We start from the raw sequence: 56,389 nt of genomic DNA on the forward strand, positions 1-56,389 counted from the left end.
CATATGGGCAGTGGTGACAGCCTCCTTGACGGAATGACACCCGGCGGTATTGGGCAGGAGCGGCAGGCCCAGATCGCGGATCAGCCCCCAGAACGCGCCCCCCTCGCCGCCCGCGCCCTCCCGCCGGAGGGAGACGGTCGCAATTCCGGCGCCGGAGCGGCGGAACGCCTCGGCCAGAAGCGAGGGAGAAGGATATTGCGCCGTGCCCAGCATAAGCCGCGAGACGACCTCGGTGTCGTAGAAGACCGGCATGTCAACCCCCCTGCCGGGGGGCGAGAACCTCCACCCGGTCTCCGTCTCGCAGCGCATGATCCGCCCGCCGCGTCGCGGGAACGAAAGTTTCGTTGACCGCCGTAGCAACCCGCGCGCTGCCGTAGCCCAGTTCGTCGAGCGCGGCCGAAAGTGTCGTGCCATCCACCTCCGCCGCCGCGCCGTTCAGCGTGATCCTCATGCTGTCTCCTCCTTGTGTCGGGCCGTTGTCAGCAGATCCGCCGCGGCGATGGCCATGGCGGGCGACAACAGAAAGCCGTGCCGGAACAACCCGTTGACGTGAATGCACCCTGCCCGCCGAAAGACGCGCGGCATGTTGTCGGCAAAGGCGGGGCGGGCGTCGGCACCGATTTCAATGACCTCCGCTTCTGCAAAGGCCGGGTGAAGCGCATAGGCCGCGTTCAGCAGTTCCACGACCGAGCGGAGCGTTGCCGGGCCACGCGCACCCGTCTCGATCTGGGTCGCGCCCAACATGTAGACGCCCTCGCCCCGCGGCACGATGTAGAGCGGATGGCGCGGGTGCAGCAGCCTGACCGGCCGGCGGATCTCCAGGCCGGGGGCGCGGAGGATCACCATTTCCCCCCGCACGCCACGCAGCTCCGGCAGACAATCGCGCGCGGCAAGACCCCGGCAGTCGATCACCTCTCCCTCCGGCTCCCCGCTGTCCGCGAACTCCACCCCCCGCCCGACGAGATTGCACATGAGCTTGGCCAGCGCCGCACGGGGGGCGAGATGCGCCTCCGCGGCGAAATGCAGCGCGCGGTCGAACCGTTCGGCGAGATCCGGCTCCAGCGCTGCGATCCCCTCCCGGTCGAGCGTGTGATGCCCCTCCGTCCGGCGGGCGAAACGGAGAAGCTCCGACCTGTCCCGACCCGGGGCGAGGACCAGCGTCCCCTCCCGCACCACTTCCACACCTGCCGCCTGCCACCACTCCGCCGCCTGGGCACCAAGACGGACCACGGCGGGATCGGCGCTCTCCCCCTCGCAGAACGGGGCCAGCATACCGCCCGCCCACCAGGAACAGGCCTGAGGACCGGGTGCCCCGGCAGGGTCAATGATCCGCACCCGCATACCGCGCATCATCAGCTCCTGCGCGACGGTAAGCCCTGCAACGCCCGCGCCGAGGATGGTGACGACATCCGTCATGCCGGAACCTCGTGCCCGTGCCATACGGCATGGAAGTGGTGGACAGGTCCATGCCCCGCCCCGATCGCAAGGCCATCCGCCGTGCGGATAGCGGCCTGCAGCCAGACATGCGCCTCTGCCACAGCCGCCTCCAGCGTCGCGCCGCGCGCAAGGCATGAGGCGATGGCGGAGGAAAGCGTGCATCCGGTGCCATGCGTGTTACGGGTGGCGCGGCGCGGCGCCTCATGGCGGCGGATCCCCTCGGCCGTCACCAGCAGATCACGGCAGAGCGGCCCCTCCGCATGACCACCCTTCATCAGCACGGCATTCGCTCCGAGTGCGAGCAGCGCGCGCCCCTGCTCCACAGCCTCCGGCTCCGTCCGGGCGAAAGCGGCGTTCAGCAGTCGGGCGGCTTCGGGAAGGTTCGGCGTCAGCAGCGTCGCACGCGGCAGGAGATGGCGGGCAAGGGCCGTGACGGCATCGTCGCTCAACAGCGCATCGCCGGATTTCGCCACCATCACCGGGTCCAGCACCACCGGGCCACCGTATCCCTCCAATGCGGCGGAAACCGCGCCTGCGATCTCCGCCGTGCCGAGCATCCCGATCTTCACCGCATCCGCGCCGATGTCGGACATCACCGAGCCGATCTGCGCCGCGACCAGAGCCGGCGGAAGTACCTGCACCGCCTGCACACCAAGCGTGTTCTGTGCGGTGATCGCGGTGATCGCCGTCGTGCCATAGACGCCAAGCGCCGAGGCGGTCTTCAGGTCGGCCTGAATCCCGGCGCCTCCGCCGCTGTCAGACCCCGCGATGATGAGAAGCCGTGCTGCCCTTCCCATGTCGTCCTCCGCTATTTCGGGCGGCACGGGACGACACCAGGATGGTGTCCATGGGACACCTTCGCAGTTTCCGTTCCCTACGCCGGTATTGCCCGGATCAGGTTCGATGGGTTAGCGTGACGCCTCTCAGCCCTGGTGGGCACCCCAACGGATTTGCGGCGATGCTAGCGGCCGCACCTGAGCCGCGCAAGGGGAATTCGCGCGCAGGTGATTCCACGCGGCACGTGGGCTTTGCCGCAGGGGGCCGCGCGTGACCGGGGTGCCGGTCTTATCGCACAAGCGAAGCAGCCCCAATTAAAGAGGTCTCCGCGCGTGTCGGGTGCGCCGGTTGCCCCTGAGGGGTTCCAAACTAATGTGGGGGAGCTTCCGCGCGCGGCGGGGGCGCAGGGAACGGTTGTTGGCCTCGGCCGCAGTCTTGAGGGGGCTTCCGCACGTAGCGGGCGCGTCGTCATGGCACGGGTGCGCCGTCACGGCATGGGTGCGCACACGCCTTGCATCCGCCCGTACCTGCACGCGCCATTCAGCGTCCGGCGCCCGGGCGACGTCTCCACAGGCGACGTCTGCAGATGTCCTTCCGCTCCGCCTCTCTTCGGTGATGGCGCGTGGAACCTTGGACGCCCAAGGCGCCCGCTCCCGCCCGACACGTTCCTGTATGTCGATGTGGCGTGGGTGACGCGCTAACCTTGCGCATCCATGGCGAGACGGCCGAGGGCGGACAGGCAGGCCTCACTCCATAGGCCCGGCTACCCCGCCTCGACCGTCATCCAGGGGCCTTCTATGGCTTCGCCCGCGTCCGCTCGGCCAGATCCAGAACAGCAGGGCCGATATGCTCAACCACAAGCGTGACGCCCTTGGCGGAGGGATGGAGATTGTCGGGCTGCATCACACCTGCCGCCACCCGTGCGTCGCTGTCCATCGCCGTCAAAGGGCCGAGAAAATCCGTCACCAGAAGCGTATGATGCGCCTCCGCCAGCGCGGGCCACATTGCGTCGAACTTCGCCTTGTAATCGGCCCCGTAATTGCCGGGCGCGGTCTGGCCGATCAGCAGGACCGGAAGACCCCTTTCCCCCGCTCTGCTGAGGATACGGTCCAGATTGGCCTGCGAGGCTTCATAAGGTAGCCCCCGCAGCAGATCGTTGCCGCCAAGCGCCACGATCAGCGCATCCGTGCCGGGGGTGAGAGACCAGTCCAGCCGCTGCAGCCCGCCCGCCGTGGTGTCACCCGACACCCCCGCGTTCACCACCGTCACCTCTGCCCCCTTTGCGTCGAGCCACGCCTGGAGCTGCGGCACCAACCCCTCGCCCGGCGGCAGACCGTATCCCTGCGTGAGACTGTCGCCGAGCGCCACTATTTCCAGCCGCTCCGCCGCGCCGGCAGGCAGGGGTATCGCAAGGGCTGCGACAATCGCGAGCTTGCCGATCACGTTTCCGAAGTCATATCGCAAAGCCCTTGCCGCACGGGCGAAGCACCCGGCAAGACGCGAGCGAGACAGCGGGAAAAGGGTGGGCATGGGCAAAGCGGCGGAAGCGAAGAGCATGGGCCAAGCAGTCCTCGGGCTGGAGAATGTGGAGCTTACACTCGCCGGAAACGCGGGCCGGGTCGAGATCCTGCGGGGCATCACTCTGGAAGTTGACCGGGGCGAGAGCATCGGACTTGTCGGGCCGTCCGGGTCGGGCAAGTCCTCCCTCCTGATGCTCATGGGCGGGCTGGAGCGGCCGACCGCGGGCCGTGTCACCGCGCTCGGCCAGGAGCTGTCGGGGATGGATGAGGACGGGCTTGCCCGTTTTAGACGCGGACGAATGGGCATCGTCTTCCAGTCCTTCCACCTCGTCCCGACCATGACGGCGCTCGAAAACGTCGCGCTGCCCCTTGAGATCGCGGGAGAGGCAGACGCTTTCGATCGCGCGGCGACAGAGCTCGCCGCCGTCGGGCTGTCGCACCGCGAAGGCCACTATCCCGCGGAACTGTCGGGCGGTGAGCAGCAGCGCGTGGCGCTGGCCCGCGCCGCCGCGCCCCGGCCGGAGCTGTTTCTTGCCGACGAACCCACCGGTAATCTCGACGGTCGGACCGGTGCGCAGATCATGGACCTGCTCTTTGATCTTCGTGACCGGCATGGGGCGACGCTGGTGCTCGTCACCCACGCGCCGGAGCTTGCGGAAAGATGTGACAGGCTCATCCGGCTGGCGGACGGGCGCATCGACGCCACGGGCATGGTTCCTGCCACATGAGCCTTTTGCCTCCGATCGCCTGGACGATAGCCCGGCGCGAACTTCGCGGTGGCCTGTCCGGCTTCCGCGTGTTCCTCCTCTGCCTGATCCTCGGCGTCGCCGCCATCGCGGCGCTGGCGACCGTGCGTTCCGCAATCACCGATGCGCTGGCCGATCAGGGGCGCGCGCTTCTGGGAGGCGATGCGCAGATCGAGTTCACCTATCGCACCGCAAGGCCGGAAGAGCGGAAGTGGATGGAGGATCACGCGACCCGTCTGTCCGAAGTTCTGGATTTTCGCTCCATGGCCCGCAGCGGGGAGGATATCGCCCTTACACAGGTGAAGGCGGTAGATGCTGCCTGGCCCATGGCGGGGGAGCTGGAGGTCGAACCGCCCATGCCCGTGGCCGACGTTTTCGCCCCTCGGGACGGACTGCCCGGCGCGGCGATGGACGGGATCCTCGCCGACCGGCTGGGCCTTGCTCTCGGCGACACGTTCACGGTGGGGGACGTGACCTTCCGCCTTTCCGCACGGATCGTGCGGGAGCCCGACAACACCTCGGGCGGTTTCGCCCTTGCCCCCCGGACGCTGGTCCGGTCGGAGACAGTGCGAGAGACACCGCTCCTTGCCCCCGGCTCCGTCTTCGACGCGGAATACCGGCTGTTGCTGCCGGAGGGCGCCGATCTTCCCGCGCTGGAAACCGCCGCCAAAACGCGGTTCGAGGGAGCGGGCATCCGCTGGCAGGATAGCCGCCGCGCCGCCCCCGGCGTGGAGCGTCATGTAAGCCGTATCGGCTCGTTCCTCATCCTGCTCGGCCTCGCGGGGCTGGCGGTCGGCGGCGTGGGAATTGCTGCGGCGACTCGGGCATGGATCGCGCGCAAGACCGGGACGATTGCCACGCTGAAGGCTCTTGGCGCGACGGGGAGGGAAATCCGCGCGGCTTTCCTGTTGCAGCTGGCGCTTATCGGCGGGCTGGGGATCGCTGGGGGGCTTGTGCTTGGCAGCCTCTTGCCGCTGGCGGCGGCTCCCTTCGTGCGAGGGCTGTTGCCGGTGGAGATCGCCCTCACCCCCTCTCCCCGCGCCATGGCGGAGGCCGCGACCTATGGCGCTCTCATCGCCACCATCGCCGTCCTGCTGCCGCTCGGCCGGATGGCGGCGGTGCGACCGGCGCTGCTCTATCGCGACACCGGCCCCGCGCGTCGGAGCCTGCCCGGGATGGCGACGCTCGGCCTGCTAGCGCTACTGTTGCTGGCGCTGATCGGGGCCGCCGTCGGCTTTTCCGGCGAGCCGCGCCTGACGCTTGCGACGCTCGCGGGAATCGCGGTGGCCTTGGGGCTGCTGTGGCTCGTGGCGCTGGCGCTCCGCTGGCTCGCCCGCGGGCTGGCGCGCGCACGGATCGTCCGGGGGCGGCCCATGCTGCGCGCGGCGCTGGCGCAGATCGGCGGACCGGGAAGCGATGCGGGTGCTGTCGTCCTGTCACTCGGGCTGGGTCTTTCCGTTCTCGCCGCAGTCGGGCAGGTGGAGGCGAACCTGCGCAACGCGATCTCCGCCGATCTGCCCCGGATCGCTCCGGCCTTCTTCCTCGTCGATATTCAGCCCGATCAGATCGACCCGCTGGAGGCCCGGCTGACAGGTCTGCCTGCAGTAGAAAGATTGCAGACCGCGCCCATGCTCCGGGGCGTGATCACGCAGATCAACGGCCGGGATGCACGGTCAGTCGCGGGGGATCACTGGGTTCTGCGCGGTGACAGGGGCGTGAGCTATGCAAGCACCCCGCCGGAGGGCACGCGCCTTGTCGCCGGAGAGTGGTGGCCCGCCGATTACAGCGGCCCGCCTCAGGCCAGCCTCGCCGCGACGGAGGCTGCTGAGCTGGGGCTTGGGCTGGGAGACAGGATCACGGTGAACATCCTCGGCCGCGACATCGAGGCGACGATAACCTCTCTCCGTGACGTGGACTATCGCCGGGACGGGATCGGGTTCTTCCTGATCCTGAATGCCGCCGCTCTGACAGGCGCTCCCCATACCAACATCGCCACGGTCTATGCCGCGCCGGAGGCGGAAGCCGGCGTGCTCCGCGCCATCGCGGGGGATTGGCCCAATGTCACGGCCATCCCCGTGGGGGAGGCGCTGGCCCGCATCGGCGAAGCGCTGACGCTGGTTGCACGCGCCATCGTGCTGGCGGCAGGCGTGACGCTGCTGACCGGGGCCGTGGTGCTGATCGGTGCCGCCGCTTCGGGTGAGCGCGCGCGTGCGAAGGAGGCGGCGCTGCTCAAGGTCCTAGGGGCAACGCGGGGGCGGATTCTGTGGTCCTTTGCGCTCCGCGCGCTCTTGACCGGCGGTGCAGCAGGGCTTGTGGCCCTCGGTTTCGGGCTTCTGGCGGGCTGGCTCGTCATGGATCTGGTGATGGAGGAAAGCTACCGCCCTGCCATCGTTCCGGCGCTTGCCGTCGTGCTGGGCGGGGCGCTGGCCACGTTGGCTGCCAGCCTGGCTTTTGCGATCCGTCCGCTGGCGGCGCGGCCAGCGGGTATACTGCGTGCGGAGGAGTAATCACTCCTCCGCCAATGCGAGGCGGCCGCGCAGCGTATCGGTCGGCCGCTCGCCGAACATGGCGCGATACTGCCCCGCAAACCGACCCCAGTGCGGAAACCCGTGATCCAAGGCGATGTCCGATACCTTCGCACCCTTTTCCCTTGCCCCTGCCTCCCTCGCGATGATCAGCGCCCGCCGCGCAAGGTTAAGCCGCTGCATGGTGAGCAGCCGATCAAGCCCGAGGCCGGCCTCCGCCATGCTCGCGCGGCGAAGGGTGCGGCTGTCGAAGCCCGTCGCGGCGGAAAGCTGGGTGACGCTCATATCCACCGCTTCCGCCGCAGCGAGCCAGTCCAGCGTCGCGGCAAAAGCACGCGCCGTTCCCTGCCGACGCTTCCGCGCCCAGACCCGTTCCTCGAACCAAAGCGTCAGCCGGTCGGTAATGAGGCCGGGCGCGATGGCGAGAAGCGAAGCATTGCTCCGGCTGTATGCGCCATTCGTAGGAGAAACGAGAAAGTCGATCCATTGACCCGTCTGGGCGATCGCACCCCTTGGGGCATGGTCGAACACGCCCGAGCATGCCACGTCCGCGCCGGCTTCCATCGCTGCCGGAAGAAGGTCTGCGGCCAGTTCCACCGACACGCAGCGCACACCGGGGCGCTGCAGCATCGTAAGCCAGCGCGGGGTCATGGCAAAACCCGCCTCCAGCACCGATGATCCTCCGCCTTCGGCCCCGCCGAGCAGGAAATATACCGCCAAGTGCCCCTCCGGCATCAAAAAGCTGTTGAGCGTCAGGCGCTGCATCTCCTCTCGATAGAGAGAGAGCGTGCCGAAATCGAGCCGGCTGATCTCCCCAAGAGAGCCGCCCGGCGCGACCGGGTGGTAGCGCTGCTCCCATCCGGGCATACCGCATTCCAGTTCCTCAATGGCCTGGCAGATGGTGTGGCGATAGATCGGTGTCATGCTGTCCGGCCTGCGCTCCCGCCGCAGCCTGAGCAAGCCGGGCCGCGACGAAACGTCGCTGCAATTCTTCGAATGCATAAACTTTGGGCGTATTTTCGCGCTAAGCCCGGATAGATTGCGCGGTCACGGAGCCGTTAACACAGGGACAAACGAACGCAGGAGAGACCGGATGCGAGTCCCAGCAACCATTTGCGCCGCCTGTGCGGTCCTTGCCGGACAGGCGGCCATCGCACAGGAGGCAATCGCCCCCGAGAAACTGACCGTGGAGGAGCGCATTGCCCCCGGCGCCAATGTCCTGACACTCGACCAGAGCTGGAGTGGGCAGTCCCGCATCAACGTGCTGTCCACATCCGACCTGAAGATGAAGGGCAACATGGGGGTGGGCCTCATCGGGCAGATGGTGCTCGCTCCGGGTGGAGCGACGCTCTACACCGCGTCCGTCTATGCGCCCCGGATCACCTATGGTCCCCAGGAGGCGGTGATCCACGAATTCGATATCGCCACCCTGACCCACAAGCGTGAGTTCACCGTCTCCAACAAGATGGCAATGGCGGAGCCGCAGCCAGCGCTGCTGCAACTCGCGGGCGATGCGAAGTTCCTGCTGGTGCAAAATGCGACCCCGGCGACCTCTGTGAGCGTGGCCGATCTCGCCAAGGGCGAGCAGATCGCGGAAGTGCCGACGCCGGGCTGCTGGGGGGCGCTGCCCGTGGCGCAGGACCTGAAATTTCTGAGCCTCTGCGGTGACGGCACGATGCAGGTCTTCTCCTTTGATGCCGCAGGCAAGATCGGCGAGCCGGTCAAGAGCGAGAAGATCTTCGACGCCGACAAGGACGCGCTCTTCACCAACCCGGCGAAGATGGGCGACGACTGGCTCTTCGCTTCCTTCAACGGCAATCTCTACCACGTCGCGGTGAAGGACGGAAAAGCCGTGCTCGTGGACAAGTTCGCCACGACCGAAGGTGTGGAAGGCGACTGGGCACCCGGCGGATCCGAGGTGATTGCCTACAACGCGCCTACCGGCACCGCCTATGTGCTGATGCATTCGGGCGCCGAGGACGGCAGCCACAAGGACGGCGCAGAGGAGATCTGGGCAGTCGACGTGAAGGCGAAGAAGGTGCTCTACCGCTCCAACGCCCATGCCGAGAACACCATCACCGTGACCCAAGGCGCGGCGCCTGTGATCTTCGCCGTGTCCGAGGAGAACGCCCTCTATCGCTACGAGGTGGACCCGGAGGCGAAATTCGCCGCGAAGCTTGCCGGAGAAGCGGAAGACATGGGCAATTTCGTCGGCCTCGTTCTGGCGACGGAGTGACCATGGCGGAGGCAGGCGTCTATCTCTCTGGCGCGCTCACCGCCTTCGTGGCGCTGATCCTGCTCGGCGCGGCGTGGCACAAGGCGCAGTCCTTCCTCGAAACCACTGGTTTCGTCGCGGGCTACGGTCTTGTCCCGCCGGGCCGGGAAACAGTCGTTCTTCGCCTGCTGATCGCGGCGGAGGCGGTGGCGGTCGTGCTGCTCGTCCTGCCGTGGACGCGGACGGCGGGCGGCGCACTCGCGGCGGCGCTTTTCACCGGCTATGGCGCCGCGATGGCACTTGCGCTCCGGGCGGGCAAAGACCGGATCGAATGCGGTTGCGGCGGCGCGCCACAGATCGTCTCCCGGCCCGTCATCCTGCGCAATCTCGTGCTCACGGCCGCTGCGCTCGCCGTGGCGCTGCTGCCGGAGGGACCGATGGGCCCGGCGGCAGCCCTCGTTGCGCTGGCGGCGGGCCTTACGCTCTGGTGTGTCTACGGCATTGTCGAGCGGCTTCTGGCCAATGCCGGCCATATGCGCCTCGCGGCGCGATCCTGACGGAGAGACCCATGAACATCCTTACCTTCGCGGTGGTTGCGCTCTGGATCGTGGTGATGATCCTGATCGCCGTCGTCTTTGCCCTCGCCCGCCAGATCGGCGTTCTGCTGGAGCGGGTGCAGCCTGTCGGCGCGATGATGGCCGACAAGGGACCGGACATCGGCGCCCGTGTGCCGGAGATGCTGCTGCCCAACCTCAACGGCGCGCCCGTTCCGCTGGGCGGTGCGTCGGGGCGGAGCCAGCTCGTGTTCTTCCTCTCGACGAGCTGCCCGATCTGCAAGGCGCTGGTACCTGCGTTGCGCTCTGCCGCGCGGGCGGAGGGGAACTGGCTGGATGTCGTCCTCGCCTCCGACGGCAAACCCGAGCCGCATCTCGCGATGATCGGCAGGGAGCGGCTGCAGGACTTCCCCTACACGATCTCCTCCGACCTCGGGATGACGTTCAAGGTGGCGAAACTGCCCTTCGCGGTGCTGATCGACGGCAATGGCGTGATCCGCGCCAAGGGCCTGATCAACAACCGTGAGCAGCTCGAGAGCCTGTTCCACGCCGCGGAACTTGGCCGTCCCTCCATCCAGAGCCTCGCCGCCGCCCCGGCCTGAACCGATCCATCCGCCCGGCGGCGGATATCCAACCTCTCTGCCGGTGCCCTCGGCCCGGACCCGCATCTGAAAGGGAAACGCTTCATGACCCGCTTGACCGACAAGCTCTTCAAGACACTCGACGCCGCTGTCGAGACCGGCGCCCGCAGCTCTGCCCGCACCCACGGCCGCCGCTCCTTCCTTGCCAAGGCGGGGGCGGTGCTCGCCGGGGTGGCCATTTCGCCGATCCTGCCGTTCGACCGCCGCGCCAAGGCGGCAGAGACGGCGGAGGACGCTTGTGACTACTGGCGGCACTGCGCGCTCGACGGCAACCTGTGTTCCACCTCCGGCGGGTCGCTGACCTCCTGCCCGCCCGGATCCTCGGCCTCCGCCGTGTCCTGGGTCGGCACCTGCCGCAACCCGGATGACAGCAAGGATTACCTCGTCTCCTACAACGACTGCTGCGGCAAGGCGTCGGTCTCCTCGGCCACGTCCTGCTATACGTCGAAGGGGGAACGGCCCGGCTATCGCATGGGTCTTTACAACGACATCAACTGGTGCATGGCGAATACCGACAAGGGCTATCATTGCACCGTTTCGGTGGTCGTGGGTCTGGCGGATGAATAAACTCGCCACGTGCATCCTCGCCGCCGCCCTTCCGGGGGCGGCACTCGCGGATGGCGCAGCTCTCTTCGCCGACAATTGCGCCGCCTGTCACGCAGAGGGCGGCGTTGGCACCCCCGGGCTCGCACCGCCGCTGGTGGATGCCGAGCTCTGGACCCGGCTCGGGCCGAAGGCGCCCGATTACATCGCAGGCGTGCTGACCTCGGGCCTCACCGGACGGATCACGGTCGCGGGGGTGGATTATATCGGCCTCGCGATGCCGGAGCAGACGCAGTTGACGCCTGCCGAGATGGCGGAGGTGGCCTCCTACGTTCTGCAGACGCTCAATGGGCTTGAGCAACCGGTGACGGAAGAGCTCGCGGCGGCGACACTCGCCTCGCCCCCCGACCATGCGGCGCTGCGCAAGCTCCGCAAGGGGGAGTGAGATGGGAAGCTCCGGGCGAGCGCTCCTGACATGGATAGGATCCACCCGTCTGATACCCGGCCCGGCAGGCACGAACGGAACAGGGGCATTGCGACCAAGCCTGACCACGGCAGCCCGCGCATCGGCGGACGCGATGCAGATCCTCCCGGGAGCATACCCAGGCGCCATCTCCCCGGCGTTGCATTCGTTTGCGGGCGCGATGCACATCCGCGCAGGAGCATGCCCGGGCATATCTCCTCCGGGAAGAAGTAGTCTGGAGGGCCGCACAGGAACCGCCCTCGGGCAAGCGAAGGACGCGGAAGCGGCATCGGCGCAGACCGGCCCAAGGGTCTCCCGAGGGACGGTCACGAAACCGATGTGGACGGCGCTCCGGCGGATCATGCTCGCGGCAATACTGGCAACGCCGGCCTTGGGAGCGGCGGCCGAAGACGCAGCAGGGGAGCGGTCGGCGCATGTGAATTATATCCTGCGTTGCGCGGGATGCCACACCATGACCGGGGAAGGAACGGTGATCGGCGGGGTTCCCACCTTCCTTGACAGCATCTCCGCACTCGCGGCGGATGACCGGGGGCGGAGCTATATCGCCCATGTGCCCGGTATCAACTCCGCCGATCTCTCACCGGCCGGGATTGCCGCAGTGCTGAACTATGTGGTGAAGGAATGGGGCGATCCGATGACGGATGTGCCCGCGTTCACCGCAGAGGAAATCGCCCGCCGCCATGCGGAGCCGATGCGGGACATCGTGGCCGCCCGGCGCGAGATCGTTGATCGTCTTGCGGCCGACGGCAAGTCGACGGCGCCATATCCCTGGCCCTGAGCCCCGTCTTCCTGCTGGTTCCCCGCCCGGACTGACCAGGGCGGCCTGTCAGGCGGCGCGGCCTGCCCAGCGATCCTGCCGCATCACGACCTGAGTCTGACGTTACGGAATTGCCGTTGCGGTTCCGGGATGAGGCGGCTATCCGATCCGGCATGATACGGAGCCTGCCGATGCCAGACGTCACTGTCCCGCTGAAAATCGGAACCCGTGGGTCACCGCTCGCCGTCGCGCAGGCGGTGGAGACGCGCAACCTGCTCATGGCGGCACACGGGCTGCCGGAGGACCGGTTCGAGATCGTCGTGATCTCCACCACGGCCGACCGTGTGCAGGACCGGGCGCTGAAGGAGATCGGCGGCAAGGGACTTTTCACCAAGGAAATCGAGGAGGCGCTGCTCGCCGGTGCCATCGACCTTGCCGTCCACTGCGTAAAGGACATGGCGGTGGAGGAGCCTGCGGGCCTCATCTCCGACTGCCATCTGGAGCGGGAGGATCCGCGCGATGTCTTCCTCTCGACCGGCTGGGCGACACTGGCCGATCTGCCGGAGGGAGCGGTTCTCGGCACCTCCAGCATGCGGCGTCGGGCGCAGGCGCTGCACCTGCGGCCCGATCTTCAGGTGGTCAACTTCCGAGGGAATGTCCAGACCAGGCTCAGGAAGCTGGGCGAGGGCGTCGCTGCCGCGACCTTCCTCGCGCTTGCAGGATTGAACCGGCTCGGCATGCGGGAACATGCGAAGACGATCATCTCGGCCGATGAAATGCTGCCCGCCGTAGGTCAGGGTGCGCTCGTCATCCAGCGGCGGCGGGAGGATGCGCTGGCCGAAACGCTGACCGCGCCCCTCCACCATCGGACGACCGAAGTGCAGATCGCCTGCGAGCGAACCTTCCTCGCGACGCTGGAAGGCTCCTGTGAAACGCCTATCGCGGGGCTTGCGGAATTTGAAGGCGATCTCCTCCGTTTCCGGGGCGAGATCCTGACGCCGGATGGCAGCGGGCGGCTGACGGTGGAAACACGCGGAGCGCCGGCGGATGCCGCGGAGATGGGCGAGGCAATGGCACGCGACCTGCTTTCCCGCGCGCCCGCGGATTTCTTCGACTGGCGCCGTCCCGTGCAGGCCTGATGACCAGTTCAACACTTCGGAACTGATCCGCCACGCCGCAGCCCCCTGACGGCACGTCCCCGCTGGCGTGGAACATGTCCATCACCCACCTCCCGCTGAGCCGCGATCCATGAGGGGAATGCCTGCCGCGCCTTGATGCACACGGGGCCAATCCCGGTTGCGTCATGGCGGAGGCGAACCCTTGCACCACCAAGAGGACTGAACAAGCCGTGCCTCTGCCAGATCGGGCAGGATCATGGCCAGCGAGCACGCCATGCCCTGCCCGCCAGAACCGCTGCGCGGAGCAGACTGAAATCCTAAAACACCGCATCCGTCAGGCGATCGGGGACAGGCTGGCCAACGCGGGCGAACCCTGTGCTTCCTTCAGCCGGACGTGTCGCTGTCATGCATGCCGCAGACCCGTCTTCAGGAGGGCTCCGGCGTCAGCGGAGCACCCGGCAATTCGCACAGAACTGGACTTGTCACCGGCACGCTTCGCGCGGAACGGAACCGCTCCGCCAGACGGCCATCATCGTTCGACGCACATCAAAAGAAGGCGCTATCCGTTCGGGCAAAATCCATGGCTTTGACCATGATGCGCCCAGATAAGGTGAAGCTGGATATCGGGAACAATCGCCGATGACCGGTGCTCGACCTGTTGGAAGCGTCTCTCGCGCGCGCTGCTGCGGCAGAGAGCCAGGCTGAACCGCCCGGCTCTCGCAGATGTCACTCGGCGGCCCCGAAGCGGGGACTGCGTTTTTCGAGGAATGCCTTGATCCCCTCACCCGCGTCGGGCGCAACGGCGTTTCGGGCAAAACCATCGCGTTCCCGATCAAGCTGATCGGAGAAGCTGAGCACCTGCCCGGTGGAGATAAGCCCCTTGATCGTGCCAATGGCATCCCGCGGGCCGGCCGCCAGCCGCTCCGCCCGCGCCATTGCAGCGGCCAGCGCTTGTCCCTTGTCCGTCAGCTCGTTGACGAGACCCAGAGTATGAAGCCGCTCCGGCTCCACCGGACCACCTTCCATCGCGATCTCGGAGAGCAGCTGCCGCGGCAGCATCCGGGCGAGAGAGGCCGTGGCCCCCCCATCCGGGCTGAGACCGACCTTGACATAGGCCAGCATGAATCGCGCATCCCGCGCCGCAACCATCATATCGCAGGCCAGCGCGAGGGAGAATCCTGCCCCCGCAGCCCAGCCCTCGACCGCCGCGATAACCGGCACCGGCGTCTCGCGGATCGCACGGATGAAATCGTGCAGCTCCTCGATCCCGCCGCGGATCCCGGCCTCACCCGAGGCTCGCCTTGCGCCGATCCCGGCGAGATTGCCGCCCGAGCAGAAGCTCGGCCCCGCCCCCGTCAGCACCACCGCGCCGATGGAGGGGTCGCTTGCTGCCAGCGCCATGGCCTCGCGCCCACCGCGATAAACCTCCGGTGTGAGCGCGTTGCGGGTTGCCGGATCGTCGATTGTCAGGAGGAGCACACGCCCCTGCCGCTCTTGCCGCAGCTCTGCCATGATCAAGCCGCCGCGATCAGGCCACCGGCATCCGTCACCCGCGCGAGGTGATAGGCCGTGTCGCCGAACTGGGTTTCGATGATGGCGAGCCGCTTGAAGTAATGTGCCCCCAGATATTCCATCGTCATGCCGATGCCACCGTGAAGCTGAACTGCGGTCTGACCGACAAATCTTGCGGAGCGGTTGATCTGCACTTTCACCGCCGAGAGCGCGGCACGGCGTTCGGCGGCATCCTCCGCCTCAACCATCATCGCGGCGTAATAGGCCATGGACCGCGCCTGCTCCACCATCAGCAGCATATCCACCGCCTTGTGCTGAAGCACCTGGAAGGAGCCGATCGCGACGCCGAACTGATTGCGGGTCTTGAGGTAATCGACCGTCAGCCCGTGCAGCGCCTCCATCGCGCCGACCGCTTCGGCGGCCAGCGCAGCGATGCCCGCCTCGCTCACCCGTTCCAGCACCGGATAGCCCTGGCCCACTTCGCCCAGAACATCTTCCGCGTTGAGCACCACGCCGGAGAAATCCACATCGGCCAGCCGTCCGCCATCCTGCGAGGCATAGCCGCGCACCGTCACGCCGTCGCGGTCTGCGGGGACGAGGAACAGCGTGATGCCGCTCTCATCGCGCCGCTCGCCCGCCGTACGCGCCGAAACAATGAAAAGTCCCGCCGTATCACCGTTCAGCACCAGTTCCTTCCGCCCGGTCAGGACGAAACCCGCGCCCTGCGCTTCCGCACGTGTCGCCACGTCGAACAGGTCGTAGCGCGCCTGCGGCTCCTGAAAGGCGAGCGACAGGCGGAGATTGCCCTCCGCCACCTCGGGGATCAGCGTTTCCTTTTGCTGGGCGTTCCCGGCCAGACGCAGCGCGGTCGCACCCAGAACGCCCGTCGACAGATACGGCTCCAGCGCGAGGGTGCGCCCGACCGCCTCCATCGCGATCATGGTTTCCACGGGACCGCCGCCGAAGCCGCCATCCTCTTCGGAGAACGGCATGCCGAGCAGGCCGAGTTCCGCATAACCCGCCCAGATCGCAGGGTCGAACCCGCCCGTTTGCTTGCGGTTCTTTTCCCGGTCCTCAAGGGAGCCGTAGCGCGCGGCAAGGAACCGGTCCACGCTGTCCTTGAGCTGCGATTGCTCGCTGGTGAAATCGAAGTCCATCGCTCGCCCCCTTAAAGCCCGAGGATCGCCTTGGCGATCACGTTGTGCTGGATCTCGTTCGATCCGCCATAGATCGAAACCTTGCGGTTGTTGAAGTAGAGCGCCGCCGCCCCGTCCGACCAGTCGAAATCGGGCAATTCGTTGCCCTCGCCCGCCCGGTCCGGACCTGCCGCCGCATAGGGGCCTGCGAGCTCCAGCAGCAGTTCGGTGGAAGCCTGCTGAAGCTCCGATCCCTTGATTTTCAGGATGGATGAAGCAGGGTCCGGCTTGTCGGAGCCGCTCTTCATCTGATTGGCGATCACGCGCATGTTGGTGATCTCCAGCGCCTTAAGCTCGATCTCCACCTGCGAGAGGCGGCTGCGAAAATCGCCGTCCTCCCACATGGTGCCGGTGCCGTTCGGCACCTCGCGGGCGAGCCGCTTGATCCGCCCGATGCGTTCCTTGGTCATGCCGATGCGGGCGATGCCGGAGCGCTCGTTGGCGAGCAGGAACTTGGCATAGTCCCAGCCCTTGTTCTCCTCGCCGACGAGGTTCTCCACCGGCACCCGTACGTCGTCGAAGAACACCTCGTTGACCTCGTGATGGCCCTCGATCGTGATGATCGGACGGACGGTGACGCCCGGGGTCTTCATGTCGATGAGCAGGAAGGAGATGCCCTGCTGCTTCTTCACCTCCGTGTTGGTGCGCACGAGGCAGAAGATCCAGTCGGCATACTGGCCAAGCGTGGTCCAAGTCTTCTGGCCGTTGACGACGTAATGGTCCCCGTCGCGCACCGCGCGGGTCTTCAGGCTGGCAAGGTCCGAGCCGGCGCCCGGTTCGGAGAAGCCCTGGCACCACCAGATATCGAGATTGGCCGTCGCGGGCAGGAAGCGCTTCTTCTGTTCCTCGTTGCCGAAGGCCGCGATCACCGGCCCGACCATGTAGCAGTTGAACTGCAGAGGCAGCGGCACGGCGGCCTGCTGAAGCTCCTCGGTGAAGATGTACCGCTGGATGGGCGACCACGGCTGACCGCCCCATTCCAGAGGCCAGTGCGACACCGCCCAGCCCTTCTTGTTCAGAATGCGCTGCGAGGTGACGATATCCTCCCGCGAGAGCTTCCGCCCGGAGGAGACCTTGTCGCGGATCTCTTGGGGGATTTCCTTGCGGAGAAAGTCCCGAACCTCTGCGCGGAACGCGTTTTCCTCAGGGGTGAAACGAAGATCCATGCTCAGCTCCCGATTTCAAAAAGACCGGCTGCGCCCATGCCGCCGGCAATACACATTGTGACGACCGCAAGCTTTGCGCCCCGTCGCTTCCCCTCGATCAGCGCGTGGCCCGTGAGACGCGCGCCCGACATGCCGAAGGGATGCCCGATCGCGATGGCTCCGCCGTTGACGTTCACCTTCTCCGGATCCAACCCCAGCGTACGGATGCAATAAAGCGACTGTGAGGCGAAGGCTTCGTTCAGCTCCCACAGGTCGATATCGTTCACCGTCAGCCCGTGACGCTCCAGAAGGCGGGGCACTGCAAAGACCGGGCCGATACCCATTTCATCCGGCTCGCACCCCGCGGTGGCATAACCCCGGAAAGTGCCGAGCGGTTGCAGCCCGCGGGCGCGGGCCTCCGTGTCCGACATCAGGATCAGCGCGGAGGCGCCGTCGGAAAGCTGGCTCGCGTTGCCGGCGGTGACGAACTCATCCTCGCCGCGCACGGGTTTCAGCTTCGCCAGCCCCTCATAGGAAGTGTCGGGCCGGTTGCCCTCATCCTTGGCGATCCGCCCTTCGCGGGTGGTGGTTTCGCCGGTGGCCTTGTCCGTTACCTGGAAGGTCACGTCCATGGGTACGATTTCGTCGTCGAACCGGCCCGCGTCCTGCGCCGCGGCGGTGCGACGCTGGCTTTCCAGCGAGAAGCGGTCCTGCTCCTCCCGGCTGATCTGGTAGCGGCGCGCAACATTGTCCGCCGTCTCGATCATGGAAATATAGATGTCGGGCTTGTGCTCCATCAGCCAGGGGTTCTGCACCAGGTCGCGGCGCGTCACCGGCTGAACGAGACTGATGGATTCCACGCCCCCCGCCACGGCGACCGGCGCACCATCCCGGGTGATCCGGGCGGCTGCCGCAGCGACAGCCTCCAGCCCGGAGGCGCAGAACCGGCTCACCGTCACACCGGAGGACTGAACCGGGATACCGGCCATGATCGCGGCGTGGCGCGCGACATTCCCGCCGGTCGCTGCTTCGGGATAACCGGTGCCGAGCACGACCTCTTCAACCGCCCCCGGCTCCACCCTGGCCTTGGCAAGCGCCGCGCGCATCGCATGGGACGCCATGTCCGCTCCATGCGTCAGGTTGAAGCTCCCGCGATGCGCCTTGCCGACCGGCGTGCGCGCCGTGGAAACGATTACCGCTTCAGTCATGTCTCTCTCCCCGAAAGCCGCTCACGCGCCTTCCTTAAGCGATTGAAAACCCTTGCCCTCTTCGGCAAGGCGGCGGAGCAGCGGCGCAGGTTCCAGTTCCGGCGCATCGAACCGTTTCGCCTGCGCCTCAAGCGAGGCCACGATCTTCGCCAGCCCGACGCCATCGGCCCAGAACATCGGCCCGCCCGTCCAGGAAGGCCAGCCGTAGCCGTTGATCCAGACAAGGTCGATGTCGGAGGGACGGTAGGAAATCCCTTCCTGCAGAATGCGGGTACCCTCGTTCACCATCGGGTAGAACAGGCGCTCCACGATCTCCTCCCCCGTCAGCGTCTCGGAGGAGACACCACGGGCCTCAGCCTCCTCGGCGATGATCTGGGCCACCTCCGGGTCCGGCACCCCCTTCCGCGCGCCTTCGGGGTAAAGGTAGAAGCCGCGGCCCGTCTTCTGCCCGAAACGCCCCAATTCCGCCAGCCTGTCACCGATCGGGGCGAAGCCGCCAAACGCCTTGCGCGTGCGCCAGCCGATGTCGATGCCCGCAAGATCCAGCATGGCGAACTGCCCCATGCGGAAGCCAAAGCCGGTGATGGCGTCATCGACCTCCGACGGGCTGACGCCGGACAGGAGCAGCCGCTCCGCCGCGCGGGTCCGCTGGGCCAGCATCCGGTTGCCAATGAAACCGAAGCAGACGCCAGAAACGACAGGCAGCTTGCCGATCTTGCGCCCGATGCTCAGGCCGGTTTCCAGCACGTCCGGCGCGGTCCTGTCGCCCCGCACGACCTCCAGCAGCCGCATCACATTGGCGGGGGAGAAGAAGTGCAGCCCGATCACGTCGGCCTCGCGCCCCGGCGCGGCCGAGGCGATCTCGTTCACATCGAGATAGGAGGTATTGGTCGCGATCACCGCGCCCGGCTTCGCCACGCGGGCCAGTTCCCCGAAGATCTCGCGCTTGACGCCCATATCCTCGAAGGCGGCCTCGATGATCATGTCGGCTTCCCCGGCGGCGGAAAGGCCGACCTGCCCCTCGATCAGCGCCATGCGTTTCTGAAGGTCGGCCTCCGACAGCGAGCCGCGTTTGACGGAAGCCGCGTAGGTACCCCGGATCCGCTCCAGCCCCTTGGCAAGCAGATCCTCCGATGTCTCGATCACGCGGACTGCAATCCCCGCATTGGCAAAGGCCATGGAAATGCCGCCGCCCATCGTGCCCGCGCCGATCACCGCGACCTTCTCCACCTTGCGCGCCTTCACATCCTTGCCGATGCCCGGCACGCGGGCGGCAGCGCGTTCAGCGAAGAAGACATGGCGGAGAGCCTTCGACTGATCGGAGGCCACGAGGGTCTTGAACTCCTCCCGCTCCACGGCGAGGCCGTCATCCAGCGACTTGTCGAATGCGGCCTCCACCGAGCGGATCAGCGCACCGGTGTTCAGCAGGTCGCCGGACTTCTTCCGCGCCTCGGCGGCAGCCGCGTCGAACGCGGCACGAGCCTCGGGGCTGTTCTCAACGCTGCGCTTGCCGGTGACGGGCCAGTCGCCCTTGTCGGCAAAAGCGAGTGCGAGCCGGCGCGCGGCGGGCAGCAGGTCATCGGCTTCCACAACCTCGTCCAGCAGGCCGAGCGCCTTTGCCTTTGGCGCCTTCACCGGATCGCCTTTCAGCATCATGGCGAAGGCATCTGCGGGCGCGAGAATGCGAGGCAGGCGCTGCGTGCCGCCTGCACCCGGAATGATGCCGAGCTTGATCTCCGGCAGACCGATCGCCGCGGCGGCGGAGCCCACGCGGCCATGACAGGCCAGCGTGAGCTCACATCCACCCCCGAGCGCCGCGCCGTTGATGGCCGCGACGACGGGCTTGACGCTTTCCTCTACCCCGGAGAGCAGATCGGGCAGAGTGGGCGCGACCGGCGGTTTGCCAAATTCAGTGATATCCGCGCCTGCACAGAAGATCCGGCCCGCGCCCGTGATCACCACGGCGCGCACATCCGGATCGGCGGCCGCGCGCGCGAGGCCATCGAGGATGCCCTGCCGCATCTTCGCCGAAAGCGCATTCACCGGCGGAGAGGTCAGCGTGATCAGCGCAACGCCCCCTTCGGCGGCGTAGCTGGTGGCTTCGGCTGCGGGCATCGTCGACTCGTTCACGGCATTTCCTCCCAGTTCCGCTGTGCAGAATACTCGTCTGCTGGTCGGAATTCATGCCTCCAAAATCGCGACATGTCAAACACGAACTCGCCGCTTTATTGGGGCAGCTTGTTCCACCTGACGGAATTGCGTTGACTCGATGTGACACTGCGGACAAATGGAATCTTCATCGCAAGGAGCAGCCCGTGGCAAGCCGGTCCCAGAATTTTTCCGCCGAGGAAGACGACAGGAGCTTCATCACCGCGCTCGCGCGCGGGCTAGATGTGCTGTCCGCCTTCAAGCGGGGAGAGGAGTTTCTGGGTAATACCGAGATCGCCGAGCGCTGCGGCCTGCCCAAGTCTACCGTCTCGCGGCTGACGCATACCCTGACCCGCAGGGGCTATCTCACTTATTCGGAGGCCCATGGCAAATACCGGCACGGCCCGGCCCTCATGGGCCTGGCATCCGTCGTGCTGGGCGGCCTGAACATCCGTGAACTGGCGCGGGAACGGCTGCAGGATCTGGCATCGTTCGCCAATGCCTCGGCGGGTCTGGGGGTGCGCGACAGGCTCTCAATGCGCTATGTGGAATGCTGTCATGGCAGGGCGACCATCCTTCTCAACGTCGAAATCGGCACCCGCATGTCGCTTAGCCGCAGCGCTATGGGGCGAGCCTATCTCGCCGTCTGCGACAGCCGCGAACGCGACGAGCTCATGGACGAGATTCGCGCCATCGACGAAAGCGCTTGGCCCCGGCTGCGCGCGGGGATCGAAAAGGGCCTGCGCGACTACGAGGAATACGGTTGCGCCACCGCCTTTGGTGATTGGCAGGAAAAGGTGAGCGGCATCGCGGTAGGCTTTCATCCCGGCGGCGGGTTGCCGCCGATGGTGCTGAACTGCGGCGCACCGACCGTGATGACCCCGCCGGATTTTCTGCTTTCGGCAGTCCGCCCACGGCTGATCGATATCGCGCGGAGCCTGACAGGCCGCGTCGACGGCCGATAGCCACCACAGGAAGTTTCGCTGAATGCGTCATGGTTCTGCATGACGGAATTATCTTGTCTGACAAAATGGTTTCGCTATGCGAAATCATGTTCCATTTATCTTTGACAACCCTCCAGCTCCATGCCATCCCCCTAGCCGGAGGAGAAGGAGGACGGGATGATGCCGCGGGAGGCGGGACTCGACCCAGAAAAACTACCCGGCAATCGGGACCGCATGTTCGTTACCGCGCTCGCGCGCGGCCTCGACGTGCTGCGTGCCTTTGGTGGCGCGGATCGGACGCTGGGCAATCAGGACATCGCGCGACGGACGGGCCTTCCCAAGGCAACCGTCTGCCGGATGACGCACACGCTGACCGAGCTGGGCTACCTGCGCGCCGATAGCGCCACGGGCAAGTATCGGCTGGACATTGGTGTTCTGTCCCTCGGCTACAGCGCGCTGTCCTCGCTCGACTTCCGGGAAGTGGCGCGTCCCTTCATGCAAACGCTGGCGCTGGAGACGGACGCGTCCGTCTCCATGGGTCGCCGACACCGGGCCGCCATGGTCTATGTGGAAAGCGCGCGTGGCCGCGGGCCGCTCAAGCTGAACCTTGAAGTCGGGTCACGCATACCTCTCGGCACCACTTCCATGGGAAAGGCCTGGTTTGCCGTCGCTCCGGAAGCGGAGCGTGCGGAGGCCATGGACTTTCTGAAGGCCCGCCACGGTGCGGACTGGCCCGCCGTGCGGAAGGAAATAGAGGACGGAATGCGCGATCACGCGACTCTGGGCTTCACCCAGACGACCGGTGCCTGGCAGAGCACCATCCATTCCGTCGGACGCGCCATCCCGCTCTCCGGCGGACGGGGCGTGCTGTCGTTCAACTGTGGAGCGCCCGCGCTCGTCATGCCGGCGGACCGGCTGGCGGCGGATTTCGGCCCGCGCCTTGTCGAGACCGTCGGACGGATCGAGGCGAGCCTCGCCCGACGCTGATACCGGGCCAGCCTGCTGGTCGATACTGATACTGGAGAGACGCGATGACATCGCATGGAGACATTGCCGAATCGCCGACGACCGCTGCGGAAGCCACACGCGCCCGCGCCTTCGCCGCTCTGAACGCCCTGCCGCCCCGGCTGGCAGATGTGGTGTTCGACTGGGCCGAGCGCACCCCCGACGCCCCCGCGCTGGTCGAGGGTGACCGCCGCCTGACATATGGCGAAACCGCCGCGGCCATTCGTGACACCGCCCGCTGGCTTACCGAGCAGGGGTTGCGGCCCGGCGACCGGCTCATGGTCGTCAACGAGAACGGCATCGCGCTGGCCCTTCTGCTGCTGGCAGCGGGGACGATCGACGTGTGGCTGGCCACGATCAACGCCCGGCTTTCGGAAGGCGAACTGGAGACGATCCGGGAGCATTCCGGAGCGCGCCGCGTGATCTATACCCTGGAGGTGTCTCCGGATGCGGCGCAACATGCCGCCCACGCCGGTATCGCCGAGGCCGAAGTCCCTCATCTGGGCCGTATCGCCATTGGCCCGTTGAACGAGACAACGCTGCCCGAGCCGGTGGACCCGACGGGCGATCAGGTGGCGGCGCTCATCTATACCTCCGGCACCACGGGCAAGCCGAAAGGCGTGATGCTCACCCACCGGAATTTGCTGTCGGTCGGAAGTCTTTCCGCCGCCACGCGCCGGATGCGCCCCGCCGACGTCGTCTATGCCGTGCTGCCCATGTCGCATGTCTACGGGCTATCCTCGGTGTTCCTGTGTTCGCTGACCTCGGGCGCAAGCCTTGAGTTCATGCCGCGCTTCTCCGCCCGCAAGGTGCTGGAAGACCTGCAATCGGGGCGGATCACCTGCTTCCTCGGCGTACCCGCAATGTATGCGCGCTTCATCGAGCTGCTGGGGACGGACGTGCGCCTGACCATCCCGGCGCTCCGCGTCCTGTCCTCCGGCGGCTCTCCGCTCGACCCGGTGGTGAAAGCGCGGACGGAAGCGCTCTTCGGGATTCCCATCCTGAACGGATACGGGCTGACGGAGGCGTCGCCCACGCTGACTGGCATGATCTGGGGCACCCGGCGCGAGGATGTGTCCGTAGGCCCCGCGCTTCCCGGCGTGGAGCTCCGCCTCGTCGGGCCGGACGGCAAGGACGCACCGGAAGGCGGCATTGGCGAGCTTTGGGCGCGCGGGCCCGGCATCATGAAGGGCTACTATCATGCGCCAGACCTGACGGCGCAGGTGATCTCTCCCGATGGGTGGCTGAACACGGGCGATTTCGCCCGCATCGAGCCTGATGGGGCAGTGTTCATCGTGGGCCGGTCGAAGGAACTCATCATCCGTTCCGGCTTCAACGTCTATCCGGTCGAGGTGGAAGCGGTGCTCAACGCCTACCCCGGCATCACGCAATCCGCCGTCGTCGGGCGCCCTGCAGAGGCGGGGAACGAGGAGGTCGTGGCCTTTCTCGAACCCGCGCCGGAAGTGGTGCTCGATCTCGACGCGCTGAAGGCCCATGTGGCCGCCAATCTCGCGCCCTACAAGCATCCCAGCGACTACGTGGTGATGCAGGCGCTGCCCGCAGGGGCGACGGGCAAGATCCTGAAGAACCGCCTTGCCGCGATGGCGCGGGGCGACACCTGACATGACCCTTGGGGGAGGAGAAAGAATGCTGAGACTTCTCGCGGCCTCGGCGCTGGCGCTGACGGTCGGGCTTGGCAGCGCGACAGGCGCGCGAGCAGCGGAATTCATAATCGGATCGGAACTGCCGCTTACCGGCCCGCTGGCCCGCGTCGGTCAGGGCATGAACGAGGGGATCCAGGTCGCGGCCGAGATCTTCAACCGCACCAACGGTCGCCACACGGTAAAGGTCATCACCGTTGACGACGAAACCCAGCCGGCAAAGGCCATCGCGGCAATCGAGAAGCTGAATTCCGAAGGGGCGATCGCGTTTACCGGCGGTTACGGCTCCAACATCATCGGACCCGCCTCGGACGCGGCGGAGCGGCTGGGCAAGGTCTATATCACCTCCGGCGGGGTGGCGACAGAACTGAGCCATCGGGGTCTGAAGACCTTTTTCCGCATCAACAACGCGGCGGGCTATGCCAAGGCGCTTGCCGGCTTCTATCGCGACCAAGGCATCCGCTCCGTCTCCGTGCTCTACTCCACGCGGGAGGCCACGCAGGAAGTGGCGCGCATGCTGGAGAAAGACTGGCAGGAAAGCGGCGTCACGGTGACCATGCACCCGTTCGACGCCTCCGTGACCGACTTCAAGCCGATCATGCACAAGATCAAGGTCATCGACCGGTCGGAAGCGATCGCGATGATCGGCTATGAGAACGACTATGTCGGGATCATCCGTGCCGCGCGCGTCTTCACCCCGGATGTCAAGGCGATCGGCGGGGTCTGGTCGCTGACCACAACCAAGATGTGGAATGACTTCCCCGAGCTGATGAACAACGTCTACGGCACCGCCACCGTCTCCTACCCGCCGAAGTTCCTGACGGAGCAGGAGAGCGTGTTTGCGGAGGTCTATTCGGAGATGTTCGGCAAGGACGTCGATTACCTCGGCATCTACGGATATGTGCAGTCCACCCTGTTGTTCAACGCTGTGGCGGAAGCCCATGACGCGGGCGATCCTTCCACAGAAGGCATCATTCGCGCTCTTCGCAGCAGGGAGCATGAGACGCTGATCGGTACCGTCCGCTTCGACGAGGGCGGCGACAACGTGAACTTCTCGCACCGGATCGGCCAGCATCAGGCTGGACAGATCCCGATCGTCTGGCCGCCCGAGGCCGAGACGGGCCCCGCCACCTTCCCCGGCGTTGCCTGGTAACGGCGCGTTCCACGGAAAGATCATGACAGAACTCATCATCCAGTCCCTGTATTCCGGGGTTCTGATCGGTGCTTACTACGCGCTGATCGCCCTCGGCCTCGCGCTCGTCTTTGGGACGATGCGGATCATCAACCTTGCCCATGGGGAGCTTGTGCTGCTCGCGGGCTACATCGCCTATACGGCGGAATCGCAATACGGCCTCAACCCGATCTGGGCGCTGCCCTTCGCCGTGGTGATTGTGTCGATCACCAGCGTGCTCGTCTATCTGCTGCTCACCCGCATCAAGACGGACCGGGAGATCAACTCCCTGATCCTGACCTTCGGTATCGGCATCGCGCTCACCAATGCGATCCTGCTCATCTGGTCGGCGGATGTGCGCTCCACCAATGTCGCCTGGTATCACGAACCCTTCGTGATGGCCGACACCTTCTATGCCATGAAGGCGGAGGTGCTGGCGGCACTGGCGGGTGCGGTCATGGTCGCCGCCGTCTGGTGGTGGCTGAACCGGAGCTGGTATGGCCGCGCGCTTCGCGCCGTGTCCTCCAACCGCGACGCGGCCAAGCTCATGGGGATCAACCCGCGCACGACGGAGGTTCTTTCCTTCGGCGTGGCCGGGCTGCTGGCGGCCATCGCCGGGGTCGCCCTCTATACCGGGCAGGTAATCCAGCCCTCCGTGGGCCATGCGCTGACCATCAAGGCGTTCGTCATCACCGTTCTGGCGGGTCTCGGCTCCGTGCCGGGTGTGCTCGTGGGCGCGATCCTGATCGGCATCGCGGAAAGCCTGACGGCAACACTCTGGTCCTCCGCGCTGCAGCCGATGGCGGGGATGGTCCTGTTCCTCGTCGTTCTTCTCGTCATGCCCTCCGGGCTCTTCGGCCGTGCGAGGAGGCGCGGATGAAACATATCGCACTTATTGTCTTTCTCGCCCTCGCCTATATCGCCGTACCCCTGATCTTTGCCGACAATACCTATGTGATGGGCATCATCGTCGCGGCGCTCACCATCGCGGGAATCGCCGTTTCCTGGGCCATGCTCGGCAATCTGGGCGGAATGGTCAGCTTCGGTCAGGCCGCCTTCTTCGGTGTGGGCGCCTATGCCTCCGCCCTTCTGGTGATGAAGGCAGGCTGGCCGGTGTTCCTCGCCATGCCGGTCGCGGGGCTGATCGCTGCGGCCGCTTCCATCGTGACCATGCCCGCACTGCGGCTCCGGGGGCCGTACTTCGCCCTCGCCATGCTCGCTTTCGCAGAGATCTTCCGCATCCTCGCGACGGAGATGCGCTGGCTCACCAACGGCGCGGGGGGGATCCTGTCCATTCCCCGCCTGCCCAAGGTCGGGGGCATCGACTTCGGCACGCCGCTCGGCGGGTATTTCGTGGTGCTGTCGCTCGTTCTGTTCAGCATGCTCATCTATGCGCTGGTGCGGCGCAGCCCGGAGGGCCTTGCTCTCCGCGCCATGCATGACAGCGAGGACGCGACCCGCGTCGTCGGCGTCAACGCGACGATGCTGAAGGCGATGATCCTGCTGCTCGCGGCATTCTTCGCGGGGATGATGGGGGCGTTCAACGCGCATTACATCAACTTCCTCGAACCGGAATATGCCTTTCACGGAAGCTGGACGACGCTCGCCATCGTTGCGGCGATCTTCGGCGGCTACCGGACGCTTTGGGGCCCGCTTGCCGGCGCGATGGTGATCTATCTGGTGGATCAGTTCGTGTTCAAGCAGATCCTGCCCGCCGGCCATCAGCTCATCCTTGGTGCGCTGCTTGCCGTGATCGTCATCTTCTCGCCGCAGGGGCTGCTGCCCTGGATCCGGGATCGTTTCACCAAGGGAGGCACCCATGCTCGCGCTTGAGGGGGTTACCGTCGCCTTCGGCGGGCTCGTCGCCGTATCCGATGTCAGCTTCTCGCTGGCGGAGAAGGAGGTGATCGGCCTCGTCGGTCCGAACGGCGCGGGCAAGACCACGCTGTTCAATGCTGTCTCCGGTCTCGTGCGGCCGACGAAGGGGAAACTCTCCTTCGCCGGTCACAATCTGATCGGCTTGCCCATCCACAAACGGGCGCGCATCGGCCTTGGCCGGGCGTTCCAGGTGCCCCAGCCGATGCATGAGCTGACCGTGCGGGAGAACCTGATCGTCGCACAGCGCTTCGGCACAGGTCGTGTCGATGCGGAGAAGATCGCGGAAATCCTCGACATCACCCGCCTTGGTCACAAGGCGGACATGGATGCCGCCACCTCTCTCGCGCTGACGGAGCAGAAGGCGCTGGAGGTTGGCAAGGCGCTTGCCACCAATCCACGGCTGCTGATGCTGGACGAAGTGCTCGCCGGGCTGGAAACGGCGGGCAAGCGCGCCTTCATGCAGACGCTGGACGAGGCGCGCGCGCGTTTCGGGCTGGCCCTGCTGATGGTGGAGCATGACATCGAGACGATCTCCAACACCTGTCCGCGCGTCATCGTGCTGAACTTCGGCCGCCTCATTGCCGACGGCACCCCTGACGACGTGTTCCGCAACCCCGAAGTGATCAGGAGCTATACCGGTGGCGAAGCTGCTTGAAATCGACAAGGTCCGCGCCGGCTACGGGGCGATCAACGTACTGTGGGACATCTCCCTGTCGGCGGAGGAGGGCAAGCTCACCTGCATCCTCGGCCCGAACGGCGGCGGCAAGACAACGCTCATGCGGGCGATCATGGGCCTCATCCCCGTCCGCTCGGGCGAGATCCGCTTCGCCGGGCGCAATGTTGCGGGAACGCCCACCTGGACGCTGGTCAAGGATGGGATCGCCATGATCCCGGAAGGCCGGATGATCTTCCGCGACATGACGGTGGAGGACAACCTGCTGATCGGCGGTTTCATAGAGCGTTGCCGCCCGAACGTGCCGCGCAATCTGGAAATGGCCTATGACCTGTTCCCGCGCCTCAAGGAGCGCCGCCATCAGCTCGCCAGCTCCCTCTCCGGCGGCGAGGCGCAGATGCTCGCCATGGGGCGCGGGCTGATGGAGGAGCCGAAGGTGATCCTCGTGGACGAACCGTCCCTCGGTCTTTCGCCGGTGATGACGGATGAGGTCATGGCCATCCTCGACCGGCTGAAGAAGGAAGGCCGGACGATCGTGCTGGTGGAGCAGAACACCAACAAGGCGCTGAAGATCGCGGACCATGTCTATTTGGTCCGTGGCGGCAATGTGGTGCTCTCCGAACCTGCAGAAGCGGTTGACCTTTCCCGTCTTCACGATCTCTACTTCGCGCGCGATACCAGCGAAGAGCGAGTTCATGCCTGAAGATACCCCCATCCCGGCCTTTCCCGTCGCGCAAGAGAACACGCCGCAGGGTTTGCGCGGCGTGCTGGACTACCGGCTTGCCGAATGGTCCGAAGGCCGAGCCGTGGTGGAGATGCAGATCGACGGGCGGCATCTCAACCGCTCGGGCGTCCTGCACGGCGGGGTGATCGCGACGCTGCTCGACGCCTCTTGCGGCTATGCCGCGACATGGAGCGGCGATCCGGCAAAGCCGAAGGCCGCCGTCACCCTGTCCCTCACCGTGTCTTATACCGGGCAGGTAAAGGAAGGGGTCGTGCGGGCCACCGCGCTCATGAAGGCGGGCGGACGGAAGATCGTCTTCTGCACCGGTGAGGTGCGGGACGCAGCGGGCAATCTCATCGGCATGGGCGAAGGGAGCTTCCGCTTCCGCTCCGGCAGCGAGCGCGAGAGCCCCGTCGCCTCTGCCTGAAGAGACGGCGCTGAGCCGGAGAGATCGGCCGCGGTTCGCGCTCCCATGATCGCGCCCTGGTTCACTGGTCATGGGCCGCCTCGCCCTTCTGCGGGCGGCTGGCTTCATTCATCCTCGGCGGCGGGCGCGCCCTTCCGCCTCCGCGGACCGTAGCGGTTCGGGCAAATGGTGCGGGTCGGACATACGCAAAGCCCACCGCGCCCCGGTAGACGCCAAGGCGGTAGAGCACGCCCAGTTCGAGATGCTGGCCAATGAAACCACCCTCATCCGCCGCAAGAGGGATCATCTGCATCGCGCTGACCCGAGGCAGAAGCCTTCGGCGCGGCCCCCGCGAAATTCATCCTCCGGTTTGGCAATACCGAAGCAGCCATGCCACAGCCTTGCGCCGCGATCCGGCCCTCTGCGTCCTCAGGCGGCGCTGTCCGCTTAAGCTACCTTTAGCAAATTGAGCGCATCCACGACCCTGCCCGGCGGGTTCGGTAAACTGTCTCTGGTCATCCAAGGGTCGCGCGAAGTAAAATGCTCGGGAATTGGCAATCCCGTCGGTGGGAGGGCCGCTGGAGAGTGCCGTGCTGACCGAACTCTATCTCCTCAGACGACGATCCCTGCTCGCGCGGCTGGCCGGGCGGGTCGGGCACTGGCACACGGCGGAGGATCTCGCGCAGGACGCTTGGGTTCAGCTGACCCGCGCCGTGGCCACGCAGCCCGTGAACCGGCCCGAAGCCTTTCTGAACGAAACCGCCCGCAACATTGCCACCGACCACGCTCGTCGCGCCCGCCGGCGGGCGCGGGTGGAAACGGAGTACTTCGACCCCGCCGCGCTCGAAGATGTGGCGACCGACGCCCCTTCCGCCGAAGCCTGTCTTATGGAACGCGAGCGGATAACAGCGCTGCGGACGGCCCTTGCCGCGCTGCCCGAACGCGCGCAGGAAGTCTGGCGGCTTTCCTATGTCGAAGGTTGGAGTTATGCCCGGATCGCGGAGGATCTCGGCGTGTCGCGCAATACAGTCTACAATGACATGAAGCTGGTCATGGGGCATTGCCGGGACGTGCTGCGTCGCGTCGAGGGAGATTGATGCCCACACCGACCAGCGCCGAGGTGGAGGAGCAGGCTCTGGACTGGTTCCTGCGGCTCGGCGACAGCGTGACCGCAGAGGAGCGGATGGCGTTCGAGCGCTGGCTGACCGCGGATGTGCAGCATCGTGCCGCCTATGAAGCCCTCGTCGCCACATGGCAGGCGCCTGCACTGCGCGCCGCTTCCGCCGGTCTTCGCCCGCCTCTCCGTCCCGGTTTGCAGGCCGCCAAAACGCGCCGGCCACTGGCCGTCGCTATGCGGATGGCGGCGGTTTTGCTGCTTGCCTGCCTGATCTGGCAGGCACCCCGGCTGCTCATCGCCTGGCAGGCGGATTACGCGACCCGTGCGGGTGAGCAGGAGCACATCGCACTGGCTGACGGAACACAGGTGACACTGAACACCGGAACCGCCATCGCGGTGGAGATGACGGGCGGCGTCCGGCACGTGCGGTTGCTGGCGGGCGAGGCGTTCTTTGACGTGGCCCATGACGCGCTTCACCCCTTCGTCGTCACCGGCAGGCGGGGCGAAGTGCGCGTGACCGGCACCGAGTTCACCGTCAGGCTCGACGAGGTGGGGGACCGGGTCGTGCTCCGCGAGGGCCATGTGGAAGTGCGCGAGATCGACGGCCCGGAGGAGGCGACGCTGGAACCGGGCCAGGCCATAACCGCACTCGCGCGAGGTGGTCTTTCGCCGGTCATACAGGCCGATGCGGAAAGCGCGCTGGCATGGCTGGGCGGACGAATGGAGATCCGCGACATGCCGCTCACCCGGGCGGTGGCGGAGATCGGTCGCTACCGGCCAGCGCCTGTCGTGCTGTTGCGGGGAAGCGCGCGGAACGTGTCTGGCAGTTTCTCGCTTCGTGATCCCGATGCCGCGCTGGCGGCGCTGGCGGGGCTTTCCGGCCTCACCGCCCGTCACCTGCCGGGCGGGGCGGTGGTGCTCTACTGAGGTTCGGACCGCCGATGCGTGAACCTTTGAGTTCGCCGCAAAGGGTCGCGACATAGGAAAAAGTAAAAAACTCAGGAAAAATTTGTGACGTGGACAAGACCCGAGCGTCATTGTTTCCGAAGGGGCGACTTATGCGCCTGACAGAACAACGAGGGACAGATGAACGGGCAGAACATGGAACGGCGAATGGCGCGGAGCCGGGGGATCGCGCGGCTGCTCCTGAGCGTGGCGCTGGCGGGACCGGTGCTTGGGGTGATGGCAACACTGCCCGCGGCCGCGCAGGCCCAGAGCCTCACCATACCGGCGCAACCGCTTTCCAGCGCGATGAGCGCGTTTGGCCGGGCGACGGGCTGGCAGGTGGCCTATCCTCCGGCGCTCGCCGGGGTGACCACGCGCGCCGTCTCTGGCAGTCTCGCGCCCGAAGCGGCCCTGCGGCAGATGCTGGAAGGCACGGGCATCGCGCTTCAGCGCACTGGCGCAAGCAGTGCGGCCCTCCTCGCCCCCGCCGCCACGACCGGCGCGGCTTCGGGCACCGTGCTTTCGCCCGTCATGCTGGCGGCTCAGAACAGCGGCACTGGCCCCGCCGGGATCGTGCCCCGCGCCTCCACCTCCGCCAGCCGCACCGATACGCCGCTGATCGAGACGCCGCAGACCGTGAACGTCGTCGGGCGGGAACAGATGGAGGAGCAGGGCGCGACCACGGTCAGCCAGGCGCTCCGCTATACGCCGGGCATCGTCACCGGCACCGCCGGCGCGCAATCTGACCGGTTCGACAGCTATTTCGTGCGCGGCTCGGGCGGGTTCTCCGCCGATGCGAGCTATGCCAGCACGCTGGACGGGCTGCGCTGGCGCTTCCCCGACCGGACGGGGGTGCAGTTCGACCCCTGGATGCTGGAACGCGTGGAAGTGGTGAAGGGGCCTGCCTCCACGCTCTTCGGTTCCGGCTCCCCGGGCGGGATCGTGAACCTCGTGTCCAAGCAGCCGGAATTCACCCCCTCGCGGGATGCCTATCTGGCCTTCGGCAGCCACGGTCGCAAGGAAGCGGGCATCGACCTGACCGGCCCGATCAACGAGAATTTCGCCTATCGCTTCGTCGCCCTCGGCCGTGCGGGAAAGACGGGGATCGACTACCAGCATGATGAGCGCGTGCTGGTGGCCCCATCGCTCACCTGGGCGCCGACGGATGACACGCGGCTCACCGTGCAGGCGATGTATCAGCACGACCCGAAGGCCCCGGACGGGCAGTTCCTGCCGCCGCTCGGCTCCGTTCTGCCGATCCCCGGCTACGGTACTGTGTCTCCCACCTTCTGGCAGGGCGATCCCAACTGGCAGGAATACAGCCGCACGCAGAAATCCATCGGCTTCCAGTTCGACCATCAGTTCAACCCGGTGTGGAGCGTCCACAGCCGCTTCCGCTACGGCGAACTCGACAGCACCACCAAGGCGCTCGACTTCGCATGGATGTCGGACGAGGTGACGATGAACCGGCTGATCTATCTTGCCGACCATCAGTCATACTCTACCGCCTTCGACACCTACGCGCAGGCGAAATTCTCCACCGGCTCCGTCGATCACACGCTGCTGGCGGGGGTGGATTACCAAAAGCTCTCAGGCGGGTTCCGTGACGGCTGGGACAGGGCCAACTATCCGGCGATCAACATCTTCAACCCGGTCTATGGGCTGGATATCGACAGGGTGACGCCGTTCCGCGCCTTCCGCCAGCCTTTCGAACAAACGGGATTCTACCTGCAGGAACAGGCGTCCGTCGGGCAGTGGCGCTTCATGGCGGGCCTCCGTCATGACGACATCCGCTCCGGCTCCAGCGTGACGAACGGGCTGAACGGGGCGGTGACGTCCTCCTCCGCCAAGGACTCCAAGGTATCGTGGCAGCTCGGCACCGTCTATCTGATGGACAACGGCTTCGCGCCCTTCGTGAACTACTCGACCTCGTTCGAGCCGGAACTGGGCGTGACCGCATCGGGCGACGTACTGCACCCTTCCACGGGCAAGATGCTGGAGGGGGGGCTGCGCTACCTGGCACCTTCGGGCGACCGGTCCTTCGGCATCACGCTGTTCTCCGGCAGCAAGGATGGCCAGCCGGTGGCGGATTCGGTCAACGTGGCCGAATGCGCAACCAATGTGGGGGCGTTTTCCACCTGCTACACTCAGGACAACAAGTCCGAAGCAAAGGGGGTCGAGCTTGAGGCCCGCGCGTCGCTGGCGCAGGGGCTGGACCTGATAGGAAGCTATACCTATCAAAAGGTTCGGCTGACGGAATCCTCCGATGCGGCGATCAACCCGGACATCCTGAACGGCGACCGTTCGGTGGACAAGCATCTCGTGGGAGTTCCCGATCAGATCGCATCGCTCTGGCTGAACTACCGCCTTCCGTCTTCCTCCCCTGTTCCCGGTCTGTCGGTCGGCGGCGGCGTGCGCTATGTCGGCTCCACCTATGCAACCGGCACCAATGTCTGGGGGGCGACGGAAGGGCCCTATGAGGGCCGAGCCGCGAAAGTCGACAGTTTCACGCTCGTCGATCTCGCCGTGGGTTATGACTTCGGGGCACAGGATCCGTCGCTGGCGGGGCTGCGCGCGAACCTGAACGTGACGAACCTGTTCGACAAGGACTATGTCGCGGCCTGCAACGGCTACGGCACCTGCTCCTTCGGGGCGGAGCGGCGCGTGTTGCTCACCCTCGCCTACTCATGGTGAAACGGACGGCTCGCCCCGCGCAGGCGGAAGCAGGCGGCGCTGCGACGCGCCGGCCCGCCTTCGCACGCGGCGCGAGCCGGCAGGTTCAGGGCAAGCGATGCTGGCCATGGCGGGCACGCTGGCTTACGGCAGTTGCGAGCGTCCGGGCCGGGTCCTGGGCGGCGATCTGCGTACTCGGTCTTCTGCCATGGTCTGCTGCTGCAGAGGTCATCATCGAGGATGACGCGGGACGGCAGGTGACGCTTCCCCATCCGGCCCAAAGGATCGTGCTGACGGACGGAATGGGGTTCATAGCCCTCGCGCTCATCGACGCCGATCCGGCCGCGCGCCTGGCAGGCTGGAACGCGGAGCGGCTCGACGCCGGCGCGCGCATGCAGATGGAGGCAGCGCTCCCTGCCCTTGCAGCCGTGCCGGATATCGGCGATCCGGCCGCAGGCGGTTCGGTGGAAGCGTTGATCGCGCTTTCGCCAGATCTGGTGGTGCTCGACCCGTTCTATAACCGCTCGTCCACGACGATCCGGGTGCTGGAAGCCGCGGGCATTCCCGTGGCCATACTTGCGCTCACTCCCACCCTCCGCGCGGAGGAGCCGCATGCCGGGCTTCTCCGTCTGGGGCAGCTGATCGGCCGGGAGGAGGAGGCGCGGACCTATGCCGCCTTCGCTGACGCGCGCATTGCCCGGATCAGAGCACGCCTGGCGGGTCTCCCGGCAACTGACCGTCCCCCCGTTCTGCTGGAGGCGCATGCGGGGCGCGGAACCTGCTGTCTCTCTCCCGGCAAGGGCGAAGGGATCGGGGATTTCGTCGATTTCGCTGGGGGTGAGAATATCGGGGCCGAGGTCATCCCCGGCATGGCGGGGCCTCTCGCGGCGGAATATGTGATCGCCCGCGCGCCGCGGGTCTATATCGCCACGGGTGGCAGCTATATGGCGGCCGCCGGCGGGCTGGTCGTCGGGCCGGGCGCGGAGGCGGAGGCGGCGCGGCAGGGACTGCGCGCCGCAGCCTCCCGCCCCGGCATCGCTGATACCCCCGCCTTCGCCACGCAGAACCTGCATGGCATCTGGCACGGGCTGACCATCTCTGCCATCAACGTGGTCGCCATCGAGGCCCTGGCCCGCTGGATCCACCCCGATCTGTTCCCTGACCTTGACCCGGCCGTCACGCTAGCCGAGATCAACGCGCGCTTCCTTGCCGCTCCGCTCACGGGGGCACTGTGGATCGACGCGGCGGAGTGAGAACGGAACGGGCAGACCCATGACGGCGACGACAGATATCCGGCTTTCCCGCCACCGCGCGGCAGAACGGCGACGCTCGGGGTTTCTCGCGTTGCTGGCGCTGGCGCTGGTCGGGGCCTTCGTGCTGGACCTCTGCACCGGCCCCGCGGGGTTGAGCATCGGCGACCTCTGGCGCGCGCTCAGCGGAGATACCACGCTCTCGCCCGCGACAATGACCATCGTCTGGAAACTCCGTCTGCCCGTCGCCGTGCTGGCATTGCTGGTGGGCGCGGGGCTGGCGCTGGCGGGGGCGGAAATGCAGACGGTGCTGGACAATCCGCTCGCCAGTCCGTTCACGCTGGGCGTCTCTGCGGCGGCTGGCTTCGGCGCGGCGCTGGCGATCGTGTTCGGGCTGGCGCTGCCGGGACTGCCGCCAGACCTTGCCGTAGCGGGCAATGCCTTCGTCGCTGCCGCGCTTTCCATCGCGCTGCTGCAATTGCTCGTGCGCGGGCGGGAGGGGAACGCGGCGCTGCTGGTGCTGTTCGGCATCGCGCTGGTCTTCACCTTCAACGCCCTTCTGGCGCTGGTGCAGTTCGTGGCCCCGGCAGAGGCGCTGAAGCAATTCGCGCTCTGGGGCATGGGCGATCTGGCGCAGGCCGATGGCCGCCGCGTGGCCCTGATGGCGGGAGCGCTGGCCCTTGCCGTGCCGTTCTCCCTCGCCGCGGCGTCCCGGCTGACGGTGTTGCGACTTGGCGCGGAGCGGGCGGCGAGCCTCGGTGTCGATCCCGGGCGACTGCGGTTCATGGCGCTCCTCCGTATCAGTCTTCTGGCGGCCGCGGCGGTGGCCACAGCAGGGACTATCGGGTTCGTAGGCCTTGTCGCCCCCCATCTCGCACGTCTCACCGTGGGGGAAGACCACCGCCATTTCCTGCCGGCAAGCCTGTTGATCGGCGCCTTGCTCGTCTCTCTCGCCTCCGCCGCGGCCAAGACGCTGATCCCCGGTGTGCTGCTGCCGGTGGGGATCGTCACCTCGCTGATCGGGTTGCCGGTGTTCTTCGTGCTGATCGCCCGGGTGGCGCGATGAGCTTTGCCGTCCGCCATCTGACATCGGGCTATCCCGGTCGCCCGGTGCTGCACGATCTGTCGCTCTCCGAGACGGCGGGCGGGGGCATCACGGCGCTGCTGGGGCCGAACGGGGCCGGGAAATCCACCGCGCTCCGGGCCATCGCCGGGCTGTTGCCCGCGAGGGGAGAGGTCCGGCTCGACGGCCTCGACCTGCTGACCCTTTCCCCGCGCGACAAGGCGCGGAAAGTGGCGTTCGTGCCGCAGATGCTGCCCTCCGGCGTGGGGTTGACGGTGCTGGAAGCGTCCATCGCCGCGATCCGCGCCGCGCGCCCGGGCCTGTCGCGCGAGCGGGCGGCGGAAGCGGCGCTCACCGCGCTCGACCGGCTGGGGGCGGGGGGACTGGCGCTCGACCGGCTGGACCGGCTCTCGGGCGGGCAGCGGCAGATCGCGGGCCTCGCCCCCGCATTGGCCGGAGACGCCCCGCTCCTGCTGCTGGACGAACCGACGAGCATGCTCGACATCGCGCATCAGCACCGCGTCATGCAGATACTGGCAGAGATCGCGCGGGAGGGGCGGCGGATTGTCGTCGTGCTGCATGACATCCCGCTCGCTGCCGCATGGGCGGAGCGCGTGGCGGTGCTGCAGGACGGACGACTGGCCGCCGAGGGTGCGACAGAGACCGTCCTGACCCCCGACATCTTCGCCCGCGTCTGGGGGGTGGAGGCGGAACTGGACCGGGGTGCCCTGCGCATCCGCCGACTGATTGGAGAGCATGACCATGCCTGAGATAACCACCACCGCGCGCGTCACCACCCCGGAAGCCCCTGCCCTGGCCCGTCTGATCGCGGAGCATCTGGGCAGTCATGGCGCGCGGGTGGAGACGGGCGAAGGGGTCTGGCGCATAGACTTCGGCCTCCGCCGCGCGACCGTCACGGTGGCGGAGGATGTGCTCAAGATGGAGGCATGGGGCGCGGATGCCTCCCTCGCCCATGAGATGCGGCTCGACCTCGGCGAACATCTGGCGGAGTTCGGCGGCCCGAAGGTGGACTGGGGTCTCCCGCCGACGACGGTTCCACCCAACTTCCGCCAGATGGAGATCGTGGCGGTTGAGGATATCACCCCCGCCATGCGCCGCCTGCGCCTCTCCGGCCCCGACCTGCTGCGCTTCGCCGACCCATCGGCACTGCACTGCAAACTGCTGCTGCCGCCGGTGGACGAGGCCCCTGTCTGGCCCCATTTCGATGCCGAGGGGCGGTTCACCTTCGGCAACGGGATCGTGCGCAAATACACCATTCGCCGCATCGACCCGGTGGCCGGGTGGATGGAGATCGACTTCGTTCTGCATCACGACGCCGGTCCCGGTTCCGCCTTTGCCGCGAAGGCGCGGGTGGGCGAGCGGCTCGCGCTGGTCGGCCCCGGCGGGGGCGGCATCCCGCGGCAAGGTCACGTGCTGCTCGCCGGAGACGAGACCGCCCTGCCCGCCATCGCACGCGCGCTGGAGGAAGCCGCGCCTGACATGCAGGGCCACGCCTACATCGAAGTTGCCGATGCGGCGGAGCATCAGGACATCCGGCACCCGGATGGAGTGGCGCTTCACTGGGTTCTACGGGACGGCGCGCCGGGCGCGGCTCTGGTGGCGGCGCTGAAAGAGCTCTCCCTTCTGCCTGAAACCTATGTCTGGGCGGGGTTGGAATTCACCGCCTTTCGCGCGCTCCGCAGCCATCTCCGCACCGCTCTGAACCACCCGCGCGAGGCACATCTTGTTACCGCTTACTGGCGAAAGGGCGCGGCTGGAGAGTCTTGATCCTCAGCAAGCAGGCTTTGGGCGGTATCCCTCTCCCGTTTTCGCTGCCGCTCGTCTTCCCCCTCCGGCGACAGCCAATAACGGTTCCGGCGCCCCGGGCCGATCCGTTGCCGGTTTTCGTCAGCAGCCTTTGACGGTACAGCCTACGGGTTTCCGGCTTCGAGGCGGTTGGCCAAGGCAGGCGTAGCACCCGGCGTGGCGGAGGGGTTACCGCCGTGGGATGACGGCAGAGGTCGATCCTCCGACAGTCCCGACCTTCCAGACCGGCATGCACGCGGTGCCGCGCGGCGCATCTCCGGGCACGATGGCAAGCAGCCGAGGTCAGTCATTCTGTCGACCTTCTCTGCTGTTCGGGTTGAGCCGACCTTGGCGATGATGGCGTTCGGCCGGTCCATATCTGTAAGCGGACGTTCCCTCGGGAACGGGCAGGGACGGATATTCGGAAACCCCCTATCCGCCACCTTCGGGATGTCGGACACGTGTTCGCCACTTCCAGTATGATGACGGTCAGCACCGCATATCGCCCGACCGGCCCGCGTTCGGAGCACCGCCCGGCCATGGGAGGCGGTTGTCGCAGATAGGCCTGTGGAGGGGCGATGCACCGCGCGATATTGGTGGCAGAAGGTCCGGTATTGCGGTCGCTTGCTCCGGGGCCAGACCGATAGACGGGTCTTGAGGCCAGGGACTCTTGACCTTAAGGGAGGGGCGGGATCGTATGAGCAGGCCATGGAGTTTGCGGCGCGGGTTCGTCCGGCGCGGATGCGAGGAAGGGCGCCGGATGATCCTGCTTCTCAATCCCAACACGTCGACGGCAACCACCACCGCGATGGTGGAGATCGCGGGGGAAGCGGTGGCTTCGTTGGCACTGGAGGGGCGCACGGCCTCCTTCGGCCCGGCGATGCTCACCGAACCCGAGGTGCTGAAGCGGAGCGCCGAAGCTGTGATCGCCATGGCGGAAGAACCCGCGCACGGCTACATCGTCGCGGCCTTCGGGGATCCGGGACTGGAGGCGCTGCGCGCCCGCGTCACTGTGCCGGTGGTGGGGATCGGGGAGGCGAGCTTTCTGGAGGCCGCGGTCCATGGCCGTTTCGGTATCGCGACCACGACGCCGCTGCTCAAGGACGCGATCATCGCCCGCGTCGCGGCGAGCGGGCTGCCGGGCTTCACCGGCTGCCGTTTCACACCGGGCGATCCCACTGTGCTGACGGCGGAGCCAGCGGCTCTTCTGGCGGCGCTGGCGGCGACGGTAAGGGCCTGCATCGACGACGGCGCGCAGGCTGTGATCATCGGCGGCGGTCCCCTCGCCCGCGCGGCAAGGGCGCTGGCCCCTGACCTTCCCGTGCCGATCATAGAACCCGTCCCCGCCGCCGCGCGCCTGATGGCCCGGCGGCTGGCCGAGACCCGCGCGGCGGACAGAGGGGTCGCTGGGCCGACGGGCGTCTGACCGGCGGGGCCTGCCAGGAGCAATGGGTCCAGCATCGGAAAATAGTGAAAGCTCTGCTGTCAGCGAGACACGCATCGTCGGGCTTTCCGACAGCTCTCCCGCTGTCGGACTGCCCTCCCCCGGTGGGTGATCGGCATAGGTCTGTCGGCCTGGGCGTCCTCCCCACCCTTCCGAATATGAATCCAGTCCCCGCTGCCGTCCGGCGGGTGGCACAGCGGCCCGCCAAGGAACTGACCGGCTACCGGAGGGGCTAGCGACCGGGAGCGACGGATTCACACCCCGCGCCGGAGCGTTTTCGGAGGATGTCGGTCTGTGCTGCGGCAATGAGCCTCGGGGGTTCTCAGGGGGTCAAGACCCCCTGAGCGGGGGGTAGCGGGGGGCTGGCCCCCCGCTCCTCCTCCAGAACACAGGCCACCCGCCGCCGTTCCCCCAGCACCACCATCGGCGGCAGCGCCGCCCGGCAGCGCGGCATCGTGTGCGGGCAGCGCTGCGCAAAGGAACAGGCGGCGGGTTTCGCCTCCAGCGCCGGCGGCACGCCCGGAATGGCGTCCAGCCGCTCGCCCTTCTTCACATCGTGCAGGTTCGCGGCCAGAAGCCCTCGCGTATAGGGATGGCGCGGGTCATTGATGACCTCATGCGTCGTCCCCTCCTCGATGATCTGGCCCGCATACATCACTGCGATCCGGTCGGAGATCTCCACCGCCACGCCGATGTCATGGGTGACGAAGATCACCCCCATGCCGAATTCCCGCTGCAATTCCCGCAGGAGCAGCAGGATCTGGATCTGCACCGTGGCATCCAGCGCCGTGGTCGGCTCATCCGCCAGCAAAAGCCGCGGTCGGCAAGCGAGCGCCAGCGCGATCATCACCCGCTGCCGCATCCCGCCCGAAAGCTCATGCGGGAAGTTCTTCATCCGCCGCTCCGGCGAGGGGATCCGCACCCGTCGCAGCATGTCGAGCGCCACGTCCCGCGCCTCCTCCATGCGGAGGCCCTTCTTGCGCGCCACGGCCTCGGCGATCTGGTCACCGATGCGGTAGACCGGGTCCAGCGCCAGCGCGGGTTCCTGGAACACCATGGAGACTTCGCCGCCGCGATAGTCCTGCAAGGCCCGGCCCTTCAGCGCCATGACATCGGTGCCGTTCACCCGGATGCTGCCCGCGATCTCCGACCGTTTGGGCGGCAGGAGGCGCAGGAGCGTCTTCAGCGTCACCGATTTGCCGGAGCCGGATTCGCCCAACAGAACCAGCATCTCCCCCTGCTCCAGCCGGAGCGAGAGGTCGTTGATCGCATGGACGGTGCGCTCGCCGCGGAACCGGACGGTGAGGTTCTCGAATTCCAGCAGCGCGGTCATTGCGGCGCCCCCTCCGGGCGGAAGCCGGTGCCCGCCTTGCTGTGGCCGGAGGCCGGGTCGTGGATATGGCAGGCGGCGCGATGCTCCGCGCTCGCCTCAAAGGGCAGGAGCGCCGGTTTCTTCGTCCCGCATACCCCCTCGGCATATCGGCAACGGGTGTGGAAGCGGCATCCCGCGGGCGGGTCGATCGGGTTCGGCGGATCGCCCGCCAAGGGGGGGGCCTTGGTCCGGTTGTCCGGGTCCATCGACGGCATGGCGGCAAAGAGGGAGGCGGTATAGGGATGCGCCTGCGCGGCATAGACCTCCTCCACCGGGCCCACCTCCACCACCTCGCCCAGATACATGACCAGCACCCGGTCCGAGATATAGCGGACCACGTTCAGGTCATGGCTGATGAAGACGTAGGTCAGCCCCAGATCGCGGCGCAGGTCATTCAGCAGGTTCAGCACCTGCGCCTCCACCGATTTGTCGAGCGCCGAGACCGCCTCGTCCAGCACCACCAGCCGGGGCGACATGGCCAGCGCCCGGGCGATGTTCACCCGCTGCCGCTGGCCGCCCGACATCTCATGCGGATAGCGGTCGGCGAAGCGCCCCGGTTCCAGCCCCACCCGGGCCATCATGTCCCGCGCCCGGCCGCGCGGATCGTCCAGCCCGTTGATCTTCGGCCCGAAGGCGATGCTCTCCTCCACCGTCAGGCGCGGGTTGAGCGAGGCGTAGCTGTCCTGGAACACCATCTGGATGCCGCGGCGGAGCTCGCGCAGCGCGATCCCGTCGCCGAGCTTCACCCCGTCGAAGATGATCTCGCCCGCGTCGATGGGAATGAGCCCGATCAGCAGCCGCGCCGTGGTGGATTTCCCGCAGCCGGATTCGCCGACGATGCCCAGCGTCTCGCCCTTCCGCACCTCGAAGGAGACGCCATCCACCGCATGGACGGTCGCCACCTGCCGGCCAAGAATGCCGCCATGGATGGGGAAGTGCTTGCGTAGCTCCTTGCAGACCACCAGCGGCTGCGCGGGGCCGCCGGTATCGGGGAGCGTATCGGGAAGCTCAGTCCTTGACATTCATCGCGCTCCTCAGGCCGTCGCTCAGCAGGTTGAGGCAGAGCGAGGTGATGAAGATCATCGCGCCCGGCAGGGCGGCGACCATGGGGTTGATGTAAATGGCCGTGCGCAGCGTGTTGAGCATGAGGCCCCATTCCGGTTCGGGGGGCTTCACCCCCACGCCCAGAAACGACAGCCCGGCGGCGAGGATCATGCAGACCGAGGTGAGCGAGGAGGCATAGACAAAGATCGGCCCCAGCACATTGCCGATGACATGCACCCGCATGATGGTGAGCGCCCCGCCCCCCGTGGCCCGCGCGGCGTCGATATAGTCGGCGGAGCGCACGCCGGACGTGACGCTTTCGGCCACCCGCGCGATGGGCGGGATGAAGACGACGGTGAGCGAGACGAGGCTGTTCACCACCCCCGCCCCCAATGCGCCGGAAATGGCGATGGCGAGCAGCACGGAGGGGAAGGCAAAGAACACGTCCACCGTGCGCATGATGATCGTATTGGTCCGCCCGCCGACGAAGCCCGCCACCACCCCCAGCGTGGAGCCCACGAAGAAGGCCAGCACCACCGGCACCAGCCCGATCATCAGCGTGAGCCGCCCGCCGTAGATCAGCCGCGCCAGCATGTCGCGCCCCTGTTCGTCGGTGCCGAGGAGATGCCCCGGTGTACCGATGGGCTTCAGCCGCGCGATCATGGACGCCTTGTAGGGATCCTGGAGCGGCAGGAGCGGCGCAAAGATCGCCGACAGGATCAGGAGCGCGAGGATCACCGCGCAGACCATCGCCACAGGATCGCGGCGGACGCGGTGGAGGACACCGCCCCAATAGCCGCGGCGGCGCGGGGCGCGGGGGAGGGCTTCGGCAAGCGCCATGGTCAGCTCCTCTTGATGCGGGGGTCGATGGCGGCTTGCAGCACATCGACGATGAGGTTCGCCATGACGAAGAACATCGCGAGCACCAGGATCGTGCCCTGCAGCAGCGGCAGGTCGCGCTGGAAGATCGCGTTGGAGAGCAGCATCCCGGAGCCCGGCCAGTTGAACACCGTCTCGATCAGGATCGAGCCGCCGAGCAGCGAGCCGAGTTGCAGCCCCATGACGGAGAGCGCGGTTGCGGCGGCATTGCGGATGACATGCACCAGCACGTCGCGGTTGGAGAGTCCCTTGGCATAGAGCGCCTGCACGAAATCCATGTGGAAGATGTCACCCACCAGCGCGCGGACCGTGCGCGCGACGATGCCTATCGGCACAACCGAAAGCGTGATCGCCGGAAGGATCAGATGTCGCACGTGCAGCCAGTCCCAGGCCCAGCCGTCTGCGCCGGCGGGCCCTGCCCCCATCGCCGGAAGCCAGCCGAGTTGTACGGAGAAGATGATGACGAGCACCATTCCCAGCCAGTAGTTGGGAAGGCTGACCCCCGCGATGGCGATGGCAGTCACCACCCGGTCGATCCAGCTATCGCGGAAGTAGCCGGCGATGAAACCGAGCAGGAGGCCGATGGGAAACGCGATCAGCGAGGCAGTGATCGCGAGGAGAAGGGAGTTCTGAACCGCCCTCCAGACCTCTTCCGCCACAGGCCGTCCGGTGGCGAGGGATCGGCCGAGATCTCCGTGCATGACATGCCAGACCCACATCAGGAACTGGACGGGGAGCGGGCGGTCTAGCCCATAGGCGGCGCGCATGGCGGCCTGCTCCTCCGCCGTGGCATCGACGGCCATGATGGCGGTGAGCGGATCCCCGGGCGCAATATAGACCAGCAGGAAACAGATGAGGCTGACCCCGAAGGCGACGGGCAGGACGAGGAACAGGCGGCGGATGAGATAGGCGAACATGGGCGTCCGTCTGGCTGGGCGCGGGAGCCGCGCGGGCTGGAAAGAGCCCCGCAAGGGGGCGGAGCATGAGGGGCCCGCAGGACGGGCCGCCCGGATGGCCTCTCCGGCGCAGGGCCGGAGGTGGTAAACTCCGGCCGGGGCCGGGTCGGCCCTGGCCTGCGCCTGACAACCGGCGGGGCGCTGGCCTGTGCCGGAGGATCGTGGCGCGACGACCGACCGGACCTTCACCCACGGCCAGAGCGGTATACCCGACGGCCGACTGGACCCTGGTCCACACCGGAGGCGGGACGACCCGCGCCTTTTCACCCGCGCAGGGGAGCACGGGTGGCGCCCTCTCTGCCGAGAGCAGCGCGCGCTGCCCACCGTAGAGCAGGGTGGCGCTTCCCCACGCCCACCAAGCCCTCTGCGTGCCGTCCGCGCGGCAAGTCACGGCCCCGGACGGCCTTCGACCCTCACCCGTCCTCCCCGCGCACCTGCGAGCCGCAGGACCGTGCGACTTCCCGCGCATCGCGGGCGAGGCTGGCCTTCAGGAACCCGGAGCAGACCCCCCGCCCGCCGGGCGATGGCGGGCGCGCGGCCATCGTCCGGCAGGAAGAGCCTTGACCAGACACCGGGACCAAGCACCAGGGGGCGAAGGACGGCAGAGGTTCCGTCCCCGAAATCGCCCCATCGCCGGGGCGCGCGACGAGGGGTTTCCCTCGACGGAAAGGGCCAGAGCCTGCCCCCGTCATTCCATCGTGATCGGAGAGAAGTCCTGATACCAGCTCTGCGCCTGATGGAAGCCTTTCACCTTGGACGACATCGCGCGGGGAGCCACGTCATGCGTCACCATCAGGAACAGCGCGTCGTTCACGAACTTCTCGTGCACCTTCTTCAGCACATCGGTCTGCGCCTCCGGGTCGAAGGTGGTGCGGATTTCCTTGAAGAGCGCTTCCATCTCCGGGTCGCAGTAATGGCCCCAGTTGGTCCCGTTGGGAGAGACGAGATCGCAGGAAAGGTGCCGGATGAAGCCCACGAACGGGTCCTGAAGCGAATAGGTGAAGTTGATCGACTGCGACCCCTCCACCGACGGATCCTTCGCCCCGGCGCGCCAGAGGTTGATCATCTGGTTCCACTCCACCACCATGAACTCCACCTCGATCCCCACGGCGGCGAGGTTCTGCTGGATGTATTCGTTCATCGGCAGGGGCAGCATCTGCCCGGAGCCGGAGGGGGAGATCAGCGCCTTCACCTTCAGCGGCTTGTCGGGGCCGTAGCCCGCCTCGGCCAGCAGCGCCTTCGCCGCCTCGGGGTCGTATTTGAGTTCGAAGCTCGGCGTGCCGAACCAGGCCGAAGACGGCGGCATGAAGCCCTTGGCCGGGACGGAAAGCCCGCCCAACAGCACGTTCAGCCCCTCCCGGTCCACGGCAAGGTTCGCGGCCTTGCGCACCCGGATGTCATTCCAGGGCGAGCCCTCCACGCGGGAAAGATGCCAGGTCCAGTTATGCGGATACTCGTTCTTGGTGATGGCGAAGCCCTGGCCCTCCATCATCGGCACCATGTCGGGGGCCGGCGCCTCGATCCAGTCCACCTGGCCTGAGAGCAGCGCATTGGCCCGCGCATTCGGCTCCGCCAGCGGGATCAGCACCATCTTGTCGAGCTTCGGCACCCGGCCCTTGTCCCAGTAGTCGGCGAAGGGCACCAGTTCCGCCTTCTCCCGCGGCGTGAAGGAGGTGAGTTGCCATGGCCCGGTGCCGGAAGGTTTTGCCGCCACCGCCTCCCAGCTCTTGCCCTGCGCCTCCCAGTTTGCCGGGGAGGAGATCATGATCCAGGCCAGCTGATAGGGCAGCGTCGCGTCGGGGTACTTCGTGACGATCTCCAGCGTCGCATCGTCGATGGCGCGGTAGCTCGCGATGGCGGGAATGCGGGATTTGCCCTGCGCGGACTGGCGCGGGTCGTATTGCGGGGCCTTGTCGTTCAGGAGCTTGTCGAAGTTCCACACGATGTCCTGCGCCTTCAGCGTCGAGCCGTCGTGATATTTCACCCCTTCGCGGATCTTGAAGATCCACTTGGTCTTGTCGGTCTCATCCACCGCATAGGAGGCGGCAAGGCCCGGCATCAGCGGGGCGGAGACATCGGGGTTCGACAGGTCCCAGTTCACCAGCGCGTCATAGACGGTATAACCGATGAAGCGCAGCCCCTCGCCCCCCTGATCCGGCTGGCCGGTGGTCAGCGGAATATCCGCCGCCGTCATCCCTACCCGCAACGTCCCCTGCGCCTGGGCAAGCCCGCCCGAGACCATCAGCAGGACGGAAAGTGTCAGATTACGGGAAAGGCTGTGCAACATCTCGGTCTCCGTCATGAGGTCCGGTGATGTTGCGCGGGCGCTGGCGGCGGAGGGAACGGTTCCTTTCGTTAGCGGGGCGGACCGGCGCGGATTGCACGGAAACTGTGCGACGGCACGCGGTTACGCTGAAGAAACGGTCTGCCGACGCGCGACTGAGAATATTCGGGAGGGGGCGGCGCCCTCCTTCACAGTGCCGCCGCAACGTTTTGTAGTGCTTATCCGTCGCGTCCGCGTGCATCATTATCATTATGGCTTTTGAGCGGGGCGATCTGCATGTCAGCCAGCTCCTCTTTCACCCGCAGGCCAACTGCACCGCCTGCAGCGACACCCCCCGCCTGATGAAGACCGTCTCGTTAACCGCCGGCGCATAGGCCCAAACTGGCGATACCATCGTCCCGCGCGTCATCGGAGCAACGGGGCGGCCGTGCTTTCCTTGCCGGTGACAGCTGTCGGGCCGCACTCCGCGCGTGGGGTCATCGCCCGCCCTGCCCGCCGCGATAGCCTGACCCGCGCTTCTGTAGGACATGTGGAGTGGGCCGGGCAACAGGACGGAACGACGTACTCCACGGAGGGCGCTGCAGTCTCCCCTGAAAGCCTGCGCTCCTGTACCGACTTCAAGCAGCGGCCACGCTGGCAGTTCCACTCGCAGCGTGCTCGACGCCACCCCGCGCGGACGACAACGGATCCGCATTCGAAGTACTGGGTTCATCGGTCCATGTCTCGCAGCGGCTGCCCCTTACGGCGGGGCTGTCGTTTCCGGCATCTACTTCCACCGTAGATTCCCGCACACGGCGCCGCGCACCGATACTGCAGCATGCAAATGTCCCTCGCGCCCCGATCCATCACCTGCCGGAGCAAATGACCCGCGTTATCAGTATCTCGCCCTCTCTTCTGCTGATGCCATTGAAGGTTACGCGGAAATGCCACCGCTGCGCCAGCGTGATGGGATAAGCGGTATAGAGGGCCCTCTCTCTGTCACGTTTCCCAGAAGAGATGTGACGACTGTTTTCAGGGCGTCTTTCTTGTCTTATCCACGAAGGGTCGATCCGGCGGCTTCTGTCCGGCACAGGGATATCGGCATCCACCCGCGTGCTCGGCTCAGCCGATGGATTTACCTCCCGCCCTACCCCCGATGCATCACCACCCATTTGACGAAAACCCGCGATGGTCCTGGCCACCATCAGCGCCTTTCCCGCTAGACCGCGGAACCTCCCTCTCTGCGGTGTCGTCGTGCACGTAGACCGACAATCTCTTTCTGGACGATAATGGAAACTACCGCTCATCGGCTTGCGGATGAGCCTGCTCAATGACCTCCCGGTCATCATGTCTTCCAACCCCAATGCCTCCTGTAAGCTGGCCGGTTTCGCTGTCATCGTCGGCCTAGGACTCAACGCCGGTGCGATCAGTTCTGATCCTCCGGGGTTGACACATGCCGGCTTCCCCGGCAAGTTTCCGAACGTCGTTCAATATACTGAACAGTTAAGGAAGCGCGCCATGAAACTCACGAATTCCGCCCTGCTGAAATCCGCAGCCTTTGTTGACGGCGCGTGGGTGGAGGGCCGGTCGGGCGAATGGCTCGACGTCACCAACCCAGCGAACGGCGAGGTGGTCGGGCGGGTTCCGCGTCTGGGCGAAGCGGAAACGGAGGCGGCCATTGCCGCGGCCGACCGTGCCTTCGGCCCATGGTCGAAACGTGCCGCCAAGGAACGCAGCCAGCTTCTCCGCAAATGGTTCGATCTCATCATCGCGAATGCGGATGACCTTGCTCTCATCCTGACATCGGAGCAGGGAAAGCCGCTGGCGGAAGCCAAGGGGGAGATCGTCTATGCCGCCTCCTTCATCGAGTGGTTCGCGGAAGAGGCCAAGCGAGTCTATGGCGACACGATCCCCGCTCCGCAGGCCGACAAGCGCATCACCGTCATCCGTCAGCCCGTCGGCGTCACCGCCGCCATCACGCCGTGGAACTTCCCGGCCGCGATGATAACCCGCAAGGTTGGCCCCGCGCTCGCTGCCGGTTGCACGATGATCGTGCGGCCCGCCGATCTGACCCCGCTCACCGCGCTCGCGCTTGCCGTTCTGGCGGAGGAGGCCGGCATTCCGAAAGGCGTGCTTCAGGTCGTCACCGGCAAGAGCAGCGTGATCGGCAAGGTGCTGACGGGCTCGGAAACGGTGCGGAAGCTGTCCTTCACCGGCTCGACCGAAGTGGGGCGCACGCTGATGGCGCAATGCGCGCCGACGATCAAGAAACTGTCGCTGGAGCTTGGCGGCAACGCGCCGCTCATCGTCTTTGACGATGCCGATCTGGATCAGGCGGTGGAGGGGACCATCGCCTCCAAATACCGCAATGCCGGGCAGACCTGCGTCTGCGCCAACAGAATCCTCGTCCAACGCGGCGTCTATGAGGAGTTCACCCGGCGCCTGGTGGCCAAGGTGGAGAAGATGAAGGTCGGCCCCGGCACGGAGGAGGGCGTCATCCTCGGCCCGCTGATCGAACCGGCCGCCATCGAGAAGGTGGAGGAGCATCTCGCCGATGCGCGGGCAAAGGGCGGCAAGGTTGTCACGGGGGGCGAACGGCTCGGCGGGCTGTTCATCTCCCCCGCCGTAGTCACCGGCGTGACGCCGGAGATGGTCGTCGCGCGGGAGGAAACGTTCGGCCCGGTGGCTCCGCTCTTCCCCTTCGATACGGAAGAGGAGGCAATCCGCATGGCCAATGACACGATCTTCGGCCTTGCTTCCTATTTCTTTACCAAGGACTTCGCCCGCTCGGTCCGGGTGGCGGAAGCGCTGGATTACGGGATCGTCGGGCATAATACCGGCCTCATCTCCAACGAGGTCGCCCCGTTCGGCGGAGTGAAGCAATCCGGCCTTGGCCGCGAAGGGTCTAAGTTCGGCATCGAGGATTATCTCGAGATGAAATACATCTGCTCGGCTGTCTGAGCGCCGGGGAGCGGCGGGCTCCGGCCCGCCTCAGGATTGCGGAGGGTAAAATGACACCATTCACGTTCAACACACCCGGTTCGATGCTGGTCGAATGGGGTGCCGCCGCCCGACTGGGAGAGATCCTCGCGGGTTGGTTCCCGGCGCGGAGCGCCTTCATCGTGACCGACAAGGGACTTAATCAGGCGGGCGTGCTTGCCCCCGCGCTCACCTCGCTGAAGGCTGCGGGTTTCACCGTCACCGTCTTTGACGACGTGGTGGCCGATCCGCCGGAGTCGGTGCTGCTGACCTGTGTGGACAAGGCCCGCGCGGCGGGAAGCGACGTGGTGATCGGTCTGGGCGGCGGTTCCTCGATGGACATCGCCAAGCTCGCCGCCGTGCTCGTCACGTCGGACCAGCCGCTGAAGGAGCTTTACGGCATCGGCAAGGTGACGGGCGGGCGTCTGCCGCTCGTCCAGATCCCGACGACCGCCGGAACCGGCTCGGAGGTGACGAACATCACTATCCTGACGACCGGCGAGACGACGAAGATGGGTGTCGTCGCCGATCAGCTCTATGCAGACAAGGTGATCCTCGATGCGGAACTGACCGTCGGTCTTCCACCGCTTCACACTGCGGCGACCGGGATCGACGCGATGGTCCACGCGATCGAAGCCTATACCAGCCGCCACAAGAAGAACCCGGTGTCGGACGTGCTGGCCCGGGCGGCACTGAGGCTGCTGTCGGACAACCTCGTCGCCGCTTGCGAGGACGGCAGCAACCGCGACGCGCGGGAGGCCATGCTGCTCGGCGCAAATCTCGCGGGGCAGGCGTTTGCCAATGCGCCGGTGGCGGCGGTCCATGCGCTGGCCTATCCGCTCGGCGGGCATTACCACATCCCCCACGGGCTTTCGAACGCGCTGATGCTCGGCCCGGTGCTGCGCTTCAACGCGACCGCTGCGGCGCCGCTCTATGCGGAACTGGCGGATGCGCTTCTCCCGCCCTCGGAGGAGGGGACACAGGCCCGCGCCACCGCCTTCGTCGACCACATGCTGACGCTGATGGACCGCTCCGGCGCCCCCCGCCAGCTGCGCGCCGTGAAGGTGACGGAGGAAAGCCTGCCGATGCTCGCCTCCGACGCGATGTTGCAGCAGCGCCTGCTCGTCAATAATCCGGTGGAAGTGACGGAGGCAGACGCGCTCCGCCTCTATCAGGAGGCGTTCTGATGGTGGAGGTTACGCATTTCCGCACGCTGATCCTTGGCGCGGGCTTCGGCGGCCTCGGCATGGGCGCCCAGCTGGTCCGTGCGGGGGATGAGGATTTCGTCATCCTCGAACGCGCGGGCGAGATCGGCGGTGTGTGGCGCGACAACGCCTATCCGGGCGCCGCCTGCGATACGGAGGCGCATCTCTACTGCTATTCCTTCTTTCCGCATCTCCGGGTCAGCCGGATGTATGCCGGGCGGGAGGAATTGCTGGGCTACATGGGGCGTCTGGCGGACGAATACGGCCTGCGCGACCATATCCGCTTCGACAGCGAAATCCTCAGCGCGGAATGGGATGGCGCGGCGCGGCTGTGGCGCTTTGCGGTGCGGGGCGGCGCGCACTATACGGCGGAGGTGTTTGTCACTGCCTGGGGGCAGCTCAACAAACCCGCGATTCCGGCCTTCGAGGGGCTGGAGAGTTTCCGGGGCGAGACCTTCCACTCGGCGGAATGGGATGGAAGCGTGGCGCTCACCGGCAAGCGTGTGGCCTCCGTCGGCAATGCCGCGTCGGCCGTGCAATACGTGCCGGAGATCGCCCCGGAGGTCGGCCATCTCACGGTATTCCAGCGTTCCGCCAACTGGATCATGCCGCGCAACCAGATCGTCTTCGACCCGGCCCAGCTCGACGCCTATGAGGCCGATCCTGCGCAGTTCGAGGCCTCCCGCGCACATCTTCATGCCTTCCGTGAGAACGGCTTCGCCCGCACGCAGGTGGGATCGGAGGCGCAGGCGGAGGGCATACGACTGGCGCGGGAGCACCTGGAGAAGCAGGTACCGGACCCGGACCTGCGGGCGAAGCTGACGCCGGATTATGAGTTCGGGTGCAAGCGGATCCTGCGGTCGGACGACTTCTTCCCTGCGCTCTGCCGGGAAAACGTGACGCTGGAAACCCGCCGCATCGCCCGCTTCACCGAAGACGGCATCGAAACGGCCGATGGGACGGTTCTTCCCTTCGACGTGGTCATCTTCGGGACGGGCTTCGCGAGCCAGGCATTTCACGGCGACCTGATCGTCAAGGGGGAGGATGGCATGAGCCTGTCCGACGTCTGGGCGGAGGGGGCGGAGGCCTATCTCGGCATGACGGTACCGGGGTTTCCGAACATGTTCATGATCTATGGGCCGAACACCAACCTGAACCACAACTCGATCATCACCATGCTGGAAATCCAGCAGGATTACGTCCTCCGCGCCATCGCAGAGATGGAGACGCGCGGGGCCGCGGCGGCCGTCCGCGCGGACGTGTTCGACCGGTTCAACGAGGGGATGCAGGCCGATATGGCAAGCTCTGCCTTCTCCTCCGGTTGTTCGAGCTGGTACAAGAACGCCGCCGGAAAGGTCATCAACAACTGGTCCGGCACGGTGGACCAATATCGTCGCGCCGCGGAGTGGAACGCGGACGACTACGCGTGGAGATGACGATGGACGCCTCCGAAGCGCTTCTGCCCCTGGCCGATGTGGCGGAGGATCAGCGCCCGTTGATCCGCGCCTTCCGCGAGGCGGGGGAGATCTCCTTCCAGACCGTCCCGCTGGCGGAGGCGCGGGCGAATTACGACCTGAACAGCGCCGCGAACGGCCTGCAGACAGGGCCGCTGGCAAAGGTGCAGGACCATGCCATTGAAGTGCCGGGCGGCCGCATTGCGATCCGGGAATATCGCCCATTGGCGGGGCGGTTGCCTGCCATCCTGTTCCTGCACGGCGGCGGGTGGGTCATCGGCGGTCTTGCCTCCCACGATCCGCTTTGCCGGCTTCTGGCGCAGGCGTCCGGCGCGGCCGTGTTCGCGGTGGATTACCGCCTTGCCCCCGAACACCCGTTCCCCATACCTCTGCAGGATGCCGAGACCGGCCTTCGCTGGCTGCGCGAACAGGCGGAGACGCTGGATATCGACCCCGAGCGCATCGCGCTGGCGGGAGACAGCGCAGGCGGCAACCTTGCTGCGGTGCTGGCGAACACCTCGGACACGGAGCCTGCTGCCGTGGTGCTGCTCTATCCGGTGACGGACCTGCGGGGCGGCACCTGGGGCCGGTTGACGCGGGGGGTGCCGCTCTCCGTCCGGTCGATGGAGTGGTTCCGCGGCCATTACGCCGGAGAGGCAGAACTCTCCGACCCCCGCCTGTCGCCGCTGCTGGCGGCCATCCCGTCCCGTGCGCCGCATTTCATCGTGACCTGCGGCCATGATCCGCTGGCGGAGGAGGGCGTGGCCTATGCCGGACGGGTGGCGCTCCATGGGGCCGAGGTGGAGCATCACCACCTGCCCCGCCACGCGCATGGTCTGTTCACCGCCGCCGGCAAGGTTGCGACCGGGCGGCGGCTGGCGGAAGCTGCGGCTGCCTTCCTTGCCTCCCGACTTGGCGGAGGAGCGGGATGACGGTTGCGGAAACGCGCCTTGTCCCGGCGGTGGAGCGTGCGCGGGCCATTCTCGATTATGTCGCCGAAACTCCCGAACCTCCCGCACAGGCGGAGATAGGCCGTGCCCTTGCCGTGCCGAAAAGCTCCCTCCATGGGCTGCTCGCTACGCTCACCGCGCTCGGCCTGCTGAACGAGGAACGGGGGCGCTATACGATCGGGGCGCATGTGCTGAAATGGGCGGGTGCGGCGCTCGACCAGAGCGACATGGCGCAGGAGTTCAATCGGCTGATCGGCGCGATCCCTGCCCTTGCGCAGCACACGATCACGTTGAGCAGCCTGATTGGGGCGGAGGTGGTTTACACCTCCTGCCGGAACTCTACTGCACCGCTCGGCGTCACCTTCCGTATGGGGATGCGGCTTCCAGCCGTTTTCACCGCTACGGGCAAGGCGATGCTGGCATATCTTCCTGCCGAAGCCCGCGCGACCCTGACGGCTGAATTTCCGTCGCCTCTCACATCGGCCAGCGTGCGCGATCGCGCCGGACTGGATGCAGAGATCGCCCGCGTACGGCGGGACGGCTTTTCCATCGACAACGGTCAGGTTCGCGCTGGCATGACCTGCATCGGCGCCGCGGTGCTGAACCGCGCGGGCCTGCCGGTTGCCGGTGTGGCGCTGTCCATGACAACGGAGGAGGCGACCCCCGCCGCCATTGCGGAGGCGGGAGAGGCGATCGCCGACCTTGCGACGCGCCTTTCCCGGTTCACGGCACTGGCCTAGGAAGCGGTGCGCATCGATCCCTCTTTCGGTGCGGCACTGCAGTAGCCCGACGTTCGCAGCCCTTGTTGGCCGGCTGCGATGTTGTGGCGTGGTCCGCGCCCAGCGACCCGATGACCGGGCCGGATCACCCCTGGTCCGCCAGCGCCCAGACACGGAACCGGGCATGTCCCGTGACCTCGCGCACAAGCCCCCGCTGCGCGAAGGTATCAATGTTTCGTTGCGCCGCAGCACGGGAAGACCCCGTTTCCCGCGCCGCCAGAGGCACCGAAACCATGGGATGGCGCAGGAAGGTGTCGAGCAGGCGCGGGGGTGTGCGGCCGGACAGATCCGCGATCGCTTCCGTGGCCCGCGCCCGCCAGTCCATCAGGCGGTCAAGGGTCAGCAGCGCCACCAGCACCGACTGATGCGCAGCCTCTACCCACCGGGCGAGCCTCCGCTCCACTGGCCCGTTCGCCACCAGCGCCGACGGCCCTGCGAGGGCGAGCGGCAGGAAGGCGAGCGAGGTGCCCTGGCCCTCCGCCGCGATCCGTGCCCCGATCACCGCGGCCTCCGCACGCCTGAGCGGCCAGGGGCGTTCGTCCAGCCCCTGCCACAGGTGATAGGCCGCACATCCCTTGACCACCGGATGAAGGGCGGCGATGCCCGCGAGCTCCGCCTCCACCTCCTCCGGCAGCGTATCCAGGCGCGGGTCCGGGCCGAGATGCTCCGTCAACCCCCGCCCGGGCGGAGCGGAGAGGCGCCGCGCCGCCCATGCCGTACGCGCCAGCGCCTCCGCCGTATCACCGGGTGCACCGATGCGGAACGCCCGCCAAAGCGCCAGCCGGTCCGCACCCACCCTGTCGCCGGTGCCCCAGCCGAGCGCCAGGGCCTCTGCCGCCGCGAGCCGCTCCCGCGCACCGTCGCCCATGTGACGTGCGCGTTCGTCCAGCCGTCCCCGGTCATAGGTCAAGGTGGCGAGGTCGTAGGAAAGCGCGGCCTGAGCCGCCTCCCAGAGCGCAGGCTCCACTGCGCTCCGCACGGGCCTGCGATGCCAGGGGGGGAGCGCTGGATCCTCCTCTTCCGGGTCGGGGGGCAGAAACCACAGGTCACCCTCACTCGGCTCCCCGTCATAGGGGCCGGGCGGAGGGTGATCCTCCTCCTCAGCGGGCGGGTACTGGCGACTGGCGTTCATCGCGCCACTCTTGGCGGTTTTGGCGTCCGGCTCAAGGAGAACCGACGCGGGTCACGCGGCGCGTGGCAAGAACCGGTGTACCCGCCCCTCCCCCGGCAGGGCTGCGTCATGCTCCGCGATAACGGGGAGCGACAGACCACGATGGGCGAGGGCCCCGCGCATTCTGGCCAGCGTGACCGGCTCTCGCGCAGGCAGGATCAGCGCGTCCAGCCCCGTCAGCAGCGCCGGGGGCAGTTCCACGGCACGAGGCTCCACCGTGAGCGGTCCTGCCCGCAGAAGACCGATCAGGGCTATCCCTGCCTCCCGTAGCGGCGCGACCTCCAGCGGCGCGCTGTCTGCTCGCACGGCGGCAAAGGCCGGAATGCCCCAGATCGTCTGTATGGCACGCACCGTATCCACCGTCTGAGCAGGGTCCGCTGCGGCGACCGCGATGAACTCCGGTTCCTCTGACAGAACCCCTCTGATTGCCCGCCACAGACGGAAGCTGCTCCCCAGATCTGCGGCTGGCATCACGCGATAAGACACTCTCGCTCCGGCGGTGAGGCTCATATCCAGCGGCATGGCGGTCTCCTTTTCTGCTCATCCCTTCATATCGGGAGGTAAACATGAGCGGAAATGGTATAACTTCATGAATTGATGAATGGAGATCATACATGCTTGACCGACAGCACCTGATGATCCTGCGCGAAGTGGATCGTCTGGGCAGCCTCACAGCCGCGGCGGAACGGCTGAACCTGACCCAGTCCGCGCTCTCCCATGCCATGCGGAAGTTCGAGGAGCGGTATGGCGTCGCGGTGTGGCTGCGCGAGGGACGCGCCCTTCGGCTGACGCAGGCGGGGGAATATCTGCTGGCGCTGGCACAGCGGGTGTTGCCGCAGCTCGACCATGCCGAGGCAGTGCTCGCCGATTACGCCTCCGGTCAGCGCGGCGCGCTTCGCGTGGGGATGGAATGCCATCCCTGCCAGCAGTGGCTCATGCGGGTTGTCTCCCCTTATCTGGCGACATGGCCGGATGTGGATCTCGAGATCCGCACGGCCTTTCGGTTCGGTGGTCTGGGGGCGCTTCTGGGCCATGAGATCGACCTCATCATCACGCCCGACCCCATGGAGCGGCCCGAGATCCTCTATGCACCGGTCTTTGATTATGAGCTGGTGCTGGCCGTACCGGAGGATCACCCGATCGGCGCAGTGGCCGCGCCGGGCGATCTGGCGCGCGAGGTGCTCATCACCTATCCCGTGCCGCCGGAGCGGCTGGATGTGTTCACCCGCTTTCTCGCACCCGCCCATGTCAGCCCCGCACGTCACCGGACGGTGGAGACGACGGACATGATGCTGCAACTCGTCGCCGCAGGCCGGGGGGTAAGCGCGGTGCCGGACTGGCTGCTGCGGGAAGAGGGGCGCGGCCTGCCGATCCGCGCGGCCCGGATCGGGGTGGAGGGGTTACCCAAGACCATTCATGTGGGCGTGCGTGTGGGAGAGGACGCAACCGACTACATCGCCGGTTTCATGGATATCGCGCGCGCCACGTCTCTGACCGCGCCTGCAGGCACCGACGGTCAGTCTGACGCCGTGACCTGATCCGACAACCTCACCTCGGCAGGAGTAGACCGGCTGAGCACCAGCCGTGCATTGGTCATGTCGTTGCCAAGCGCTCTTGCCCGCGCCGCATCCTCGGGGAGCCCGTGCTCCAGCCAGCGGCGAATGAGCCTCTGTTCCAGCTCCTGGTCCGGCACATCGAGGAACACCGTCAGGTCGAGAAGCGGCGCGACGCCGCCCCATGCGCCATCGGGCAAAAGCAGGTAGTTGCCCTCCACCACCAGCAACCGGTGTCGCTTCTCCACGATGTCGGCACCGGCCCGGGCAAGGTCGGCAGCGCGATCGAACACAGGGATGGCCGCCTCCTCTCCCGCGCGCAGGCGCGTGAGGAGAGCCACGAAACCACCCGTGTCGAAGGTCTGCGGCGCGCCCTTGCGGTCGAGCACCCCCCGCGTAGCCAGCAGGGCATTGTCATAGTGGAACCCGTCCATCGGGATGAGCCGTGCCTCCGGCCCCAGTTCATCAACCAGCCGGGCCGCGAGGGTCGATTTCCCC

Annotated in this window: 52 protein-coding genes and 1 riboswitch (2 of these 53 only partly in view); of the genes, 32 read left to right on the plus strand and 20 right to left on the minus strand. The window is 66.8% G+C overall.

Features of this window, described 5'->3' with window-relative positions; genetic code table 11:
* The 5 genes from CN97_RS10740 to CN97_RS10760 form a co-directional block, all read right to left on the minus strand.
* On the minus strand, positions 1 to 252 hold the start of the coding sequence (locus CN97_RS10740; RefSeq protein ID WP_035710939.1) for a thiazole synthase. It extends 519 nt beyond the left edge of the window; 252 of the gene's 771 nt are visible here — the first part of the coding sequence; it begins with the start codon at positions 250 to 252; the stop codon falls past the left edge of the window.
* A 1-nt stretch (position 253) separates the two neighbouring features.
* A complete protein-coding gene (gene thiS / locus CN97_RS10745) occupies positions 254 to 451 on the minus strand; it encodes a sulfur carrier protein ThiS (RefSeq protein WP_035710943.1) in 198 nt (65 codons plus the stop codon).
* Positions 448 to 1,416, minus strand: a complete 969-nt coding sequence (locus CN97_RS10750) for an FAD-dependent oxidoreductase (RefSeq protein ID WP_035710944.1) — start codon at positions 1,414 to 1,416, stop codon at positions 448 to 450. The genes thiS and CN97_RS10750 overlap by 4 nt, the downstream gene beginning before the upstream one ends.
* Positions 1,413 to 2,234 (minus strand): bifunctional hydroxymethylpyrimidine kinase/phosphomethylpyrimidine kinase, encoded by an 822-nt coding sequence (gene thiD / locus CN97_RS10755; protein ID WP_051911145.1) that lies wholly within the window; start codon positions 2,232 to 2,234, stop codon positions 1,413 to 1,415. Before thiD ends, CN97_RS10750 begins: the two co-directional genes overlap by 4 nt.
* Positions 2,235 to 2,291: 57 nt before the next feature.
* Positions 2,292 to 2,391: riboswitch (TPP riboswitch) on the minus strand.
* A 618-nt stretch (positions 2,392 to 3,009) separates the two neighbouring features.
* Positions 3,010 to 3,771 carry an arylesterase gene (locus CN97_RS10760; RefSeq protein ID WP_242685263.1) on the minus strand — a complete coding sequence of 254 codons (762 nt, stop codon included), beginning with the start codon at positions 3,769 to 3,771 and terminating at the stop codon, positions 3,010 to 3,012.
* Here CN97_RS10760 and CN97_RS10765 point away from each other — a divergent pair.
* Together CN97_RS10765 and CN97_RS10770 are read left to right on the plus strand one after the other, a co-directional pair.
* Complete coding sequence (locus tag CN97_RS10765) at positions 3,770 to 4,462, plus strand: ABC transporter ATP-binding protein (RefSeq protein ID WP_035711300.1); 693 nt, start codon at positions 3,770 to 3,772, stop codon at positions 4,460 to 4,462. The genes CN97_RS10760 and CN97_RS10765 overlap by 2 nt on opposite strands.
* A complete protein-coding gene (locus tag CN97_RS10770) occupies positions 4,459 to 6,987 on the plus strand; it encodes an ABC transporter permease (RefSeq protein ID WP_035710947.1) in 2,529 nt (842 codons plus the stop codon). Before CN97_RS10765 ends, CN97_RS10770 begins: the two co-directional genes overlap by 4 nt.
* Here the strand turns inward: CN97_RS10770 and CN97_RS21330 are convergent, their stop codons facing one another.
* On the minus strand, positions 6,988 to 7,929 hold the full coding sequence (locus CN97_RS21330) for an AraC family transcriptional regulator (RefSeq protein ID WP_035710949.1): 942 nt from the start codon (positions 7,927 to 7,929) through the stop codon (positions 6,988 to 6,990).
* 169 nt (positions 7,930 to 8,098) lie between these two features.
* On the opposite strand from CN97_RS21330, the gene CN97_RS10780 reads away from it, so the two are divergent.
* The 7 genes from CN97_RS10780 (at position 8,099) to hemC (ending at position 13,338) form a co-directional block, all read left to right on the plus strand.
* Positions 8,099 to 9,241 carry an amine dehydrogenase large subunit gene (locus CN97_RS10780; protein ID WP_051911146.1) on the plus strand — a complete coding sequence of 381 codons (1,143 nt, stop codon included), beginning with the start codon at positions 8,099 to 8,101 and terminating at the stop codon, positions 9,239 to 9,241.
* A 2-nt stretch (positions 9,242 to 9,243) separates the two neighbouring features.
* Entirely contained in the window at positions 9,244 to 9,777 is a 534-nt protein-coding gene (locus CN97_RS19875; protein ID WP_051911147.1) for a MauE/DoxX family redox-associated membrane protein, read from the plus strand.
* Between the two features lie 11 nt (positions 9,778 to 9,788).
* Positions 9,789 to 10,376: a redoxin domain-containing protein gene (locus CN97_RS10790; protein ID WP_035710952.1), complete on the plus strand. Its 588-nt coding sequence runs from the start codon at positions 9,789 to 9,791 to the stop codon at positions 10,374 to 10,376.
* A gap of 84 nt (positions 10,377 to 10,460) precedes the next feature.
* On the plus strand, positions 10,461 to 10,982 hold the full coding sequence (locus CN97_RS10795) for a methylamine dehydrogenase light chain (protein ID WP_035710953.1): 522 nt from the start codon (positions 10,461 to 10,463) through the stop codon (positions 10,980 to 10,982).
* A complete protein-coding gene (locus tag CN97_RS10800) occupies positions 10,975 to 11,403 on the plus strand; it encodes a c-type cytochrome (RefSeq protein WP_051911148.1) in 429 nt (142 codons plus the stop codon). Before CN97_RS10795 ends, CN97_RS10800 begins: the two co-directional genes overlap by 8 nt.
* A gap of 355 nt (positions 11,404 to 11,758) precedes the next feature.
* The gene (locus CN97_RS19880) at positions 11,759 to 12,220 is read left to right on the plus strand and encodes a c-type cytochrome (RefSeq protein WP_051911149.1); all 462 of its coding nucleotides are present in this window, start codon (positions 11,759 to 11,761) and stop codon (positions 12,218 to 12,220) included.
* A 170-nt stretch (positions 12,221 to 12,390) separates the two neighbouring features.
* Positions 12,391 to 13,338 (plus strand): hydroxymethylbilane synthase, encoded by a 948-nt coding sequence (gene hemC / locus CN97_RS10810; RefSeq protein WP_084684105.1) that lies wholly within the window; start codon positions 12,391 to 12,393, stop codon positions 13,336 to 13,338.
* A 705-nt stretch (positions 13,339 to 14,043) separates the two neighbouring features.
* Here the strand turns inward: hemC and CN97_RS10815 are convergent.
* From CN97_RS10815 to CN97_RS10835, 5 genes are read right to left on the minus strand one after another with little or no spacing between them, the layout of a single operon-like run.
* Complete coding sequence (locus CN97_RS10815; RefSeq protein ID WP_035710955.1) at positions 14,044 to 14,829, minus strand: oxepin-CoA hydrolase, alternative type; 786 nt, start codon at positions 14,827 to 14,829, stop codon at positions 14,044 to 14,046.
* A 2-nt stretch (positions 14,830 to 14,831) separates the two neighbouring features.
* The gene (locus tag CN97_RS10820; protein ID WP_035710957.1) at positions 14,832 to 15,986 is read right to left on the minus strand and encodes an acyl-CoA dehydrogenase family protein; all 1,155 of its coding nucleotides are present in this window, start codon (positions 15,984 to 15,986) and stop codon (positions 14,832 to 14,834) included.
* Positions 15,987 to 15,997: 11 nt separating this feature from the next.
* A complete protein-coding gene (locus CN97_RS10825) occupies positions 15,998 to 17,191 on the minus strand; it encodes an acyl-CoA dehydrogenase family protein (RefSeq protein WP_035710960.1) in 1,194 nt (397 codons plus the stop codon).
* A 2-nt stretch (positions 17,192 to 17,193) separates the two neighbouring features.
* Positions 17,194 to 18,378: an acetyl-CoA C-acyltransferase gene (locus CN97_RS10830; RefSeq protein ID WP_035710961.1), complete on the minus strand. Its 1,185-nt coding sequence runs from the start codon at positions 18,376 to 18,378 to the stop codon at positions 17,194 to 17,196.
* A gap of 21 nt (positions 18,379 to 18,399) precedes the next feature.
* Complete coding sequence (locus CN97_RS10835; protein WP_211253678.1) at positions 18,400 to 20,508, minus strand: 3-hydroxyacyl-CoA dehydrogenase NAD-binding domain-containing protein; 2,109 nt, start codon at positions 20,506 to 20,508, stop codon at positions 18,400 to 18,402.
* 185 nt (positions 20,509 to 20,693) lie between these two features.
* Here CN97_RS10835 and CN97_RS10840 point away from each other — a divergent pair, with 185 nt between their 5' ends.
* The 9 genes from CN97_RS10840 to CN97_RS10880 all read left to right on the plus strand — a co-directional run bounded on the left by CN97_RS10840 (position 20,694) and on the right by CN97_RS10880 (position 29,009).
* A complete protein-coding gene (locus tag CN97_RS10840) occupies positions 20,694 to 21,491 on the plus strand; it encodes an IclR family transcriptional regulator (RefSeq protein ID WP_035710963.1) in 798 nt (265 codons plus the stop codon).
* A 156-nt stretch (positions 21,492 to 21,647) separates the two neighbouring features.
* Positions 21,648 to 22,457, plus strand: a complete 810-nt coding sequence (locus CN97_RS10845; RefSeq protein ID WP_035710965.1) for an IclR family transcriptional regulator — start codon at positions 21,648 to 21,650, stop codon at positions 22,455 to 22,457.
* Between the two features lie 44 nt (positions 22,458 to 22,501).
* Positions 22,502 to 24,097, plus strand: coding sequence for a class I adenylate-forming enzyme family protein (locus CN97_RS10850; RefSeq protein ID WP_084684107.1), 1,596 nt, complete (start codon positions 22,502 to 22,504; stop codon positions 24,095 to 24,097).
* Positions 24,098 to 24,122: 25 nt separating this feature from the next.
* Positions 24,123 to 25,289, plus strand: coding sequence for an ABC transporter substrate-binding protein (locus CN97_RS10855; protein ID WP_211253679.1), 1,167 nt, complete (start codon positions 24,123 to 24,125; stop codon positions 25,287 to 25,289).
* Between the two features lie 22 nt (positions 25,290 to 25,311).
* A complete protein-coding gene (locus CN97_RS10860; protein WP_035710970.1) occupies positions 25,312 to 26,187 on the plus strand; it encodes a branched-chain amino acid ABC transporter permease in 876 nt (291 codons plus the stop codon).
* Positions 26,184 to 27,140 carry a branched-chain amino acid ABC transporter permease gene (locus CN97_RS10865; RefSeq protein ID WP_035710973.1) on the plus strand — a complete coding sequence of 319 codons (957 nt, stop codon included), beginning with the start codon at positions 26,184 to 26,186 and terminating at the stop codon, positions 27,138 to 27,140. Before CN97_RS10860 ends, CN97_RS10865 begins: the two co-directional genes overlap by 4 nt.
* Positions 27,127 to 27,840, plus strand: coding sequence for an ABC transporter ATP-binding protein (locus CN97_RS10870; protein WP_035710976.1), 714 nt, complete (start codon positions 27,127 to 27,129; stop codon positions 27,838 to 27,840). The genes CN97_RS10865 and CN97_RS10870 overlap by 14 nt, the downstream gene beginning before the upstream one ends.
* The gene (locus CN97_RS10875) at positions 27,824 to 28,561 is read left to right on the plus strand and encodes an ABC transporter ATP-binding protein (protein WP_211253680.1); all 738 of its coding nucleotides are present in this window, start codon (positions 27,824 to 27,826) and stop codon (positions 28,559 to 28,561) included. The genes CN97_RS10870 and CN97_RS10875 overlap by 17 nt, the downstream gene beginning before the upstream one ends.
* Complete coding sequence (locus tag CN97_RS10880) at positions 28,554 to 29,009, plus strand: PaaI family thioesterase (RefSeq protein WP_051911150.1); 456 nt, start codon at positions 28,554 to 28,556, stop codon at positions 29,007 to 29,009. The genes CN97_RS10875 and CN97_RS10880 overlap by 8 nt, the downstream gene beginning before the upstream one ends.
* A gap of 61 nt (positions 29,010 to 29,070) precedes the next feature.
* Here CN97_RS10880 and CN97_RS10885 read toward each other — a convergent pair whose 3' ends face one another.
* On the minus strand, positions 29,071 to 29,301 hold the full coding sequence (locus CN97_RS10885; RefSeq protein WP_035710979.1) for a hypothetical protein: 231 nt from the start codon (positions 29,299 to 29,301) through the stop codon (positions 29,071 to 29,073).
* 277 nt (positions 29,302 to 29,578) lie between these two features.
* Between CN97_RS10885 and CN97_RS10890 the strand changes: the two genes are divergently transcribed.
* The 8 genes from CN97_RS10890 to CN97_RS10925 all read left to right on the plus strand — a co-directional run bounded on the left by CN97_RS10890 (position 29,579) and on the right by CN97_RS10925 (position 39,268).
* Positions 29,579 to 30,085, plus strand: coding sequence for an RNA polymerase sigma factor (locus tag CN97_RS10890; protein WP_165496725.1), 507 nt, complete (start codon positions 29,579 to 29,581; stop codon positions 30,083 to 30,085).
* Positions 30,085 to 31,032 carry a FecR family protein gene (locus CN97_RS10895; protein WP_035710981.1) on the plus strand — a complete coding sequence of 316 codons (948 nt, stop codon included), beginning with the start codon at positions 30,085 to 30,087 and terminating at the stop codon, positions 31,030 to 31,032. The genes CN97_RS10890 and CN97_RS10895 overlap by 1 nt, the downstream gene beginning before the upstream one ends.
* A gap of 159 nt (positions 31,033 to 31,191) precedes the next feature.
* Positions 31,192 to 33,744 carry a TonB-dependent siderophore receptor gene (locus tag CN97_RS10900; protein ID WP_035710984.1) on the plus strand — a complete coding sequence of 851 codons (2,553 nt, stop codon included), beginning with the start codon at positions 31,192 to 31,194 and terminating at the stop codon, positions 33,742 to 33,744.
* Positions 33,738 to 34,976: an ABC transporter substrate-binding protein gene (locus CN97_RS10905; protein ID WP_051911151.1), complete on the plus strand. Its 1,239-nt coding sequence runs from the start codon at positions 33,738 to 33,740 to the stop codon at positions 34,974 to 34,976. Before CN97_RS10900 ends, CN97_RS10905 begins: the two co-directional genes overlap by 7 nt.
* Positions 34,977 to 34,995: 19 nt before the next feature.
* A complete protein-coding gene (locus tag CN97_RS10910; protein WP_051911152.1) occupies positions 34,996 to 36,039 on the plus strand; it encodes a FecCD family ABC transporter permease in 1,044 nt (347 codons plus the stop codon).
* Positions 36,036 to 36,806 (plus strand): ABC transporter ATP-binding protein, encoded by a 771-nt coding sequence (locus CN97_RS10915; RefSeq protein ID WP_035710986.1) that lies wholly within the window; start codon positions 36,036 to 36,038, stop codon positions 36,804 to 36,806. Before CN97_RS10910 ends, CN97_RS10915 begins: the two co-directional genes overlap by 4 nt.
* A complete protein-coding gene (locus CN97_RS10920; protein ID WP_051911153.1) occupies positions 36,799 to 37,824 on the plus strand; it encodes a siderophore-interacting protein in 1,026 nt (341 codons plus the stop codon). Before CN97_RS10915 ends, CN97_RS10920 begins: the two co-directional genes overlap by 8 nt.
* A gap of 778 nt (positions 37,825 to 38,602) precedes the next feature.
* Positions 38,603 to 39,268 (plus strand): aspartate/glutamate racemase family protein, encoded by a 666-nt coding sequence (locus tag CN97_RS10925; protein ID WP_035710989.1) that lies wholly within the window; start codon positions 38,603 to 38,605, stop codon positions 39,266 to 39,268.
* 340 nt (positions 39,269 to 39,608) lie between these two features.
* Here the strand turns inward: CN97_RS10925 and CN97_RS10930 are convergent, their stop codons facing one another.
* The 5 genes from CN97_RS10930 to CN97_RS10950 all read right to left on the minus strand — a co-directional run bounded on the left by CN97_RS10930 (position 39,609) and on the right by CN97_RS10950 (position 45,824).
* Entirely contained in the window at positions 39,609 to 40,619 is a 1,011-nt protein-coding gene (locus tag CN97_RS10930) for an ABC transporter ATP-binding protein (protein ID WP_051911154.1), read from the minus strand.
* Positions 40,616 to 41,680, minus strand: a complete 1,065-nt coding sequence (locus tag CN97_RS10935; RefSeq protein ID WP_035710990.1) for an ABC transporter ATP-binding protein — start codon at positions 41,678 to 41,680, stop codon at positions 40,616 to 40,618. The genes CN97_RS10930 and CN97_RS10935 overlap by 4 nt, the downstream gene beginning before the upstream one ends.
* Positions 41,667 to 42,542 (minus strand): ABC transporter permease, encoded by an 876-nt coding sequence (locus CN97_RS10940; protein WP_035710992.1) that lies wholly within the window; start codon positions 42,540 to 42,542, stop codon positions 41,667 to 41,669. Before CN97_RS10940 ends, CN97_RS10935 begins: the two co-directional genes overlap by 14 nt.
* 2 nt (positions 42,543 to 42,544) lie before the next feature.
* Entirely contained in the window at positions 42,545 to 43,498 is a 954-nt protein-coding gene (locus CN97_RS10945) for an ABC transporter permease (protein ID WP_035710994.1), read from the minus strand.
* Between the two features lie 727 nt (positions 43,499 to 44,225).
* A complete protein-coding gene (locus CN97_RS10950; RefSeq protein ID WP_035710996.1) occupies positions 44,226 to 45,824 on the minus strand; it encodes an ABC transporter substrate-binding protein in 1,599 nt (532 codons plus the stop codon).
* 1,494 nt (positions 45,825 to 47,318) lie between these two features.
* On the opposite strand from CN97_RS10950, the gene CN97_RS10955 reads away from it, so the two are divergent.
* From CN97_RS10955 to CN97_RS10975, 5 genes are read left to right on the plus strand one after another with little or no spacing between them, the layout of a single operon-like run.
* Complete coding sequence (locus CN97_RS10955; protein WP_035711332.1) at positions 47,319 to 48,761, plus strand: NAD-dependent succinate-semialdehyde dehydrogenase; 1,443 nt, start codon at positions 47,319 to 47,321, stop codon at positions 48,759 to 48,761.
* A gap of 50 nt (positions 48,762 to 48,811) precedes the next feature.
* Positions 48,812 to 49,966, plus strand: coding sequence for an iron-containing alcohol dehydrogenase (locus tag CN97_RS10960; RefSeq protein WP_035710998.1), 1,155 nt, complete (start codon positions 48,812 to 48,814; stop codon positions 49,964 to 49,966).
* Positions 49,966 to 51,420 (plus strand): flavin-containing monooxygenase, encoded by a 1,455-nt coding sequence (locus CN97_RS10965; RefSeq protein ID WP_035711002.1) that lies wholly within the window; start codon positions 49,966 to 49,968, stop codon positions 51,418 to 51,420. Before CN97_RS10960 ends, CN97_RS10965 begins: the two co-directional genes overlap by 1 nt.
* Before the next feature lie 2 nt (positions 51,421 to 51,422).
* Positions 51,423 to 52,370: an alpha/beta hydrolase gene (locus CN97_RS10970; protein WP_035711017.1), complete on the plus strand. Its 948-nt coding sequence runs from the start codon at positions 51,423 to 51,425 to the stop codon at positions 52,368 to 52,370.
* Positions 52,367 to 53,128, plus strand: a complete 762-nt coding sequence (locus tag CN97_RS10975) for an IclR family transcriptional regulator (RefSeq protein ID WP_035711025.1) — start codon at positions 52,367 to 52,369, stop codon at positions 53,126 to 53,128. Before CN97_RS10970 ends, CN97_RS10975 begins: the two co-directional genes overlap by 4 nt.
* A 124-nt stretch (positions 53,129 to 53,252) precedes the next feature.
* Here CN97_RS10975 and CN97_RS10980 read toward each other — a convergent pair whose 3' ends face one another.
* Positions 53,253 to 54,299, minus strand: a complete 1,047-nt coding sequence (locus CN97_RS10980; RefSeq protein ID WP_035711027.1) for a helix-turn-helix domain-containing protein — start codon at positions 54,297 to 54,299, stop codon at positions 53,253 to 53,255.
* Between the two features lie 51 nt (positions 54,300 to 54,350).
* Complete coding sequence (locus CN97_RS10985; protein WP_035711029.1) at positions 54,351 to 54,860, minus strand: hypothetical protein; 510 nt, start codon at positions 54,858 to 54,860, stop codon at positions 54,351 to 54,353.
* Positions 54,861 to 54,952: 92 nt separating this feature from the next.
* On the opposite strand from CN97_RS10985, the gene CN97_RS10990 reads away from it, so the two are divergent.
* Positions 54,953 to 55,876, plus strand: a complete 924-nt coding sequence (locus CN97_RS10990) for a LysR family transcriptional regulator (protein WP_051911156.1) — start codon at positions 54,953 to 54,955, stop codon at positions 55,874 to 55,876.
* Here CN97_RS10990 and CN97_RS10995 read toward each other — a convergent pair.
* On the minus strand, positions 55,855 to 56,389 hold the 3' portion of the coding sequence (locus CN97_RS10995) for a nucleoside/nucleotide kinase family protein (RefSeq protein ID WP_035711032.1). Its footprint extends 92 nt past the window's final position; the window shows 535 of its 627 coding nt (coding positions 93–627); its start codon lies beyond the right edge, outside the window; it ends in the stop codon at positions 55,855 to 55,857. The genes CN97_RS10990 and CN97_RS10995 overlap by 22 nt on opposite strands.

Source organism: Haematobacter massiliensis (assembly GCF_000740795.1).
In the GTDB taxonomy this organism is placed as follows: Bacteria; Pseudomonadota; Alphaproteobacteria; order Rhodobacterales; family Rhodobacteraceae; genus Haematobacter; species Haematobacter massiliensis.

Coding starts and splice junctions, on each gene's coding strand:
- CN97_RS10945 (WP_035710994.1), bottom strand. CDS start 43,498: ATGTTCGCCTATCTCATCCGCCGCCTGTTCCTCGTCCTGCCCGTCGCC.
- CN97_RS10880 (WP_051911150.1), top strand. CDS start 28,554: ATGCCTGAAGATACCCCCATCCCGGCCTTTCCCGTCGCGCAAGAGAAC.
- thiS (WP_035710943.1), bottom strand. CDS start 451: ATGAGGATCACGCTGAACGGCGCGGCGGCGGAGGTGGATGGCACGACA.
- CN97_RS10780 (WP_051911146.1), top strand. CDS start 8,099: ATGCGAGTCCCAGCAACCATTTGCGCCGCCTGTGCGGTCCTTGCCGGA.
- CN97_RS10940 (WP_035710992.1), bottom strand. CDS start 42,542: ATGGCGCTTGCCGAAGCCCTCCCCCGCGCCCCGCGCCGCCGCGGCTAT.
- CN97_RS10845 (WP_035710965.1), top strand. CDS start 21,648: ATGATGCCGCGGGAGGCGGGACTCGACCCAGAAAAACTACCCGGCAAT.
- CN97_RS10860 (WP_035710970.1), top strand. CDS start 25,312: ATGACAGAACTCATCATCCAGTCCCTGTATTCCGGGGTTCTGATCGGT.
- CN97_RS10970 (WP_035711017.1), top strand. CDS start 51,423: ATGGACGCCTCCGAAGCGCTTCTGCCCCTGGCCGATGTGGCGGAGGAT.
- CN97_RS10855 (WP_211253679.1), top strand. CDS start 24,123: ATGCTGAGACTTCTCGCGGCCTCGGCGCTGGCGCTGACGGTCGGGCTT.
- CN97_RS10965 (WP_035711002.1), top strand. CDS start 49,966: ATGGTGGAGGTTACGCATTTCCGCACGCTGATCCTTGGCGCGGGCTTC.
- CN97_RS10950 (WP_035710996.1), bottom strand. CDS start 45,824: ATGTTGCACAGCCTTTCCCGTAATCTGACACTTTCCGTCCTGCTGATG.
- CN97_RS10770 (WP_035710947.1), top strand. CDS start 4,459: ATGAGCCTTTTGCCTCCGATCGCCTGGACGATAGCCCGGCGCGAACTT.
- CN97_RS10955 (WP_035711332.1), top strand. CDS start 47,319: ATGAAACTCACGAATTCCGCCCTGCTGAAATCCGCAGCCTTTGTTGAC.
- CN97_RS10815 (WP_035710955.1), bottom strand. CDS start 14,829: ATGGCAGAGCTGCGGCAAGAGCGGCAGGGGCGTGTGCTCCTCCTGACA.
- CN97_RS10825 (WP_035710960.1), bottom strand. CDS start 17,191: ATGGATCTTCGTTTCACCCCTGAGGAAAACGCGTTCCGCGCAGAGGTT.
- CN97_RS10895 (WP_035710981.1), top strand. CDS start 30,085: ATGCCCACACCGACCAGCGCCGAGGTGGAGGAGCAGGCTCTGGACTGG.
- CN97_RS10905 (WP_051911151.1), top strand. CDS start 33,738: ATGGTGAAACGGACGGCTCGCCCCGCGCAGGCGGAAGCAGGCGGCGCT.
- CN97_RS10910 (WP_051911152.1), top strand. CDS start 34,996: ATGACGGCGACGACAGATATCCGGCTTTCCCGCCACCGCGCGGCAGAA.
- CN97_RS10960 (WP_035710998.1), top strand. CDS start 48,812: ATGACACCATTCACGTTCAACACACCCGGTTCGATGCTGGTCGAATGG.
- CN97_RS10980 (WP_035711027.1), bottom strand. CDS start 54,299: ATGAACGCCAGTCGCCAGTACCCGCCCGCTGAGGAGGAGGATCACCCT.
- CN97_RS19875 (WP_051911147.1), top strand. CDS start 9,244: ATGGCGGAGGCAGGCGTCTATCTCTCTGGCGCGCTCACCGCCTTCGTG.
- CN97_RS10865 (WP_035710973.1), top strand. CDS start 26,184: ATGAAACATATCGCACTTATTGTCTTTCTCGCCCTCGCCTATATCGCC.
- hemC (WP_084684105.1), top strand. CDS start 12,391: ATGCCAGACGTCACTGTCCCGCTGAAAATCGGAACCCGTGGGTCACCG.
- CN97_RS10795 (WP_035710953.1), top strand. CDS start 10,461: ATGACCCGCTTGACCGACAAGCTCTTCAAGACACTCGACGCCGCTGTC.
- CN97_RS10975 (WP_035711025.1), top strand. CDS start 52,367: ATGACGGTTGCGGAAACGCGCCTTGTCCCGGCGGTGGAGCGTGCGCGG.
- CN97_RS10760 (WP_242685263.1), bottom strand. CDS start 3,771: ATGCTCTTCGCTTCCGCCGCTTTGCCCATGCCCACCCTTTTCCCGCTG.
- CN97_RS21330 (WP_035710949.1), bottom strand. CDS start 7,929: ATGACACCGATCTATCGCCACACCATCTGCCAGGCCATTGAGGAACTG.
- CN97_RS19880 (WP_051911149.1), top strand. CDS start 11,759: ATGTGGACGGCGCTCCGGCGGATCATGCTCGCGGCAATACTGGCAACG.
- CN97_RS10930 (WP_051911154.1), bottom strand. CDS start 40,619: ATGACCGCGCTGCTGGAATTCGAGAACCTCACCGTCCGGTTCCGCGGC.
- CN97_RS10925 (WP_035710989.1), top strand. CDS start 38,603: ATGATCCTGCTTCTCAATCCCAACACGTCGACGGCAACCACCACCGCG.
- thiD (WP_051911145.1), bottom strand. CDS start 2,234: ATGGGAAGGGCAGCACGGCTTCTCATCATCGCGGGGTCTGACAGCGGC.
- CN97_RS10850 (WP_084684107.1), top strand. CDS start 22,502: ATGACATCGCATGGAGACATTGCCGAATCGCCGACGACCGCTGCGGAA.
- CN97_RS10790 (WP_035710952.1), top strand. CDS start 9,789: ATGAACATCCTTACCTTCGCGGTGGTTGCGCTCTGGATCGTGGTGATG.
- CN97_RS10800 (WP_051911148.1), top strand. CDS start 10,975: ATGAATAAACTCGCCACGTGCATCCTCGCCGCCGCCCTTCCGGGGGCG.
- CN97_RS10765 (WP_035711300.1), top strand. CDS start 3,770: ATGGGCCAAGCAGTCCTCGGGCTGGAGAATGTGGAGCTTACACTCGCC.
- CN97_RS10990 (WP_051911156.1), top strand. CDS start 54,953: ATGCTTGACCGACAGCACCTGATGATCCTGCGCGAAGTGGATCGTCTG.
- CN97_RS10915 (WP_035710986.1), top strand. CDS start 36,036: ATGAGCTTTGCCGTCCGCCATCTGACATCGGGCTATCCCGGTCGCCCG.
- CN97_RS10900 (WP_035710984.1), top strand. CDS start 31,192: ATGAACGGGCAGAACATGGAACGGCGAATGGCGCGGAGCCGGGGGATC.
- CN97_RS10885 (WP_035710979.1), bottom strand. CDS start 29,301: ATGCAGATGATCCCTCTTGCGGCGGATGAGGGTGGTTTCATTGGCCAG.
- CN97_RS10985 (WP_035711029.1), bottom strand. CDS start 54,860: ATGCCGCTGGATATGAGCCTCACCGCCGGAGCGAGAGTGTCTTATCGC.
- CN97_RS10870 (WP_035710976.1), top strand. CDS start 27,127: ATGCTCGCGCTTGAGGGGGTTACCGTCGCCTTCGGCGGGCTCGTCGCC.
- CN97_RS10750 (WP_035710944.1), bottom strand. CDS start 1,416: ATGACGGATGTCGTCACCATCCTCGGCGCGGGCGTTGCAGGGCTTACC.
- CN97_RS10935 (WP_035710990.1), bottom strand. CDS start 41,680: ATGTCAAGGACTGAGCTTCCCGATACGCTCCCCGATACCGGCGGCCCC.
- CN97_RS10920 (WP_051911153.1), top strand. CDS start 36,799: ATGCCTGAGATAACCACCACCGCGCGCGTCACCACCCCGGAAGCCCCT.
- CN97_RS10830 (WP_035710961.1), bottom strand. CDS start 18,378: ATGACTGAAGCGGTAATCGTTTCCACGGCGCGCACGCCGGTCGGCAAG.
- CN97_RS10820 (WP_035710957.1), bottom strand. CDS start 15,986: ATGGACTTCGATTTCACCAGCGAGCAATCGCAGCTCAAGGACAGCGTG.